Origin of the sequence: Methanolinea sp., from assembly GCA_030055515.1 — an archaeon.
Classification (GTDB): Archaea; Halobacteriota; Methanomicrobia; order Methanomicrobiales; family Methanospirillaceae; genus Methanolinea_A.
Genome location: JASFYI010000002.1, coordinates 337,586 through 395,256 on the forward strand (window position 1 = coordinate 337,586; position 57,671 = coordinate 395,256).

Below are 57,671 nucleotides of genomic sequence, written 5' to 3' on the forward strand. Positions count from 1 at the left end.
GGGAACTCAAGGCTAACCTCGCGCGAGAGGGAGCGACTGTTGGTTCATCCCCACGCACGTGGGGAACTCGAGAACCTCCCGGCGGCGAGTCGGGCGGCTATCGGTTCATCCCCACGCACGTGGGGAACTCGCCGTCAGGGTAGGGGGGAGAGGGCCATGCTCCGGTTCATCCCCACGCACGTGGGGAACTCGTGGTACAAGAATGGAGATAACACCGTACAGTCGGTTCATCCCCACGCACGTGGGGAACTCCCGGACGCCATGCGCACCGATATACGCGGTGTGGGTTCATCCCCACGCACGTGGGGAATTCAAGCCCTTCACCGAGGAAGATATAAATGGAGAAGGTTCATCCCCACGCACGTGGGGAACTCCTGTTGTTCCTGCGGAGTGGGCGAGAGAACGGCGGTTCATCCCCACGCACGTGGGGAACTCAATGTAGGCGTGTTTCCGGTTCTGAGCGATGGCCGGTTCATCCCCACGCACGTGGGGAACTCGGACGATTCTGTGATCCGGTATTCCCTGCCGACGGTTCATCCCCACGCACGTGGGGAACTCTCCACTCTTTACTCTGCCATCGTCTATTCAGTTGGTTCATCCCCACGCACGTGGGGAACTCGGGAACAGGGAAGCACTAAAGCGCAAACCAACAGGTTCATCCCCACGCACGTGGGGAACTCAGATTTAAAAATGGTGTTGGATTGAATGATTTGGGTTCATCCCCACGCACGTGGGGAACTCGTACATCCCTCTGGGAACGTGCAGACGACGACAGGTTCATCCCCACGCACGTGGGGAACTCCGGCGCGGAAAGAGACAAAATCCGGAATAGATTGGTTCATCCCCACGCACGTGGGGAACTCATCCTCGCGCCTGAATTCCCTTAACTCCAGCGTGGTTCATCCCCACGCACGTGGGGAACTCAGCTGTATAGAATGGGAGACTCCAGAATGGCTCGGTTCATCCCCACGCACGTGGGGAACTCATCCTCGCGCCTGAATTCCCTTAACTCCAGCGTGGTTCATCCCCACGCACGTGGGGAACTCGATTCGGTAACACGCTTTGCGAGCATGCAGAACGGTTCATCCCCACGCACGTGGGGAACTCCCAGCCGGCGTAGGCACCGAGCATCACAATGATGGTTCATCCCCACGCACGTGGGGAACTCCCAAACGTGCCACCCAGTTTGTTGTGAACGGTCGGTTCATCCCCACGCACGTGGGGAACTCTTTGTAAAGTCTCCTTTACATACCCCAAAAAATGGTTCATCCCCACGCACGTGGGGAACTCATGGTGATACCAACCTGTACTGTCCAATGTCCCGGTTCATCCCCACGCACGTGGGGAACTCGGGAGAACCCACCCCCCCTCTTCCGTAACGTACGGTTCATCCCCACGCACGTGGGGAACTCAAACGGTATCGTTGCGGCCGCCGGGGGCATTGTGGTTCATCCCCACGCACGTGGGGAACTCACAGAGGTCCGATGCGACGGTCAGGAGGCGACGGTTCATCCCCACGCACGTGGGGAACTCTCCTGTTCCCCGCCGCCTGGAAACGGATCCGTTGGTTCATCCCCACGCACGTGGGGAACTCAATCCATATTACCCGGCAGGAAGGGCCACAGTAGGTTCTTCCCCACGCACGTGGGGAACTCGTATGTTGTCCAAATACAGCACCAGGTCATGTAGGTTCATCCCCACGCACGTGGGGAACTCGATAGCGTGGCCGGTGGAGGTGTATGCACCTCCGGTTCATCCCCACGCACGTGGGGAACTCGTGGCCGGGAATCGTGGCAGGGGGCGCACCCACGGTTCATCCCCACGCACGTGGGGAACCCGTTTGCACTCATGGTTCTCCACCGAATACCTAAGGTTCATCCCCACGCACGTGGGGAACTCGACCTGGCGGAACTGCTGCCATGGCACCATGAGGGTTCATCCCCACGCACGTGGGGAACTCTTGCGAGTTCTGCCCTTAAATGCCCGTCAATCAGGTTCATCCCCACGCACGTGGGGAACTCACGAGAATTCGTGGAAAAAACGATGATTTGGTAGGTTCATCCCCACGCACGTGGGGAACTCCGCGCCACAGGCATCGCCACCGCGGTTTCTTCTGGTTCATCCCCACGCACGTGGGGAACTCTAGGAATAGTACGTTGCCAGCACTTCATAACACGGTTCATCCCCACGCACGTGGGGAACTCCACATTACGAGGTCCTCGACGACTCGCCGGTTTGGTTCATCCCCACGCACGTGGGGAACTCGAAGGCCCTGGAACTTAGAAAGGCGGGGTACACGGTTCATCCCCACGCACGTGGGGAACTCATTTGTGATCTCCACATTGTGCGATATGCTTACGGTTCATCCCCACGCACGTGGGGAACTCAATCGAAGCAATCATCGCAACACCTATCATCACGGTTCATCCCCACGCACGTGGGGAACTCGAATCGGTTATCCGCCGGGGGAAGGCGCCCGTATGGTTCATCCCCACGCACGTGGGGAACTCTCCTGTATCTCGTTGCCATGTTCTCACCTTATAGGTTCATCCCCACGCACGTGGGGAACTCGTCCTCTCAGTTACTCTGAGTTTCTCGGCGCACGGTTCATCCCCACGCACGTGGGGAACTCGCGTATGCTCCGCTCCGCTCGATAAAAACTCTTGGTTCATCCCCACGCACGTGGGGAACTCTGTTGCGCGGCGGATACCCGTCGTTTTGACGTTGGTTCATCCCCACGCACGTGGGGAACTCGTGGAAACGCCAGAAATCGTAATTTCAAAAGATTGGTTCATCCCCACGCACGTGGGGAACTCAAGAGGTGAAAAACATGGCAGAAATCTGGTACCGGTTCATCCCCACGCACGTGGGGAACTCGTCGTTCGGACACGCGGGCACAGGGCGAATTCCGGTTCATCCCCACGCACGTGGGGAACTCGATAATACGCTATATATGGGTGAAAGAGCACACGGTTCATCCCCACGCACGTGGGGAACTCGTGTACAAACACGATGATGTACACTCCATGGAAGGTTCATCCCCACGCACGTGGGGAACTCCTCGGGTGTGGGACCAATCGAGCCGGGTCCTCAAGGTTCATCCCCACGCACGTGGGGAACTCGCGGGCATCGGTTACGTATTGCAATATCGTGTTGGTTCATCCCCACGCACGTGGGGAACTCGGAAATACGCCTCTTCATATTTAAATATTTCTTGGTTCATCCCCACGCACGTGGGGAACTCGACATATCTTCTCCTCATTGCTCCAGTTCTTTCGGTTCATCCCCACGCACGTGGGGAACTCAAGCCCTTCACCGAGGAAGATATAAAAGGAGAAGGTTCATCCCCACGCACGTGGGGAACTCGATGTAGTGGCGTTTCCCCTCTAATTCTGCCTCGGTTCATCCCCACGCACGTGGGGAACTCATCCAGACAATCTCCTTCCCGCAGTACTTACACGGTTCATCCCCACGCACGTGGGGAACTCTCCTAAATGTGTTAGTGTATTGGTCATTCAGTCGGTTCATCCCCACGCACGTGGGGAACTCTTCTTCTCCCGTGCACACATCTCCTGCACACGCGGTTCATCCCCACGCACGTGGGGAACTCGTGCACCCGCATTGTCTGTGAGTAGAACGAGCCGGTTCATCCCCACGCACGTGGGGAACTCAGTGACATGAGTGACAATCCACTAATTGACGATGGTTCATCCCCACGCACGTGGGGAACTCATAGGGGCCACCACCCCACGGAAGGGGCACCTCGGTTCATCCCCACGCACGTGGGGAACTCTATTCTCCACCAGATACCATTCAGTCATTTCCCGGTTCATCCCCACGCACGTGGGGAACTCGAATTCCACAGATGGTATAGTCGTGTTGTACAAGGTTCATCCCCACGCACGTGGGGAACTCTAATGGTGGCCTGTAACCCGTTCATGCCCACACGGTTCATCCCCACGCACGTGGGGAACTCGACCACCTCTGGCACACCGCCGTGAGGTACACGGGTTCATCCCCACGCACGTGGGGAACTCCGGTATTCCCTGCCGACCTTCACGGCCCGGATCGGTTCATCCCCACGCACGTGGGGAACTCGAGAGCGCTACCTGGTTCAGCGCGTTCTCTAATGGTTCATCCCCACGCACGTGGGGAACTCCCGTTTGCGTCTGTGAGCGGGATGCCAAGCTCCGGTTCATCCCCACGCACGTGGGGAACTCCTGCAATGTCGAGATCGAATGGTCCGAATAGTTGGTTCATCCCCACGCACGTGGGGAACTCACTCGAGCGATGACGCACGTTTGCCGTTTCGTTGGTTCATCCCCACGCACGTGGGGAACTCGAATTCCACAGATGGTATAGTCGTGTTGTACAAGGTTCATCCCCACGCACGTGGGGAACTCGGAGCAGTTCCTCCCGATCTAACCGGGCTCGGCGGTTCATCCCCACGCACGTGGGGAACTCTACACATGGGGATACGGAACGAACGACTACATAGGTTCATCCCCACGCACGTGGGGAACTCGAGAGTGGAATATCGAAGAGAGTGACGGTTCAAGGTTCATCCCCACGCACGTGGGGAACTCGTGGGCCGGTCGCGTTTGTGTTTGCACCGCTCTCGTTTCATCCCCACGCACGTGGGGAACTCGAACCCAATGCCGTCAGGGTTATTACGCTCACAGGTTCATCCCCACGCACGTGGGGAACTCTCCGATGCGAACCTTATATCACTGTAATCAGATGGTTCATCCCCACGCACGTGGGGAACTCGACAGATTCCTTCGGAGGTTAACATGAATTTCTGGTTCATCCCCACGCACGTGGGGAACTCGTATGACAGTCCTCGAGAACGTAACACAGGGTAGGTTCATCCCCACGCACGTGGGGAACTCCATCGGGTGATGATGACATGGCCGCCTCCAGACGGTTCATCCCCACGCACGTGGGGAACTCCCATGTACCCTGTCATTGCCATGCCAAGTACCAGGTTCATCCCCACGCACGTGGGGAACTCGAAGGAGAGTATAGCAAACCGATCCAAGATATAGGTTCATCCCCACGCACGTGGGGAACTCGGAGTGCAGTCGATTTTCGCTTTCCCCTCAATAGGTTCATCCCCACGCACGTGGGGAACTCGGTGCCACGGCGCGCTTCATAAGGGACGGAACAGGTTCATCCCCACGCACGTGGGGAACTCTAGTTCGCCGTACCTCGAAAAGATATTGAGAATGGTTCATCCCCACGCACGTGGGGAACTCTCAAACTTTAGCCGGATTTTACCGGTTCCACAAGGTTCATCCCCACGCACGTGGGGAACTCATCTGCGGCGTCCTTGAACGGTTTCGCCATATAGGTTCATCCCCACGCACGTGGGGAACTCCCTCGTGGAGACGCATTTCATATTCGCAACAGTGGTTCATCCCCACGCACGTGGGGAACTCCCACTCCTGGAGGGGATTCTCGTCGCGGCGATAGGTTCATCCCCACGCACGTGGGGAACTCCATTCTCCCCGTCCTCTGGTTTATAATGATGTCGGTTCATCCCCACGCACGTGGGGAACTCATCTCTATAGCCTCGAGGACTTCTGGATGTGATGGTTCATCCCCACGCACGTGGGGAACTCGTGACAAGGGATAAATATGATAGTGGAGCATACGGTTCATCCCCACGCACGTGGGGAACTCCCTTGTGCAACCCCCTCCCAATACCCACATTTTGGTTCATCCCCACGCACGTGGGGAACTCTAACCTTTGAACATCGGCGTGTCGACAATACATGGTTCATCCCCACGCACGTGGGGAACTCTACGTCAAGGGGATTGTCGGGACACCGAAACACGGTTCATCCCCACGCACGTGGGGAACTCGTCGTAGGTCTGTTTCTCTGTCGTTACAATCTCGGTTCATCCCCACGCACGTGGGGAACTCTATTCCGTTCCCTGAGTGAAGAACATCGGAACCGGTTCATCCCCACGCACGTGGGGAACTCGTACCCCGTGATGCGCCCATACTCGTCGTACTCGGTTCATCCCCACGCACGTGGGGAACTCGGGGGCGGTATAGACTCTCCAAGGGACGTTTACGGTTCATCCCCACGCACGTGGGGAACTCATAGACGTCGCAATCCGAAGCCACAGGCATAATGGTTCATCCCCACGCACGTGGGGAACTCGCCATGGTACGTAATCACGTCCTCACCATGTACGGTTCATCCCCACGCACGTGGGGAACTCATTTGTATGGATTTAATGTTACGTAATGATGTTGGTTCATCCCCACGCACGTGGGGAACTCCCGGTTATGAGCATTTGCGTGTTTATCTTCATTGGTTCATCCCCACGCACGTGGGGAACTCACTAGAAGTAATGTTCCCATCCACGCGATAGACGGTTCATCCCCACGCACGTGGGGAACTCGTACCCGGCTTTTCGGAGTTCCAGGGCCTTGTTGGTTCATCCCCACGCACGTGGGGAACTCTTCCCGAGTGTGAGTAGTTTTGTTTCATCCATTGGTTCATCCCCACGCACGTGGGGAACTCGAGGTCACTCGACCGCGTCCACCCAGGAAAATCCGGTTCATCCCCACGCACGTGGGGAACTCTCTTCAATTTATATACACCAAAAAGAAGGTATATATCAGTCTTTCGATCTCTTCTCCGGTTTCTTCTCCGGCAGGAACGAGATTAACTTCACTCCGTCCATGTCACGCGGAATCCTCCTGTTCACTCCGACCGTGTCGAAATCGTACCCCGCGTCGTTGGGGGCATGCCATGCCATCACTGCACTCCCCTTGCCAAGGCCGAGGATGACCTGCTTCCAGATCATCTCTCTGACCCTGCTTGAATAATTACCGATGTACACCCCCGCCCGGATCTCGATGAGCCATAAAGCAAGTCTCCCCCTGAGAGCGGGAGGGGCATTCTCGGTCACGATCACCATGAGACCCATGCGAATTATGAAAACCTCCATTTTTACTCGAAGTCCTCGTCCTCCTTCTCGAAGGCCGGCAGCACCGCGTCCTCGTACGGCTTGGGCATTGGCATCCCGCTCGCAGCGAGGACCTCTTGGATGGTGGGGATGATCCGCTCGAGGATATTCTGTTCCCGGAAGAGGTCCCTGCATCTCTGCCGCACCTGCCGCTCGGGGTGGACCGGCCGGGAACCCGCGACCTCGAAGGCGGCGGGAACGACGGTCTCGAACTTGAAGAGGTCGGCGATGTCAAAGACAAAGGAGAGGGGGTTCCCGGTGTGGAGGAACCCGATGGACGGCGAGTACCCGGCAGCGAGGATCCCTGCCTCGACGATACCGTAGAGGCAGGCCGTCCCCGCGCTCAGGCACCTGTTGGGGAGGTCGGCCGCGGACCAGTTGTGCGGATCGTACCGCCTCCCTTCCCACCGGACCCTGTAGCGCCGGGCAAATTCCTCGTACAGGTTCCGCACCCGCACCCCCTCGAGGCCGCGCATCTGGTTGATGGACAGGGATGGATCGAGATGCTCCCCGAACCGTATCTCAAACATCTTCCGGACAACGCGGCGGCGCCCCTCCGGGTCGAGGGCGATGGAAGCCTGGTAGAGCAGGCGGTCGGACCGCGCGCCACCGGGGTACCCGGCGGAATAGAGGCGGACCCCGGCCTCCCCGACCCACACGAGGAGGCACCCGGCCTGCGCGGCGAGTTTCGCGGCGGCGTGCGAGACCCTCGTCCCCGGCTCGAGCATGAGGCACGCGACGCCCCCTATCGGGATCTGGACGCGGACGCCCCGCGCGTCGACGAGCACGAACGCGCCGTCGATCACGTCCAGCTCGCCGTACTCGAGGAAGAGGAGTGATGTCCGCTCCTTGAGGGGAATGGAGGGGACATGGGGTGGGATGGGGGGCATCTCCCGCCGCCCTTCACGCGGGCTTGACCATCAGCATCCCGCAGCCGAACCCCTTCGCCGGACCAATCCCCTCCGAAAGCGCCTTCCTGAAGAGGTCGGGATCCGTGACCCGGAGCAGGCCGGTAAAGTCCACCGTGCTGATCCTCACCTCCCTGTTCTCCTTTCCCTGCCGGAACTGGAGCTGCCGGTAGCCGCCCGCGACCACGCTCCCCTCATTCACCGAAAAGCCGTGTTTCCCGGCCCTCTCCGCGAGCCACCTCACTGCCTCGGACTGGATCAGGTCTGCCATCCGGACGGGGGGAGCGCCCTCTCCCTGCGCGGCGCGGACAACGCGTTTTGCGTCCATCACGACGTCGTGCCTCTTGTGGACACGCCGGCCCTGCTCGTCCGGGGGTGTCCACCGCGTCCTCACGGGGTTTGCCCGGAGGGAGAACCAGAGCCGCTGGCCGGGGAAGAGGACGGGGTTGTACTCCTTCGTCTCCACCATCCAGATCCTCCGCGTGCAGACCGGCTTCCTCTGCGAGACCGTGTAGATCACGGGCCGGCCGCGGACCGAGTCGACCCTGTACAGGAAATCCCTCTCCCGCGTCTCCCCGTCGGAGAAGAGGTCCCAGACCATCGCGTGGATCTGGTACGGTCCCGTCGCGATCTCCCAGAACTCCGGGGAGAAAGTGGCGCCGGGCCGAATCTGGACCCTGCTGAAGTACATCCTACGCCTCCCCCGCGCTCCCGAGGTCGACGACCCCGTAGTGCTCCATCCGGTTCAGGAACGTCCACCTCCTCCTGCTCTCGACCGCGTCCCGCCGGACCGTCGTGTGCCGCGCCTCGATCCCCGGGGTCCCGCCGGGCTCCCAGTAGAGTGCGGCGTGCGGGGGGAACCTGAACCTGCGGAGGATCTCGGCGTGGGCCTCCTCCGCGGCACGGACCGCGTCGAGGATCGTCTGGGCCTCGACCACCCTCGCGTGCACCGGGAGCCCCGGTGGGCACGACTTCCTCCCGAGGTACGGGACGAACCGCGGCCTGTTCAGGGCAGACGCGATCTCCTGCAGCGACCAGGGGAGATCTTCCGTTTTTGCCCACAGGCAGACGTGGACGAACGTGTCGCACCTGTACTCGCGGCGGGACTCTATCGTGTTGAGGACGTCGCGGCCAACCGAGAGTTCGTCCTTCCTCGTCCGGAAGTACCGGGCAGACTTCACGGCAGAGGCGGGCGGTGTCTGGACCGTGTGGTAGTCCGTGACGGCAGCCCCCGGGTCCCGCACGAGGCACGCGACCCCGAGCGACCCGGAGAGACGCGCGTGGGCCTCCTCCTCGTCGCGCCGGAGACCGAGTGCTGCCCCCAGAAGCCCGATGACCGCGGACTTCGAGGGGTGGTCGGCAGAGTGCCTGTTCTCCCCGACCGCGATCTCCCCCCACGACGCCATGGGGCCGTACAGCGAGAACACGCAGTACTGCACCATACTCACTTCGCCACGAATGCGAGGACGGAATCCAGCGTCCCCTCGCCCGTGACCGCGTTGAACCTGGCCGCGTCGTCACAGCACTTCCCGTACACCCTCTCGATCTTTGTCCGGGTATCCTCAAGCGCGTGGATTGCGCTGGAGAGGAGGTCTTCTCCCCTCACCGGCTTGACGAATGCGACAGCGAGCGACCGTGGCTGCTGCGAACCCCTCTCGGCGAGCAAGTACGACGCGTACGCCCGGGACGCGAACGATGCCTGTTTTCCTGCCGGCGCGACCTTCGCGCAGGCCTCCGTGAGCGCGGCGATCGCCCGGGAGGCAAGCGCCGTGTCCCCCCCGAGGTTCTCGACGAGGAGGTCCCGGTCGATGCAGATGTAGATGTAGTACAGCCCCGCCGCGAACTCGAGGACACCGATGTGGGCAGACCCGGTCTCGGACCCGAGCCGGTTGAGGTCGTCGACGGCCGTGAAGTAATCGTCCTCCACGACGACGTCGTGCACGGTGATCGCGTGGGAGACCTGGACGGCGGCCTCGGTGTTGAACTCGGGCGAGGCTGCGAGCATCCTCCCGAACATCGCGATGTCCACCGCCGCGTGCGTCTTCCGCAGGAGCTCAAGGTCACTATCCTCCGGTCCCTTCCCCGAGGCAGCGCACCTCTCGAGGAGGGCATCGATCGCGGAGATCTCCTCGGGGGAATAGTGGACGATCTGCTCGGTCTTCAGGTCCTTCTCCCTCCCCGCGACCTTGCCGAACCGCTCGGCTATCTTCTTTGCCCACTCGAGCGCGTTCCTCTCGGCGACGGGCTTCCTCGACGGCGGCGTCTCCTTCCCGGAGAGGACATCTTTCAGGGTCCGCCCCGAGACGAGGGCCTCGACGATCTTGTTGCCCATCTCCCGCGTCCTGATCCCGATGTGCCCGGCGAGCGCAGACTGGAAGAGTTCCGACTGCCTCCACGCGCGCTTGAGGCTCTGGGACGAGATGCGGAGCCTCTGGGTGTTTCCGAGGATCGCGGTCTTCGGCCTGCCGAGATCGTCCCTGTTTAAGTTCGATGGCGGATACGATGCGAGTATGTGCAGCTGGATGAATTCGGTCATGGATTATCACCTCACGCGATTTTCTCAAAGTATTCGAACGTCCATTTCTTCCTCGTCTCGGGGGTCCACCAGTAGAGACCCTGGGCGAGGTCCGTGATGTTCACGATTCCGTCGAGGATCCGGACTGCCCTGATCGCCTCCCTGTAGAGGAGCTCGGGATCCCGGATCGAGATGAACCTCCGGAACCGGAGTTCGCTCATCAGGGGAGCATCCCTCCCCGGCGGTATCCTCGCGAGCTGTGCAGCGAAGGACCCGGACCCGTCGTTCTCCCGCACGTGGGAGAGGACTCCCGCGACGGTGCAGAGCGACCGGTCGTTCACCTCCCCGAGGGGGAGAAGCGCCTTGCGCAGGCGGTGGTACGCGGGGACGAAGGCGACGTCCTCGGTGGTCTTGCAGCGCCGGAGGTCAGCCCTCTCGCCGCGGTTCTGGTCTAGTGTCCCCCACCATTCGAGGAGGATCTCGGATACGCGGGGATTCGTGAACTGGAGCCATCTTCTCTGTTCGGACATCATGTCTCTGCCTCACGTGGTAATGCGAGAATCTTCGCGATATTCTTGGCCCCGGGCGCGACCATCATCGCGAGGCGTTTGCGCGCGCCCGCGACGGCCTTCGGCCTGTTCGAGTCGATGTAGTCGAACTGGGCGTAGAAGTCGTAGAGGGAGAGTACGGTTCTCCTCACGTCCTTCACCCAGCCGACCTTCACGGGCTCGACGGGTTCTCCGGCCTCGAGTGCATCCTTGATCCTCCCGAGAGTCCGGTAGAAGAGCGGTTCGGTCTCTGACCAGAACCTCGCCCTCACGGTGGGGATATTCTTGGGTGCACTGTCCGGGACCTGCGGCCTGCCCTGCTTTCCGTCCCCCTGCTCGGTCGCGTAGAGGGCTTCCCTGACCGCATGGTGGAGGACATCGCTCACGTACTGGGCAGCGCGGACGATCTGCGCCGTGCTCGATTCGTAACTCTCCCTGATTCCTTTGCTCACCAAGACGAGCGGCATGGTGCTGTCGTACCAGCAGCGGGCCTTCACCTTCTCGAAATCGTACCCGAATGCCCAGATGCGGGGATTCCTGGGAAGGAGGCCCCAGACGAGCCCCCCGACGCGGTGGAACCTCTGGATCACGCGGGCGATCTCGCGCCCCTCTTCAGGGTCGTTCTGGACGATCCCGAGCCAGTGGCGGTACGTGATCCCCTCCGGGCTGAGGTGGACGGGCAGCATCGCGTCGCTCTTCTTGTCTCTCCGGTACGGCGTGAGGACATGACGCCAGCTCTCATCGTACTGGATCCCGTATGGCTTTGTCCTGTACGCCCCGATCCCCGTATCGGTCTCCTCGCCGCAGACGTCGCAGTTTGCTCTCTGTGTCTTCTCCGTGTCGAGTAGGATCCTCCGGCCCATCCCCCAGAACATCTGGAGCTGGCTCGCGTTCGAGATCCCCGTCTTCTGCCCGCGCCTTTCTCTCTCGCTCGTCCTTATCGGTCCCATCCAGGGGAATATATCGTGGATCTCCTCTTTCCGGTCGGACTTCAGTCCGAGGAAGAACTCGTCTTCCGGGAGCACGTTCAGCCACACCGTCTCCCCGAGGGTTCCCCCGAGGACGAGTGTCGTCAGCGGCCCCCCGCCGCGGAGGCCGGTCATGTGCCCTTTCCCACCCTGCGGGCCGTTTATCTGGAGCGTCATGAGGGCCAGCGCGGCGCACGCGGGGCAGAGGTTCTTCACGGACCCCCTCTTGTTGAACAAGTCCCGGTTCTCTCTCAGGGTATTGTCCCCCGGCATCCCGATGACGAGGGACTCGATGGGAATCTTCTCTCCGTCGGCGCAGGTTGGGTCCTGCATGAACCGCAGCCCCTCTCCCCCGAGGTTGAAGGCATGGGCAACGGACGCGAACGCTCCCCTCACGCGGGAGGGGTCCGGGGGTTCTTCGAGTGCCTCTGTCCACTCGGCGTCGTCACGGGGCGGCATCGTCGTCTGGACAAGGCCAATAAGGAACTGGACGATCGATCCTTGGAAATCGGGGCGGACAGTTGCGAGCGATGCAGGCCCAAGGTCATCCCAGTGCTCAAAGACCTGCCACGGCGCGAGCGTGAGCCGCTCCCCTTTCTCTGTGAGGCAGGGGATCCACGGGTCTTCGACGAGGTTGAGTAATCTGTCAGGAATGGTGGATCACCTCCGGGTGACCTGCCACGTGTCTCCCGAGGAGGACATCTCCCCGGGGAGGTCCTCTCTCCATCTCACGATTCATCGATGAGTAATCCCTCCTCTCTCGTGTACTGAATGCGGAGTTGCTTCCCGTCATTCCGCGGGAATGTGTTCTCCCAGTGGTTGTCTGAACGCTGCACGAGGGGCACGAGGATGCACCCCCTCCCCTTGTCCCGCATGGTTGCCCGTGCGGATTCTATGAGTTCTCCCAATTCTCTCACATCACCGATCCCTCCACCGATCTCTGCGCGGCGGACCGATACCTGGCTCATCTCCCACGAGTACTCGCCCGCATCGAAGAGCGGCCTGACCGTCTCCCCCTCCCGGTCGACGGTGCCGAGCCTGAGGGTCACCTGCGGTTCGGCGAGGCGCGTGGGAACGTCCTCGTCGTCGGGCCACGGGGACGTGTCCCGGGTGTAACCCCGGGTGAAATTGATCACGTTCGTCATCGCCACCCCGCGGTCCCTCGCCTCGCGGTCGAATTCCCTGTCCCTCGCCGCGAGCGCCGCCGGGATGCGACTGTCTGCGCCCACCCCGTAGACACCCTCGACGAGCTCCCGGGCCTCCCCCGGGATCCGTATCGCACCCTTCTCCCGGAGGATCCTCATGGTGAGCCAGAGCTCGCCGTGCTTTGCGTAGACACGCGCGGCGGCCGGGAATTTCGACGCGTACCAGTCCGGCCCCGGGTTCTCGTCCCACGGCGGGGCGTGGATCCCGAGGACCGGTTTCCCCCTCTCCCCCCTCGGGTGCCGGTGGAGCCTCCCCGACCTCTGGATCACGAGGTCGATCGGGGCGAGATCCGTCACCATCACATCAAAGTCGATGTCGAGCGACTGTTCGACGACCTGCGTCGCGACGAGGATCCTCCCGGACCTCTCCCCCGGCGTGCTCTCCTTGCCGAAAAGGCGGAGGACTTCGTTCTCCACCTCGAGCCTGTGGCCGAGGATGTACCGCGCGTGGAAGAGGTGCGTCCGAAAGGGATCCGCGCCGCGGTTCGCGAGCGCCCTGTACGCCCCGATCGCGTCCCGGACGGTGTTCCGGATCCAGCAGGCGCACCTCCCCGATTGCGCGGCGGAGAGGAGGTGGGCGATGACATCCTCCTCGTCCTCGGAGAATACGACGGGGACCTCCCTTTCTGTCCCGGGCCTTGCCCGTAGCGGGATCTCCTCGCAGCCGTCGCGCGAGACGTGCGTGACGAGCGGGTACGGGCCCGGTTCCCGCGCTGTGCACGGGATCCCCGCACCGTCGCAGAATGCCCGCACGAGCTCGTTGCGCGTGGATACGGGCAGAGTCGCCGAGAGGAGGATGGTGCTCCCCCCGATGCGGGCGTGGTCAGAGACGAGGTTTCGCAAGAACTCGTTCACGTACGGGTCGTAGGCGTGGACCTCGTCGACGACGAGGACATTCCGCCAGAGCCCAAAGAGGCGGAGGGACTGGTGCCGCCGGGGGAGGACCGCGGCGAGGGCCTGGTCCACCGTCCCGACCCCAAGTGCCGCGAGGAGCGCCTTCTTCCGGTTGTCCGCGAGCCAGAGCGAGACGTCCTCCTCGTCTCTCTCCCCTGTGACGCCCTCTGTCCCGGCATGCGCCCGGAGGTACAGGGGCAGGAGTTGCCGGGCGCTGTGGGCGAGGATGACGGGGACAACCCTCCCGCCCGCAAAGAACCTCCCCCTCACGTCCCGTATCCTCCCGTACATCGCGTTCGAGGTTGCCATCGTGGGGAGGGCAAAGTAGAGCCCGTGGCCGCAGCCGTCGGCGGCGAGGTGGTGCGCGAGCGTGATTGCGGCCTCCGTCTTCCCGCTCCCGGTCGTGTCCTCGATGATGTAGAGGTGGGGGCCCGGGCCGGGTCGCGCCCGGGAGGCGTACTCCTGCAGGTCGGAGGGCGTGTACCGGCCGGTTGCAAAGGCCGGGAAGAGGTGGCCGATGTCCCGTTCCCCCGCGGGAGGGAGCGGGAGGACCGAGAGGCGCCAAAGAGCCTTTTCCGCCCGGGTAAGCGCAGTCTCCACCCAGTACTGCCCGAGGGGAACCCTCCCTGACAAGAAGGGGAAGAGCTCGTGGTTGGACGCGATCCAGTCGGCGAGGACACAGAGACCGGCGAGCGGCCACGAGAATACCCTCACCGAGTCCGTTCTCGCTCTCTCCCCGAGGATCCTCAGGAGGTACCCGTCCACGGAGAAGAGGCCGGCCACCCGCGAGACGAACTCGCCCGCGCACCGGAGGTCGTCCGCGGAAAAAAGGTTGCTCGCATCTTCCGGCCCCGGCGGTCTCCCGTGGTGGCCGATCACCGCGGAAAAGAGGGGTGAGAGGGCGAGGTTGAGGGCACGGAGGGTCTTTTTCTCCTCTCCCGGCAGGAGCCTGCAGAGGAAGGCATCGCGGGAGATGTGACGTTCCCACATCCAGCTGCCGATCGTGTCGTGGCCGACATCCCTGCGCGCCCCCGCATCCCTCCCCCGCAGGAGACGGAAGAGCGCGGGGACTTTACTCTGGAAGTTTTCAGAGAACTTCCCGATGTCGTGGAGGGAGAGGAGGAAGGCGATGGTATCCGGGACCCGTGCTGCCTCGATCCCGAGGAGATTTGCGGTCCTCTGGCAGAGGAGTTCGTCGTGGCGGAGGTACGCGTGCCCGACGGCCGCGACGTCGAGGCAGTGGTAGGGCAGGAGGTGCCACGCGGAGAGATCGCGCGCGGCCTTGCCCCAGTACGCGTAGATTCCCTCCATCCCGGTCACCTGTCGAAGGGGAACCCGGCAGGCCGGGATTCTCTATATAAAACCGATTCAATTCTATATGCAAACATGAATACATCCCTCATGTAAGGATTTAAAATTGGCAAGTATATACACGGCACCCCCCTCACCCCCCCGCCGCGCACACCTTCGCAAAGAGCCTCCCGAGGGGCGAGAGCGAGAGCACGACCTGCTTTCCCGCCTTCTCCCTCGTCACGAGGCCGAGCTCCTCGATCCTCTTCACGTGGTGCGAGACCCTGCTGCGCTCCCGGGCCATCTCCTCCGCCGACTCCCCCGCCCGCGGGTTCACCCTCGCGACGACCTCCTCGAACGTTTCGCTCCCGCCCGCGATCGCCGCGAGGACCTCGGCCTGGTCCTTCCGCGGGAACTGGACCGGGATCCGGGGAAGCTCGATGATCTCCTCGACGCCGACCTCGCGGTCCTCCTCGTCGTACCGGGGGATCGAGGTGATCATCGGCGAGCCCGTGATGCAGCCCGCGATGTACGCCGCGATCGCGAACGTCCGGAGCGAGCCGCTCATGTTCAGGATGCACCGTGCCCCCGCCCTCTTCTCCTTGAGGATCATGTCCACGAGCTGGGACGCGGCGCGGACCACGTCGCGCTTGTCCACGGTCGCCATCGAGACCGCGTAGAGCGGCGCAAGCTCGGCCTTCACGCGGGAGGCGACGTTGCGCGAGATCCGCTCCCCGCTCGTGTCGTCCTCCCCGAGGACGAGGATGACCCGTTCGACCGGGTACTTCCGCAGGCTCCTTATGGACTCCATCAGACGCTCCTTGTGGTGGCCGACGAAGACGATGTGGGTGTACGTCATCGATTCGAAAATTAAATTCTATGGATAATAAATTTTTTTATCTCGAAATTTTTTATTTGCAAAATTCGGGCACCCCCTATTTCGCCACATTAAAATGAATAATGCGGCGAAATTCAATTTTTAAACGCTATCTTCCCACGGCACATTGTTAATTATAATTCATGCACAAAAAATTTTTTTATGTATTAAAATTATTATTATGCATGGCAGGCGGCCCCGGCCTCCTGCCAGGAGGACTGTGGGGGAGGGGGGAGAGAGTGCCCGGCGGTGACGACGGGCGGGGGGGAAGTGCCCTCCATCACGTGGGGGATCGCGTGCCGGCGGCCCCCGGGAGTGGTCCCCCAACCCTCCCGCGGCACCGGCAGGACACCGGGATCCCCGCGGTCCCGGGATACAACTTGGGAAACAATGGAGAAAGGTGGTAAGAGATGGATTCAATCGTCGCATCGTGCCTCGCATCGCTCCGCCTTGAGGGCGGGAACGTCTTTGGGCGGATGGAGGTCATCCCGGTCTTCGCCGGCCCCGCCGGCGACGGGGAGTACATCTCCCTCTCCCGGGCACTCGCGGAGGGCCTCCTGCGCGTCACGGAGGTAGGGAAGGAGGGGACGGTCCCCGAGCTCTCGGTCCGGAACAAGGGCAGGGTCCCCGTCCTCCTCGTCGACGGCGAGGAGCTCGCCGGCGCAAAGCAGAACAGGGTCCTCAACACGACGATCCTCGTCCCCGGCGAGTCAGAGATCGTGATCCCGGTCAGCTGCACCGAGCAGGGGCGCTGGTCCTACACCTCGCCCCACTTCGAGGATTCGCGGACCGTGATGGCCTACAAGGTCCGGACAAAGAAGATGGCGTATGTCGCGATGTCCATGAAGAGGGGGATGAGCCGCAGGTCGGACCAGTCCGAGATATGGGACGAGATTAAGGAGCTAGGGGACAAGATGCACATCGCCTCCCGGACCGGCGCGATGAGGGACATCTTCTCCGCCTACGAGGAGAAGATGCGGGAATACGTGGACGCGTTCCCCCTCGTCCCCGGCCAGCAGGGGATCCTCGTGTACATCGACGGGCGGCCCGCGGGCCTCGAGCTCGTCTCCCGGCCCGACGTCTACGCCGACCTCCACGGGAAACTCGTGAAGAGCTACGTGATCGAGGTCCTCGCCGACGGGGACGCGCCGCCCGAAAAATCCCCCGCGGGGGAGAGGCCCGCGGACTTCCTCCGGCGGGTCGCATCCCTCCCGGGCGACGCGTACCCCGGCGTCGGGCTCGGGACCGAGCACAGGTTCGGAGGGGACGGGCTCGTCGGCTCGGCGCTCGTCCACTGGGACGCGGTCGTCCACCTCGCGTGTTTCGCCGGGGAGCCCGGGCCCACCCCGCGCGACGGGGGCCGCATCGCGGGGTACAGGGCACGCCGGGCGCACGCCGCGCGGGGGCGCGGGACGCGGGGCGGCCCTGGCGATGGGGTGATCATCCATTGACGACCCGCGCGGGGACCGGGTTTTCCGCCCGGGAACGGTTCGCCATCGTCTGGGCGATCGGGGAGATGCGCGACCTCTCGTTCGGGTACCGGGTCGAGATGCTCGACCGGCTCCTCGGCGGCTGCATCTTCCCGGAAGACGGCGCGGTGATGCGGCGGCGGGCAGAGTCCGTTCCGGCCGCGTTCCTCGGGAGGCTCGTCTTCCACGTCTCGCGGATGCCCGGGCTGGACCCGCCTGTCCGCCGCGCCCTGATGGCAAAGCTCGTGGCGACCGGGGCGGGGACCTCCCCTCCCGCGCCGCCACCGCGGGGGATCCTCCGTGCCATCCCCGGGAGGATCGCGGCCCTCCTCTCCGCGGCGTTCCCCGCGGGGGGATCGCCCCCGCCGCCTGCCCGGTCCCGCGGGTCTTTTCCGCCCGGCCGCGAGATCCCGTGGGACGGGGTCCTCGGATCGGTCGGTGACGCGGCGCGCGAGGTCCGGGCGCTCGCCGACAGCCTCGCGGACCCGGGCACGTTTCCGGGCGGCCTCCCGGACGCGGGGGACATCCTCTCGGCGCTCAAGGACGCGGGTGACAGGGACTTTCCTGGGGATGCACCGCGGGCGCGCGGGTCCCGTTCCCGCGGCGGGGAGAAACCGAAAGGTTCCCGTCCCCGCGGGGGAGATGATCCCCTAGGGACATGGTGGGGGGAGGACGATGACCCGACCGCCGGGCAGCGCGGGGGGACCACGTTCTGCTCGTGGGAGGACTTCCCTGACGGGTGGTGGTGAGGGGTGACCGCGATCACCGTGCACGACGGCGCCATGGGGATCGGCGGGAACAAGATCCTCGTCGAGGAGGGGGACGCAGCCGTCTTCCTCGACTTCGGGAAGAACTTCGGGAAGTACGGGTACTACTTCGAGGAGTTCCTCACGAACAGGGACACGCGCGGGATCCACGACCTCTACCACCTCGACCTCGTCCCGCGGCTGAACGTCTACCGCGCAGACCTCGTCCCCTCCGACCTCCGGCTGGACGGCCACCCTTCCCCCCGCGTGAAGGCCGTCCTCGCGAGCCACGCCCACGCCGACCACGTGGGGAACGTCGGGCTCCTCGACCTCTCGATCCCGGTCGCGGGATCGCCCCTCACCCTCGCCATCATGAAGGCGATGCAGGACACCTCGCAGAACGCGGGCATCAAGGCCGAGGCCTGCTACGTCTCGCCGAGGGACGCCGCGGACGGATCCGGCCTCGTCCTCCGCGCCGCGAGTAACCGCCCGCACAGGGCCCGGGTGGCCGCCTGCACCGCCCCTCCCCGCGGGGCGCTCGTCGAATTCCTCTCGCGGCGGCCCGGGCAGGACGCGCCGAAGGCAAAGAGATTCGAGCCCGCGGACTGCCTCCCGCTCGACGCGCTCGCCCTCCCCTTCGACGTCGCCGCGCACGAGGTGGACCACTCGATCTACGGGGCGACCGCGTACGTCCTCCGCGGCGACGTCACCGTCGCGTACACGGGCGACATCCGGCTCCACGGGGCGCACGGGGAGAAGACCCGCGACTTCGCCTCCCGGGCGCGGGACGCGACCGTCCTCGTCATCGAGGGGACGCGGGCGGGCCGCGGGGAGGACCCCGGCGGGGAGGGGGGATCCCGCACGGGCGAGCGGGACGTGCACGAGACCTGCAGGGCCGCCTGCGAGGATGCCCGCGGCCTCGTCATCGCGGACTTCTCGCCGAGGAACTTCGAGCGGCTCGAGACCTTCCTCCGGATCGCACGCGAGACGGGGCGCAGCCTCGTCGTCACCCCCAAGGACATCTACCTCCTCCGCGCGATGGAGTGCGCCGACGGGATCCCGCGGACGGGATCGCTCCTCGTCTACGACGAGCTCTCCGACGGGAAGAACAGGAAGTGGGAGTCGGAGGTCGTCGTGCCGCTCGCGGGCGACCGGTACGTCGGCCCCGGCACGATCCGCGCCGACCCGGACGGCTACATCCTCTGCTTCTCGTTCTTCGACGTAAAGCATCTCCTCGACATCAAGCCGGAGGGCGGGCTGTACATCTACTCGGCGTGCGAGGCGTTCTCCGAGGAGATGGAGATCGACTTTTGGCGGCTGTGGAACTGGATCCGGCGGTTCGGGATGGAGGCGAGGGGATTTTCCGTCGGAAAGGACGGGAAGCCCACGTTCGAGCCGGGGTTCCACGCCTCGGGCCACGCGCCGCCGCGGGACCTCGCGTGGATCATCGACCGGGTCGACCCCGACGTCCTCGTCCCGGTCCACACGACGAACCACGCGTGGTTTTCGGAGAACTTCGGGAGCACGAGGATCGTGCGGGACGGGGAGAGGCTTGAGTTCTAGGCGGACCTACGTGACGCTGCTCGGGCGCTCGTCCTGGGCGCTCCTCAACGCGTACTACGCGGTCTGCAGGGAGGCCCGCTACTTCCCAGACGAGGTCGCGGTCGTCGCGGAGGAACCGTTCCGCGACCAGGAGGGGCCGGTCACCGGGGGCATCCGGGCAATCTCGGAACACTTCGGGTTCTCGCCGGAGGTCGGGTGCATCCCGGTCGCGCGGGGGGACATGGTCGACGCGTTCCGCAGGGTCCACGGGCTCGTCACCGCGAGGAAAGGGGAGGGCTGCGAGGTCGCGATCGACATCACGCCGGGGAGGAAGGCGGTGGTCGCGGCGCTCCTCCTCCCGGTCACGCTGCGGGACGTCGACCACGTCTTCTACCTCGAGATCGCGACGACCCGGGACGCCGCGAGGCCCTACCAGATGATCCCCCGGCAGTTCCACAGGCTCCACGACTTCTCGGCCGAGGCGCGGGAGGCGGCACATGGGAAGTGACGTGATCATCGACGCCGCCGAGGTTCAGGTCGTCCTCAACCTCCTCCCGGGGAGGGTCGAGGTGAAGTACCCGCTCTACGGCTTTCCCCTCCTCGTGCTCCGGGAGACGCAGGCCGGGTACTCGCTCTCCTGCCCCTGCACCCGGGAGGACTTCGAGCGGGCCCGGGAACCGTTCGGCGAGTGTGCGCCCGAGCTCCCGTCCTACGCCGACCTCGTCCAGTCGGTGCTCGCCGCCGGGATCGCCCGGTTCGCAAACGAGGAGGCGTTTGCCCGCCTGAAGGAGTCTGTCCCGCTCATGAACAGGGAGGCCCTCTTCTCGCCCGACACGAACATGTTCTACCTCGGGTTCCCCTCGCGGGCGGGCATCCCGCGGGACCGGTACGTCGTCGTGCACACCGTCCTTGACGAGATCGAGGCCGCCCTGAACGAGAAGTACTCCCCCGGGGAGATATCCCGGGCAAAGAGGGCGGCCCGGTTCGGCGGGAGGGTGCTGGACGAGCTCGTCAACCAGAAGACGAAGCGCTCGCGGCTCGCCGCGTACAACGCGCTCACGGAGTTAGAGAGGATCCGGGACGGGGCGCGGCTCGTCCGCGGCAGGGGGGAGGGGAGCTCGGACAGGGAGGGAAACGACCTCCTCATCGTGAAGGCGCTCTCGGAGTTCCAGAGGGACGCGTACTGCACGGTCGTCCACCTCACCGCGGACAAGAACGTCGCGGACCTCTGCAGGGCGGAGGGCATCGCCCACTTCCTCTTCGAGTACCCTCACGAGCTGAGCGCGCGGGAATGCACGCCGGCGGCCGCGGTCGAGTGTATCTTCCGCCTCGCGGTCGCGTGCGGGGTCGTGAAGGTCGGCCCCGTCCTCCTCTACGGGGAGTTCCGCGGGAAGGGGACGGCGAGGCGGAGCCTCAAGATGGTGACCGAGAACGAGGCCCTCGCGGAGGAAGCAGGGAGGGAGATATCGCTGTGCAGGAAGCTGTCCGCGCTGCCCCTCTCCGGGTGAGCGCCGTCCTCTTCGACATGGACAACACGCTCCTCGATTTTTCCGGGGCGATGCGAACCGCGTGCGAAGCGGTGTGCGGGCTGCTTGGGACCGGCCGGGCAGGGGACCTGTACGCGCTCTTCCTGCGGGACGGCGGGAGGTCGATCGAGGACCACGAGGTCCACGTCCGGGAATTCGCGGGAGGACACGGTGTTTCCTCTGCCGGGCTCCTCGCCACGGCCTGCAGGCTCTACGAGGAGGTGCTGCTCGGGAGCCTCGCCCCGTACCCCGGTGTGCGGGAGACGCTCCGGGCGCTGCGGGAGAGGGGTCTCTTTCTCTCGGTCGTGACCGACGCGCGCCGAAAGAACGCGGAAGCCCGGCTGGAGAGGGCGGGGCTTTCGGGGTTCTTCCCCCTCGTCGTGACGGCGGAGGATGCCGGTGCCCGCAAACCAAACCCCGCGATCTTCTCCCACGCGGTCCGGCTGCTCTCCGTCCCCCCGTCGCGGGTCCTCGTGGTGGGCGACAGCCTCCGGCGGGACATCGCGCCGGCGAAGGCGATAGGGGCGCGGACGGCGCACGCGAGGTACGGCGACCGGAACGCCCACGAGGACGGCGGCGGGGTCACGGCGGACGTGACGCTCTCGGACATCCGGGACCTCCTCGCGGTGGTCGCGGGGGTGGGGGAGGGAGAGGGGGGTGGAAGCATGGTCCCGGTAGGGATACCGGGATGCGGGTCGAGGGTGGGCACCGTGCCGCGAGACGACCGACGCGCGGGGTGACCCGGGGTGGCCCGCGGGAGATCCCGGCGCGACGCCCACGCCGCCTCGAAGGCCCTGCTCGCGGTATCGCTCCTCGTCCTTTCGTGCGCGTTCCTCGTCCCGCTCCCGCCCGCGTTCTCCACCGCCGGCCTCGCCGGGATCGTCGCCTCGTTCTTCCTCTTCGGGATCGAGGGGTACTCCCGCGCACCCCCGGGGTACCGGAGCCCGCCCCGTCTCGCCGCGTGGCTCCTCGTCCCGGCCCTCGCGGCACTGTTCGCCTATTCCCGCGGGAGCGACTGGACGGTCCTTGGCGCGCATCTCTCCTCCCTCGCGGTGCTCGGCCTCCTCGCGTGCGCTGCCGCCTCCGTCTCCTTCCACAGGCGGAGGCCATCCCGGGCGCTCGCGATCGCGGCCTTCGTCGCGGTGTCCGCCCTCTCGGCTTTCACCCTCGCGGCGGCGATCTCCCCGCAATCCCCGCTCCCGCCGACGGGGATGCCGGGCGACGGCAAGAGTCCCGTCCCTCCGACCCTGCCACCCCCGGGAACGACGGCCCGCACGCCCCCGCGGACGCCCTCGCCCGTCCCCCCGCCCCGCGTGGACACTCCCGCGGACACGGCCAAAATCGAGCAGGAGATCTACCGGCTGGCGAACGCCGAGAGGGCAAAGGCGGGGCTCCCCGCGCTCGCGTGGGACGGGCGGCTCGCGGAGGTCGCCCGGGAGCACAGCAGGGACATGGCCGCGGGCGGGTACTTCTCGCACACGAACCCCCGCGGCGAGGGGCCGGACGAGCGGGCGGCACGGCACGGATACCCCACGCGCAAGCCCCTCCCGGGCGGCGCGTACATGGTCGGGATCGGGGAGAACATCGGGAAGATGCCGACCGGAAAGGTCCTCGGGATCGGGTACGTCCCGCCCGACGCGGGGAGCATCGCCCGCGCCCAGGTGCAGTCGTGGATGGCGAGCCCGGGCCACAGGGCAAACATCCTCGACCCGGATTACACCGTCACCGGCGTCGGCGTCGCGTATGACGGGAGCCTGTACTACGTCTCGACGCAGGACTTCCAGTGAGCGTCGGGGTGGGGGGTGCAGTCGTTGTTCCCGCGGGAAAAAAAGGGGGACCCCTCACGAGAGCAGTGAGAGCCGAATTCGAAAGGTAATGTGAATTTAGCTCCCTCCCCAAATCACCACTCAGCCAACCGCTGTAATCGAATCTCATCGCCAAATCCCAGAGAAATAACGAGCCCGGGTAAAAGTACATTCAGGCAGACCGTCTTTTTCACAGGTCGCGTCGTATACTTGTGGATCCTCTTCAAACCGAATGCATTTTTCGCCGTTTTGAAGACATCCTCGATGAGGGATCTCTTCTCCCCGAGTTGGATCTCGTCGCGGAGGTACATCACCAACCGGCGTGCAGGGAAGTGTATCTCTGGAGGAGCTGTTTCGTATCAGACCTCCCGGAAATCCAGAGGGGAAAATTGAGTTTCCTGAGCAGTTTGGACAATGAAAAGTTCTTCCTTGCAAAAATCATCGGGACGATGCTGAACGCGAAGATTCCCTCCACGTAGTTATCGTACGCGCAGCATCCCTTATCGAAAACGACTGTATCTCCAATCTGAACGATTCTGCGCCTTTTCAATTCACTTACGATCTCGCGGAAAATGACAGAATCGTGGGGAGATCCCGAATGGAGAAGAAACAGAACGGCTGCAGGGAATGCGCGTCGAGTGCGAGAGTAAGTTTGTCGCCGATATAGTGGCCTTGGGTGGGACAATACCCCCACGCGTAGTCCCCGTTCTCCCGCTGTTTCTTCGTATACTTTTTCCTGAACCAGTTCAAATCGAGGGTAAGCGTGGTTGCATCCACGATACACATGTCCTTCCCCCGTCTCCTCCTCCTCGTGCAACAGGAATTGAGGATCCCGTTCACGAGGGGAATGAACTGGGTTTCATCGAACCTGCCCAGTGTTTTAGAGACTGGAATCGACCGTGGGAACCGTGTGAATGTCCAGGAATTTGCGGAATCTCCCGCGATTCACCAATTCCTGGATGACAAAGGGACAATCACAAGAGAAACACATCGCGGTGTGAACGATCACGATTGCATCTAAGGTTGCGGGAACGGGCTCAATCTCGTTTTTCGCAGATACCTGTTGGGCGGGACGCCTGGAGACCAGTTCATGTACTCATTCGAGGAGAAACAATTTGGAACCTTGCAATTTACTGCCAGGAGGGATGCATTTTATTACCAAATACGTATTCTCCTCCGAGTACAATCAATTTTACAATTTATTCTCACGTATTTTCCGATTTAGGATTTTTTTCACATTGTACTATTGCACCAGGCGCTTGAATCTCTTGTGTATTGGTAATTGAGGAGATTATCATAGGTATCTTGGGTGATAGAATTAGAGGGAGCTAACACTATTATAGCGTGAGGAGAGAGTGAGTATCGTGATTTTGAAATGCACGAACAAAGCCTCTTCTCACGTGTGGGATTACCGAGGGGGCTCGCGATTCTATTTCACGTGTCCCCAGTGTTACCGCAAAGTGAGAATCCAGAAAGCCAAACTGAAGGAGTTGGACCAACATGATTCAGAAGTATAACATTGCCGAGTTGCTCATGATCACAAAGGAGGATGTTCATCTCCACGAACTCGTATGCATACCCCCTTATAACGACGAGGGCGAGATCTTCGATCTCCTGGATGAACTCTCGGAAAGTATAAAAGACAAAATGAAGCCAAAAATGACGGTGAAAGAGATAAAGAGCATCATATCGGAGTGGATTGACAAAAAAAATCGAAGAGAAACGCGCGAAACTCTAGGTCGCGGAGATTCCCGGAAGCGGTGCGTGAGTGGAGACGACGAGTATCCGGATGTGAGCCTCGCGAGGAACGAGGCGGAGCGCTTCGAGCCCGAGAAGCGCCGGATCAAGTGGGTCCGACGGCACGGATTTCGAATGCTGGATGAAGAGGGCTCCTGTACGTTGATCCATGCCCTAGGAGGCCCGCCCAAGTGAAAAAACGGGAGTGAAGGGAACGGCACGGTGGTATTTCGTCCGCGACGGGAAAGAGGTCGTGGAGTTGCAGTCCTCGTTTTTGTGGAACCATTTGTGCAACTCCTCCCGCGGAGGATGCGGCATCTCCCAATATATCGTTGCAGTCCTTGTTTTTTGGAGAACCATTTGTGCAACAGCGGAAATTTTGCCCTTTTTGCCGGGATCTCCCTGTAAACTTACATCTTTCCGAAACCTTTAAGTCCGGCACGGGCCCTCGGGGCCTCCCCGATACCTTGGACCCAGGCACGATAAGCGTTTTCCCTCCGTGGTGCAGGGTGAGCACCGGGAGAGGAGCCGAACGGCTCCCACCCCTCCCGCAGCTCTCCCGCGGGAAAAAAAACGGGGACCCGCCGCCCCCGGGGCGGTCAGGGGAACCGCACGACGACGTTGTTCTCCGGGAGGCGGTTCTCCTGGGGGACGGGCTCCCCGAGGAACGCGACGAAACTCCCGAACTCCTCCATCGCCCGCGCCGCCGAATAGCCGGGCTCGGAAAGCCTCTCCTCGAGCATCGACATGTTCACGGTGCCGATCACGTCGAAAGAACGGTACACGTGGGGGTATCCCTCGGAACCGAGGAACGAGGGACTGCCCGTCACGACCTGGAAGTGGAGGTGCGGGATGTCAGAGTTCCCGCTGTTGCCCATGAGGCCGATGACCTGCCCCTCCGCCACGGCGTCACCCCTCTCCACCCTCACGGACCCGTTCGCGAGGTGGGCGTAGCAGGCGTACTTCCCGCCCCCGAGGTCGAGGATCACGTAATTCCCCGACATCGTCGCGACGGTCGCCGGGGGAGCGGAGAAGACGCCCGGGATGTCCGGCAGGCCGTCGAGTGCGTCTGCGACCGTGCCGTTCCCGACCGCGAGGATCTCCCTGCCGAACCCGAGATAGTCCCTCGCGTCCGTCGCATTGTCCCCCGCGATCCTGCCCGTCGCCGGGTCGACGTAGATCCAGTCCTGCGCGTACCGCTGGGGGACGCGGGTCGTCCCGTTCACGGTCACCTGTGCCCTGAAGTGGTGCGTGGAGGGCGACGTCGTCTCCGTGGCGACCCAGCCGGGACCGCGCACCGGCGCACCGACGACAACGGGCACAAGGTCTTTCCTCACGGCCACCTCCCCGGTGGCAACGACCGCGGATGGAGCCCCGGCAGCGGGAGTCACGTCCAGGACGACGCGGTGGGAGAGGCGGTCAGGGACGGGGCCCGGGGGGAGGACGAGCCAGAGGGAGATCCGGGGGACCGTGAGTTTCGCGGTGCCGTTCTCGCGCTCGGACTCCGCGGGGGGAGGGACGGATGCGGGGTGGAAGAGCGCCGCGAGCACGTCGCCCTCCGCCGCAAACAGCGTCTTTCCCGTCGCGGGGTCGACTACCTCGACGGACTGCGGCACGGCGGTCACGCCCTCAGGGACGCGGAGTTCGAGCTCGTAGGCGAGGTTGGTCCCGTTCATGCTCCCGACGGGCACGGGGGGGAAGGGGACCGCGAGGGCCACGGTGCCGGTCACGGGCGCGTTCTGCCCGGCGGCGGGGGCCTGCGTGCACCCCGCGGAGAGGACGAGGGCGATTGCGAGGAGGACTGCGGGGAGGACGGGGGAGAATCGCATGGGAAACACGGGGAGAGCTCGGCGCGGGGGACGATAAAGGGAACCTGTCGCCCGGGGGGAGACGGGGGGATCCCGGCATTCGGAACGCGGCAGGGCACGGGGGATTGGGGAGGCCCCGCACGCCCGGCCCAAGGACCGGCCGGCAGGTGATCCGGGGACGGATCCCCGCGAACCCGGGGCGGCGCGCACAACCTGCCCGGATACCGCGAGGCAGGGATGCCGGGTGCGTGATGGGGCGCCGGGTGAGGAGCCGCACGGCTGCGGTCCTTGTTTTTGTGGAACGCCGTGTGCAACCGATCCAAATGGGAAGTAAAACGTTCTCCATTAGAGGAGTTGCAGTCCTTGTTTTTGTGGAACCCCTTGTGCAACATCATCCGGAGGCTTGATGATGGTGGCACCTGGCAGTTGCAGTCCTTGTTTTTGTGGAACGCCGTGTGCAACCGATCCAAATGGGAAGTAAAACGTTCTCCATTAGAGGAGTTGCAGTCCTTGTTTTTGTGGAACCCCTTGTGCAACATTACAGTGGATGCAACATGACATTTTTCACGACAATTGTTGCAGTCCTTGTTTTTGTGGAACCCCTTGTGCAACAGGAGAGGTTGCTCTCCCTCTCGCGTCGGATTGAAGAGGTTGCAGTCCTTGTTTTTGTGGAACCCCTTGTGCAACAAGATCACCAGAATCGCTTGAAATGTGGGCAAAGAGGTAGTTGCAGTCCTTGTTTTTGTGGAACCCCTTGTGCAACAGAATGGGGAATGGGACGAAGAGGGATTCAATTATTAGTTGCAGTCCTTGTTTTTGTGGAACCCCTTGTGCAACACCGTCGAGGTGTGGAGGCAAAGGGAGGATTATTTAATGTTGCAGTCCTTGTTTTTGTGGAACCCCTTGTGCAACGGCTTGGAGGCGGGCTCGTTGGGAACGTGCTCGCGGGGGTTGCAGTCCTTGTTTTTGTGGAACCCCTTGTGCAACTCTATAACGGTCGAGACAGATGACTGGTATGAGGAGAGGTTGCAGTCCTTGTTTTTGTGGAACCCCTTGTGCAACCCCCGCAGACCCGGCCCCGCAGACCCCGCGAATCCGCGAGTTGCAGTCCTTGTTTTTGTGGAACCCCTTGTGCAACAAGAATTCCCACCTCTTGGGTTGTATTCCATAATAATCTATGTTGCAGTCCTTGTTTTTGTGGAACCCCTTGTGCAACTTTAGAAAGGAAAGCCTCCCAATTAGAAGAGGCGGGGTTGCAGTCCTTGTTTTTGTGGAACCCCTTGTGCAACTGGGAAGGATGGTTATGTTTGGGCGGCCCCAATGAAGGCGTTGCAGTCCTTGTTTTTGTGGAACCCCTTGTGCAACGATGGCCTTCTTGTCAGCAAATTGGTCACAAAAGATATTGTTGCAGTCCTTGTTTTTGTGGAACCCCTTGTGCAACTTTCAAGAAGTTTTCTCGTTGCTGCGATGATCTTCTCTGTTGCAGTCCTTGTTTTTGTGGAACCCCTTGTGCAACAAAGGGGCTACACGATAATAATCCGGAGGCTTGAGTCGTTGCAGTCCTTGTTTTTGTGGAACCCCTTGTGCAACATGATGAACGAGTGTAGCTTCTGTGGGAATACAATTCCGTTGCAGTCCTTGTTTTTGTGGAACCCCTTGTGCAACCAAATATTAGTGTTGGTAATACTGGGGATAGGAATTGTTGCAGTCCTTGTTTTTGTGGAACCCCTTGTGCAACCGTAGAGAGTTACTACCGTCAGAAGGTAGAGTTATCGTTGCAGTCCTTGTTTTTGTGGAACCCCTTGTGCAACAGCGGAAATTTTGCCCCTTTTGCCGAGATCTCCACGTTTACCCCCATCTTCCCGAAACCTTTAAGTCCGGTACGAGGGGTATGCGGTGGGACACGGAGCTGGTGGGGGTGCAGGGGAGATAATCGTTTCCCCTGCGGGACCGCGGTCCTGTAATCCCGCATCACCTCTTCACCCGATGATCACGAGCCGCGGGTACCGGACGTCCTCCGGGGAGAACGGCCTTCCCGCCGAGGTGACGTTCGCGAGGCATTTCTCGCAGACGGTCAGGAAGAGGACGGATCGCACTCCCCCGTCCCCCTCCTCCCCCGGCTCCGCGAGGATCTCCCGCACCTTCTCTTCCAGTTCCCTGAGGGTGGAGGGGGAGATCTCCCCGCAGAAGACACTCTTCTGGACCCTCACGAGGCCGTGGTTGAGGCACTGGGACGCGACCCTGCTGCGCGCGTGGTCCTCCCCGATGTCGTAGAATACCCACGCCATCATCTCCCGTACCCCCACCGGAACGCGGTATAAGGCGATCCCTCCCGCAGGGACCTCGCGAGGGAGTGGATGTTCTCCCCGATGGCAGCCCGGAACGACGCCTCCCTCCCGTCGATGGGACGCGCATCGTCGAGCCGGGAGAAGACAGCGACCGTCACGGTCCGCTTCGCGTCGGGCGAGAGGTATCCCCTCCCGTCCATGTCGCCGGCCGAGATTTCACCGCGGACGGCGAGGGAGAGGATTGCCCGGTCGACGACGGGCTGCCGGAACTGCTCGATGAGGTCGTACACGAGGGAGAGATGCCCGTACCGGTCGGCGTGCAGGAACCCGGCGTGCGGGTCGAGGCCGGCGAGGATGCACGCCCTCTCGACCTCCGCGTACAGGATCCCGTAGCCGTAGTTGAGGCACGCGTTGAAGGCATCTGCCGCCGGGTGCCGTGTCCTCGTCCCGAGGTAGAGCGGAGGGGGGATGACGCGGGCGAGTGCCGCAAAGTAATGCCGCGAGGCATTCCCCTCGGCACCCCGGAGGAGAGGCGCATCGCGGGGGAGGATCCCGGCCTGCGGGACTGACGGGACCGCGGCGAGGATTCTCTCTCCCTCTGCCCTGAGCGTCTCGTCGCCTCTCCTCCTCCCGAGTGCGGCGAGGAGGTGCCCCATGTTGTGCACCTTCGCGCGGGTCACCTCCGCGACGAGGGCATAGCCCTCCGGCCGGTTCGCGGCGAGGAGCTGCGCCCGCCGCGTCTCCGCTATCCCCTTCCCGTGGCAGGGGACGACCCTGCAGGACGGGGCACCGTGCGGCAGGCAGAAGACGACGTCGATCCCCTCCTCCGCGGCGAGGCGGAGCGCGGCGGACGTGACCGTCGCCTCCCCGGAGACGAGGATCTGCCGGACGACTCCCGCGGGAAACTCCCTCGTCTCACCCTCGTGGGCGAGGACGAACCTGTTCTCCTTCTTCCGCAGGGACGCCCCGTATCCCTGCACGACGATATCTGTCGATCTCTCCATGCGCACCCCCTCGGTCACCCGGGGGAAAAATGCGCCGCGGGGATGTGGTAAATCCCCGCGGCCGGGAGATTCACGCGCGGGGAGGGAGGAAGAGTGTCTCCAGCTCTTCGAGGATCCCCGGGATCTCCCCGATCTCCTGCACGCTGTTCCTCGACTTCTTTGGGGTTTTGTTCATCCCGCAGTGCGCGATGTCGTTGCGGATATTCGCGATCCTGTTCCAGGCATCGACAAGCGACTTTCCCGCGGTGTGCCGGGCGACCCAGTCGTAGTACTCGGTGGGCTTGAATTTCTCCCCCCTCTTCTCCTTCAAGTGGGCATTGAGTCCTTGCTCGGCGGCCTCGCGCACCTCTTTCTCGAGCCACCCCTCCCCCTCCCCTCGCGCGACGATGGCGAGCGAGACGATCCACTCCCGGGCGAGCGTGACCGCCTGCATGTAGAGGCCCCTCTCGACTTGGTACCCGACCAGCCGCCGCTGGGCCTGCAGGTGGGGGATTCCGATCTCTCCCCCTCCTCCCGGGTAGTCTGCCGCGAGGTCCCCGATAGCCTCGACCCGGTCGAGGATGCAGCCGAGGGGCGGCGCGAGCCTCGCGGCCTCGCCGCGGGCACCGGGGAGGAGATCGCGGATCCTCCCCGCGAAATTCCCCGCCTCCACAGGCCTTGACATCCGCGCCGCGAGCGTGAACGCCTCGAGGCGAGCAGCGAATTCCCGGAGACTCGCGAGCCCCCGGTCTCCCCTCTCCTCCCGGAACTCCCGGGCGACGCTCTCGTCCACGATCCCCCTGATCCCGGACGCGTCCCCGTGGACCGCGAACGACCGCACCGCGCCCATCCAGTCGAGGATGCGCACGAAGGGCGTCAGGTCAAAGACAGGCGTCTTGTCCCCCTCCCGCGCCTCCAACGCGCCGTAGACCACGGCCTCGAGACGTGCCCCCCGGACCTCCCGGATGTACGCCGACGAGAGGAACGCGATGAACGGGAGCGACCGGAACCCGTGGGTGATGTCGAACACGATCGCGTCCTCCTCGCCGACCGTTCCCGCGACCGTCGAGAAGATTTCCCAGAGCTCGGGCTCGGATCGGCCGGAGGGGATCCTCACCTCCTCGCACGCCGGGACCCGCCGGGCGACCTCCGGCAGGTTCTTTTGGGACGCTTCCGCCGTCGAGAAGAGGACAACCCTCCCCGGGGAGAAGAACTCGGCGAGCGCCTCCTGGATCACGGGTGTCGTGACCTCGCGGCCTTGCCACGCGTAGACCGTCGGGACGAGCGGTCCGGCGCCCACGAAGGAGAGGAGCGTCCTCCTGCTCATCGGGAGAAAATCACCTCGAGGAACCGTTCCCCGTGGGGGCTGATCGCGTACGTGTTCCCGGTCCTCTCCATGAGGCCGTGGCGGCAGAGGAGCTCCTTGTCCTCGGCCGTGAGATTTTCGCCCTTCCCGCGGATCCCCGCGAGGAGGTACGCGAGGTAATCCCCCGGGTAGGGGAGCGTCGGGATCCGGACGATCCTGTACGACTGGCGCGGGGGGAACATGAGGGGTTCGAGCTCTGCCCTGTTCTCCTCGTAGAGGGCGGCGTGGGCAGCGGGTTCGTTGCTCTCCCCGAACCGCGCGATGAGCCGCCGGTTCCTCTCCAGCCTCTGGTTCATGATGTCCACGTCCGGGTTGACGACGTGGAAGACCCCGTCGACAGAGAGGAGCTGCCCCAGCAGGGCGAGGGTGATGCACATGTTCTTCCTCCCGCCCGCGACATTGAGGTACACCCTCTCGCAGTGGTACCGCTCGCGCTCCTCGCGGATCGTGGCTCCCGCCCGCCGCATGAAGTCGAAGTTCTGCTCCTCCGTGGAGATGTCATCGTAGGGCAGCTCGACCTCGTGGACGCGGATCCAGTGGAACCGCGAGGCGAGGGCAGCCCTCGCGAGGTGTGCGCCCGCGATGACCATGGGATGCGCTGTCGTGAAGAGGATCACGTCGGACACCGGCTCTCCAATCCCGTCGACGAACTCCGTGATGACCGGCGGGCTGAGGCCGATCGGACCAATCACTGCAGTTTTCATGGAAAATCACCTTGCGTGCTTCTCACCTACCGCGGCGGGATGGCGGGGGGATTCTCCTGCACCGGCCGGGGCATACTGCTTCTCCCCGCTCTTCTCCCCGCGGGCACCCCGTTTACCCCCCGCACCTTCCGCCACCCTCCTGACCGTCCCGAACCCCTGCGAGACGCCCTTGCCGATCCCGAGGTAGTCAGGCATGGAGAGGTTCACCCGGAACGACCCGAGGAACCCCGTCATCTCGACGCCCTTGTACCGTGTCCTGACCTTCTCGAGGTGACTGTGGACGGAGAGCCTCTCCCCGACCACGACGTTCAGGCCCTTTGCCATGGAGAGGAGGTTCCCCGTGAGGATCGCGTTGAGGAGATTTTTCTTCTCCCTCCAGTCACGCAGATCCCTCCACCTCTGGTAATTCTCCTGGTTCAGGCCGAGCCACGGGCTCACGAACCGGTACTCGACCATCTCCCTCTGGGGGACGAGGGGAACCTGCTGGTCGTACGTGACCTTCGCCGTGATCCTGTACTTCTTCCCCGCGAGGACGAGCTCGTCGATGCTGTCGGTGATCTCCCAGAGAACCCTCGCGCCCTCGAGGATCCCGAGGATCGAGGGCGTCCCGCCGATGACCTTGTACTGGACCATCGGGTAGGCGTAGAGCGGCCGGTCGAGGTGGTGGTGGAGGAGGGGGTACTGCGGGAATCTCCCCGCGATGTACCCCCGGAGGTTCGTCCCCGTCTCGGTGACCGGCCGGTCCGTGTGGAGGACGAGGTACCGGAGGGGGATCCGCATCCCGCCCCTCATCCTCCCTCCAGCGCGAGGCTTGCCCACCCGAGCGGCTGGCCCGTGACCGAGAACTCGAGGGACTTCGGGTACGGCGGTTCAAGGCCACTCGCTGTTGCCTTGCGTGTCACGCCCCGCCTGAGCCTGCACTTCGTGATGATATTTTCTGCGAGATCCCGGTCCTTCTCCTCGACGAGCCCTATCAGCGTCTGGTAGAGCGTCCCCGACGCGAACCCGAGCCGGACGAGGGGACCCTCCGAGAGCCACGACTGGACCTGCGAGAGGACGTCCGCGAATGCCCCGTCGCTGTCCCTGCGGGCGAGGGCCACCTCCTTCCCGAGGCACCACTGGCTCCACATGGTGAGCACCCGGCCGAGGTGGCGGGGGACGTCCCGCGTCTCCCCCGACGGGCTCACCCCAAGGAGCCTCCTTGACTTCTCCGGAAGGAACGGGAGGTCGTCTCCCTTCTCGAGGAGAGCGCCGATGGTCCCGAGCCCCCCGATCGACCCGGAGAACGTCCCCGAGACGCACTCGGCGTAAATCGTGTAGTTTTTCTCCTCGAGCCGGTCCCCGTGGAGGGAGTACGTCTTTATCCCCTCGCAGGTGAGCCGGTAATTCCCCGGCATGCAGTCGGAGACCTGGAGGAACCGGAGGAGGTCGTACTGGGCGTTGTACCTCCCCCTCTCGGGCTTCTTGAGCGCGAAGACCGAGGCAACGTACTCCATCCCTATTTTTTTCGGGTCGCACCGCTCCGCGCGTTCGAATTCCCTCCGGATGGCCGCCGGGAAATCCTGGTCCTCCCTCGCGTGCCACCAGAGGAGCGCCGTGCGGATCGCGCCCTTGAGGCTGCTTCCCGGGATGCAGGGGACCCCGCCGGTCTTCGCGCACTCCCGCACCTCCCCGGGATTCTCCTCGCCGCTCCGGTTCGTGACCCTGTAGAGGAGGTGGGGGCGCAGGTCGAGATGGTGATCTTTGATGAATTTCCCGAGGCTGAATTTCGAGGGGTCTTCCCGGGACTCGATCTCCTGTGCGAACTTCTCCGCGACGTCCGGCCCGGCGTCCCGGAGGAGGGAGGGGAGACTCACCCGCCAGAGGACCTGCTCGTTTCCCTCCCCCCGCATCTTCACGTACTCCGCGGGCAGGTACACGTTCCCGGTCCCCACGTGGACCGGGGTCCTCGTCGATACCTCGATCCTCATCCCACGCACCTCATCCCGACCGGGAACGCGATCCCGTACTCGACCATCGGGGGATTCTCCCGCACCCGGGCGATCTCGCCGTAGAACGGTCTGCCGGTGTTCCGGAAGACCGACCCCTCCGAGAGCATGATGACACGCCTCTTCGCAAACCCGTCCCGTGTCCTCCCGCGGACGGCAACGAGGTCGTACCAGATCTCCCCGCCGTACGCGGAGAGTGGGCCCGGGATGAACCGCGAGAGCGTCGCGAAGTATGGGGCATCGCGGGACGGGAGATCGGTCTTCTCAACCGACAGCCGGAACGCCCCCTGCCCCGTCGACCTCCGCGGGCCTATCCCCTCGTCCTCGAGGAGGCGGAGGGCTGCCATGACGGGAGCCTCCCACGAGGAGTCCCGGATGTCGAGGAGGAACCAGAGGCCTCCCCCTCCAAAGTGCATCCCCCTCGCGTGGTAGAACTCGAGGGACGCGGACGAGAGCCTGCTGATCACGTTGTGGGGGATATCGACCGCTGCAAAGGACCCCGCGGCGGCCCGGGACGAGAGGATCCCCGCCCGGGAATCGAGCCGAAACGACGAGATGTCCCGCACGAGCCCCTGGAGCGTGATCTTCCCCCCCGCGAGGCCATGGAATACCTCCCTGTCGACCCACCGTACCTTCCGGAGCTCCTTGTACACGTCGGATTTCACGCTGCCTGCAGCGTGGAAGGGGAGGATGGGCATCGGGAAGAGGTACACGCGCTCCTCCCCGCCGACGAACGGGAAGCAGGAGCTCACGTAGAGCGGCGGGGAGTCCGCGTACGCGTCGACGAGGGCCCCCGGGTCCTCGCCGAGTTCCGCCATCGCCCTGCAGATCGCGCCAAACAGCGTGTGCGACGGGAAAGACTCGGGGAACGTGGACCGCGGGGTCATCGAGACCGCGAGCATGCGCGTGCCCCTCTCTCACAGCCTGCCGAGGATCTCGCGGGGGGTTCTCGCGCCCTCCGTCCGGGCGACGGGCCGCCAGTCGGCCCCGGTCCTGTAGTCCTCGGCGAGCTTCTCCCGGAGGGTGACGTCCCTGAACGAGACTTTCCCCGACCCCCTGCTCCCGTATCCCCCGAGGTAGTTGTCCTCGAGGAGGACCATCCCCTCGAAGAGGAGCCGCAGCCGCTCCTCGTCTTTTGGCTCGTACACCGAGAAGACCATCTCGCACGTGAACTCCGAGCCCGCGGGGACCCGCTCGACGAACCGCGGGTCTGCACGCGACGTGATCCGGTTGATGTAGTTCTCGCCCTTGATCTCGGTCCCGTGGAGGATGTCGTCCTTCTCGTCCCACGCCTCGATGGTCTTCTCCGTGGGGAAGCTGTCCCTCACGACGAGGCGGGTGGGACCTGCCTCGATCTCCTTTGCCGCTCCCCTCCCGAACGCGATGCACAGGTCGCACTCCGGGTCCTCGCAGTTGTGGGGTTTGCCATCATTCGAGAGCCATTTCCTGCCGTGCTTGAGCTCGAGGAGAGAGCGCATCTTGCCCTTGATCGAGGATCCCGGGATGTAGGGGTAGCCGGTTATCCTGTTCATGATGACGGGGGAGTCCGTCCCCCCGATCTTGAGGGACTCTGCAACGCCGCCGATGTGCAGCCCGGTCTCGAGCCGGATGGTCCCACTGACGAGGTAATTCCTGATGAGCGTGAGATCTTTTCCCATCTACTTGCCCCCGTGGTACTTGTGGTACGCGACGATCGACTGGAGAATGTCCACGAAGCGGTCGTAGTTCGCGCGGACCTGGTCTTCCTTCGCTCCCTCGGGCGCGATCCTCTCGAGGCACGCGGAGATGAGGTCGAAGAACTCGTCGGGGATGAGCTTGCGGCCCTTCGCGTAGGCGAGCCCCGGGCGGATCATGTGGAAATCGGCCCTGATGCTCTCCCAGCCCTTCGTCTTGAGGATCTCCTGGTTCGTGATGATCTTGTCGAAGAATTTCCGCAGCTGCGTCGCCTTGAGCTGGTCCTTGTGCCTCTTCGCGAACCTCTCCGCGAGCCCCTCCTCCCTCGTGATCTCCTCGATCGGGAGATCGGAGAGGTTCCTGCACGCCTTTACCTTCTGGATGATCTCGTCATCATCCCCCCGCCCGGGATTGCCCCGCGGGGGAATGTGGGAGGGCTGGGAGGGATTGGTCCCCCGGCCCTGGGGGGAGTTACCGTCCCGTGGTCTCTCGATGGATGACAACTTCTCACCTTCCGAGTCTCTTCTCGCCGCGCAGGGAGAGGCTGGTGATGTACACCGGCAGCCTGATCCACGGGAAGGCCGGGACGACCAGTTCCTCCACTTCCCCGCGGTATCTCTCTTCGATGTTCCTCTTCACCATGTACTTGAGGAGGGGGAGGAACCTCTTTGAGGAGAGGAGCCTCTCCCGCTCCACCTTCTGCTCTCTTGGCATGCTCTTTGCCCCCTTGCCCCGGGTGGGCAGGAACGACTGCTCCCAGAGGGCGAGGAACGCGTAGATCATGTTCTTCGGGATGACCTTCCGCTCGACGAGCTCCCTCATCTTCCCGCCCAGCGCGAGGAGGGAGGAGAGATCCTTCTCCCCCGTCCCGCCCGAGAACGGGACGCACTCGTCGAAGACCGCGATACGGGCCTTGCCCTTGTGCCCCTTTGCCTCCCGCAGGAGGTCGTCGGCGATGAGCACGGCCCTCGCGACGGGCAGGTGGGGGTCCACGACGGCGATCCCTGCCGAGAGCGTGATCGCGGGATTCTCGCAGACGAATTCCCGGAAACTCCTGTCGATCGCGCAGGCGAGGCTGATCGTGTCCTCCCACGGGCCGATGACGAAGAGGTCGTCGCCGCCGGCATACGTGATGGAGAACTTCGGGACCGCGTACTTCTCCCCGCAGGAACGGCAGGGGCCGGGGTGCTCGTAAAACGTCCGCGTCCCTCCCCCGCTCCCCTCGTCCTCTGCCGTGACCTCGACCACTATCTCCCGTGTCTTTCCGGGCAGGCAGGCCTCGCAGAGGGCCGAGTAGACCACGTACCGCCGGCAGATCTCGTTGAGGTACCCGGAGAAGAAGAACTGGAGCTGGCTCGAGAGCGCGTGGATCCGCGAGATCGAGCGGAGTTTCTCGTCGATTCCCTCCGCGAATATCGCGCCGAGGTTGTCCACGTCCGCCTTGAGGTAGCCGAGGCGCGGCGCGCCGCGGGCGAGCTGTGCCACCTCCGAAAAGGTGAGGAGGTCCCTGCCGGCGAGCGGGACGGTGTTCCCCGCGAAGAGGAAACCGGATCCCCCGGGGTGGTCCGCCTGTACATCTGTCGAGTTGAGCGCGTGGACCTCGCCCGCGAACCCTGGGGGGAGTTTCTCGACGAGGTCGTAGGAGGCGCGGAGGCCGAGGTCTGCGAAGGAGAAACGGAGCCCGTCCCCCGCGAGGAGGAATTTTGCCCGCGCGAGCCGCGTCCCGAGGTCGAGGAACGTGCGGCAGTCCTCGCACTCGTCACCTGCCCCCTTCACCTGCCCGCAGACGGGGCAGAGCATCGAGAGGGGGACCTCCTCTCCCGTCGGCCCGCCGGGCAGGTCGCAGCCGATGAACTTCTGCCGTTTCTTCGACGTGCCCGCGAGGGAGAGGCTCGTGCGGATGCTGGCGAACTCACGTGCCCTCTCACGGTCGGCCGCGTGCGTCGCCACGACGAGGGAGAGGCGCCCGTCCCACTTGCGCAGGAGCCCCTCGTTCACCCTCCTCTCGATGGCAGCGACCTTCCCGCGGTTTTCGGCGGTGTTCGGCGCGAGGATGAGGAAGTGGCCGCCGGTGTTCCAGAGGACGGCGGGCTCGAAGAGACCGCACTCCCGCACGATCTCGCGCGCGACGGCGTCGGAGAGGAGGGCGAGCCAGAACGACCGCGCCCTGAGGCGTTTTGCGGTCCCTTTCCGTGCCTGCTCGGGGATGACCGTCGAGAAGATGAACTTCTGGATCCCGGAGATGTCCCCCCCGACGAAGAGGAAAGGCATGTCCTTCTCCCCCGAAAGGAGGCAGTGGGCGATCGCTGCCGTGGTCTTGCAGTGGTCGTAGAGCGGGATGTCCGGCTCGTTCATGTACACCGCCGAGGGGATGCAGGAGGTGTACTTCCGCAGGAGCGAGAGGACCGTGAGGACCGGCGGGTCTCGCGGGAGGCCCGTGGCCTCGGCCTCGAAGGCCCTCCAGAGATTCCTGTACGCATCGCTCAAATTCCACAGTCCAAGGTCCCTCTGGCGGAGGGGGAACGGGGGGTCCTCCACCGAGAGGGGTTTTAGGGGGTAGACGAGGTCCGCCGGTCCCCCCGGTCCGCTACGGGTGCCGCGGTGGACGAGGGAGAAGACCGGTTTGAGGGCTTCTTTCACGACCTTGCCCGTTTCCCCGTCCTCTCTTTCCCGCCGGTCGATCGCGGAGGATAGCCCGTCTGCCTCCTTCACGATCCGGGCGAGGGGAGGGTTCCGCGAGGCGGCGGGGTTGTGGTGGGAGAGCACGAGGTCGGCGACGTCGGGGTCGTGGAGGACGTCCTCGATGAACTTCGCGCTCCACCGGGCGTGTGCCCCGTGCGCCCCGACGTCCCCGGCCGTCTCCCACTTCGTGCCGAGGGGCACGTTTGCCCTCTGCATGAATTTCCCGATGTCGTGGAAGAGCGATGCCAGGACCAGTTTCTTGGCAATCGTGTCCACGGAAGAGGATTTGCCTGATCTTACATAACGTTTACCAAGTGTTACCGCAGTACTACGAAATCCCCCTGCCGACTCCCCGTGTGACCGGTGGACGAGGGGCCCGCGGCACGACCGTTGCGGGAGAAGACCACAGGATAGGTTCCTCTTTCCGCGGAAGGCCGGTGGGGACCTCGAGCACGCGATACGAAGGACCGGTGCCCCGTCGGGTTCCCGTCCTTGTTCCCGTGGAATGACTTGTGCAACCAACGTAAGTGGTTGACTTGTTGGATAACGAATGAGTGGTTGTAGTCCTTGTTTTTGTGGAACCCCCTGTGCAACCGATCCAAATGGGAAGTAAAACGTTCTCTATTAGAGGAGTTGCAGTCCTTGTTTTTGTGGAACCCCTTGTGCAACGTTATAAGCCTAACCCAGTTGTATACGGCACACCAGCGTTGCAGTCCTTGTTTTTGTGGAACCCCTTGTGCAACTGCATTAAAATACGATTGGGACATGTTATGTCTGGAACTGTTGCAGTCCTTGTTTTTGTGGAACCCCTTGTGCAACCTGACTGTTTTCCTTTTTTCATTAGCACTGACTATTCCGTTGCAGTCCTTGTTTTTGTGGAACCCCTTGTGCAACTCAATATGCGACGAGTGCTACATGTATGCAACACTGTGGTTGCAGTCCTTGTTTTTGTGGAACCCCTTGTGCAACTGTGACTTCTTCTTTGTCATCTTACTCACCTCCTAATTGTTGCAGTCCTTGTTTTTGTGGAACCCCTTGTGCAACCTTCGTGCTCCCCGAACCGTGCCGGATTGTGGGTTGGTTGCAGTCCTTGTTTTTGTGGAACCCCTTGTGCAACAGAACGTACAGCGTATCGTGGGGTATGATGTTATCTCACGGTTGCAGTCCTTGTTTTTGTGGAACCCCTTGTGCAACAGTATGGAGTGATCTGAATGTGGAATATTCATATTGTTGCAGTCCTTGTTTTTGTGGAACCCCTTGTGCAACTTAATTTTTGAACAAGCGGGTTTAAATGGGCCGTTTACTGCGAAGTTGCAGTCCTTGTTTTTGTGGAACCCCTTGTGCAACGCCATAATTATTTACGACGGTATAAAGGAGAAGAGATTATTGCAGTCCTTGTTTTTGTGGAACCCCTTGTGCAACAATACGTTGGGCATGCCGAGATCTGATTTCGTGAAATCAGAGTTGCAGTCCTTGTTTTTGTGGAACCCCTTGTGCAACGTCCACCACTCCCGCACCCGATCGGGGTTCGAGGAGGTTGCAGTCCTTGTTTTTGTGGAACCCCTTGTGCAACAGCAGAAATTTTGCTCCTTTTGCCGAGATCTCCCCGTATACCCCCATATTTCCGTAACCTTTAAGTCCGGCACGGGCCACCCGGGGCAACAGGTCCTATGGGACCGGGGAGAAATAATGGTTTCTCCCCGCCGATCCGGTGCCCCTGCCACCGTGGCGCACTTCTCGCCCGATAATGACGGGCCGGAGGTACCGGACACCATCCGGGGAGAAAGGCCGCGCCGTCCGGTACGTGGAAAAGAGCCGGACCTCCCTTGCCGGTCCACGCCCCAGCGGTTCCCGCCCGGCAGGTTCTTGTCCCCTCCCCGCACGCGGCCGCATGACCCCCACCTTTTTCTCGCCCCGCTCCCACACCCTCTCTCCGGGATCACGGGTGGACGAAGGCACGCCCGGGTACTGGAAGGAGCAGGGGAACGAGGCGATCGCCCGCCGGGACGCGAGGAAAGCGATCTCCCACTACACCCGCGCCCTCCTCCTCGACCCGGACTACGGGCCCGCGTGGCACAACCTCGGCCTCGTCTGCGGGAAGCTCGGCCACGCGGAGGCCGCCCGGTACTGCCTCTCCGTCGAGGACGCCCTCTCCCGGGGGGAGGAGGCCCCGGACCCGGGCGAAGAGCTCATGGCCCACGTCACGGCGGGGAGCAATGCCGAGGTGATCGACCTCGATGCGCTCGACGGGTACGCGTTCGAGGAGATCTGCGGCGAGATCTACCGGAGGCTCGGCTACCGCGTCGAGCAGACGCCCCCTGTCCGCGACGGCGGGCGGGACCTCGTCCTCCACGCGCCGGGCGGCGAGGAGATCGTCGTCGAGTGCAAGCACCAGCCGGAGGGGACGGTCGGCCGGCCCGTCGTCCAGAAACTCCACTCCGCGGTGATCTCGAGCGGCGCATCGCGGGGGATCCTCGTTGCGACCGGCAGGTTCTCGCAGGACGCGGTCGCCCACGCCGCGACGCTCTCGCCACCAATCACGCTCGTCGACCGGGCGATCCTCGCCGACCTCGCTGCCCGGGCGGGGTTTGCGCTCCGCGCCGCGGGCGAAAGGGAGGCCATCTGGGTGTACCCCGTTTCCCCCCTCCCCGCGACGTGGCGGTGGATCGCATCCGACCTCGCGGCGGAGACGTCGGGCTTCCCCCTCTCCTTCCCCGCCCTTCGGCCCGCGGGGCGGAGGATCTCGCTCTCCCCCGCGTACGTGGTGACGTACGACATCCACTTCGAGTGCGCGACCTCGGTGGGGGTGATCCACCGCGAGGAGGCCCGCGGGAGGCGCGTCTCCCTCGACGGGGCGACGGGGGGCGAGGTGCCGGACCACGGGTTCCTCGCCGAAACGCCGGTCCTCGCGTTCTCCCAGCCGCGTGACCTCCCGCCGGGCGTATCCCGGGGCACGTTCGCGGTCGATTCCCGGACGGCGCGGGAGATCGCCCTCGACCGGATCCTCCGCGCCCACGCGCGGAGGGTCGTGTACTACGGGCGGAACAACCAGCGGTACGTGAAGGAGTGCGTGCCGGCGCGAAGGGACGTCCTCGTCCGGGACGTCCGGCAGGTCCTCGTCCCCCGGCAGGAGATCGCGGTCGCAGGCCCGGGGAGGACGTACGCGGTCCGGCTCCTCGAGAGCGGGAAGGCCCTCCGGTGCAGCCCCGACCTCTGGACCTGCGGGTCGTGCGCGGGGTTCACCCGGGGCGAGAAGAAGGTGCTCTGCAACTCCTGCGGGGCGCTCGTGCACGCCCCCTCGCTCCTCGATCCCTGCAGCGCGGAGTGCCGGTCGTGCGGGAAGACGATCTGCCGGTCCTGCACCCTCGTCTCGGGTTGGGGGAAGAAACTCTGCGCGGAGTGCGCGCGGAGGACCGATCCCTCTGCCCGGCCCGCGGGGAAGGGGAGGTACCAGGGCAAGGTCCTCGCCGCCGCGTGCGGGACCGGGGGGCTCGCCCTCCTGTACTTCGCGAACCCCGCGGGGTTCCTCCTCCTCCTCGTCGCCATCGCACTCGTCCTCTCCGGCGGGAAGAAGCCCGTCCCGGAGCACGTCGTCGTGGAGAAGAGGGGAGGGTGAGGGGGACCCTCCCCCCGTTCACTTCTACGTCCCCTCCCTCACCTTTATCTCCGCACCCCCGCACCTCTCTCCCGCCGCGCGGGAGGACCAAAAAGAGCGCCGGCCCGCCCGGCGCGGCAGGAGAGAGAATGAGATCCAAAACGAGAGAGACACCGAAAGGAGCGGGCAGGCATCCCCTGACCCGCGGGGGGAGCGTGGGGAAATGAACCGCACGGGCTCCCCCGGCACGCGAGAGAACGCTCCCATCATTCCTGCGGCAGGAGGAACCCACGGAATCCTCCGCGCCGTAAACGAAGAAACTTCCGCTCCCGGCTCCCCGGGGTCTGCAGGCGCGGCGACGGCCTGCCGGGGGGAGACCTCCTCCCCCCCTGCCCCGGCGAGGGCGCGGTCCGGCCCGCCCCGCCCGGTCCTTCCCCCCGCACGGGCCGGAGAGCCGTTCCGGGAGAGGCGGCCACGCTTCAGGGCGGCAGAGCACGGTGCGGTCCGGGCACTCGCGCGGGAGGGATTTCCGGTCGTCGTCAGGGTCACCGACCCCCGGTTCCCGGGCAACGTCATCGCGTGGACGGAGAGGGGAGGGATCCACCTCTTCCGCGTCATCGCCACGAGGCGCAGGTCCATCGACGCGAGGGCGGCCGCGGCCGCGTACGCGGCGGAGATCGCGGCGCTCGCCGCCGTCCCCCTCCCGCCCGGCGGGTCGCGCAACCTCTGGGTCCGGTCCGGCAGGACCTCGTGGAAGCTCTTCCGCGTCTTCCCCGGCGGCCTCGCGGAGGTGCCCCATGTGGCGTGAGAACGGCGACGGCACCATGAGCCCGCGCCGGATCTGCCCCCTCATGTCCGACTCCCGCGGCATCGTCCTCTGCCAGGGGAAGAACTGCGCCGCGGCCTACAGCGTCAGGGCGAGGGACGGCGAGGCCTGGTACTGCGCCATCCTCGAGGACGAGCCCCGCCGCGCATCCCCCGTCCTCCGGGACGGTGACGGTCCATGGCAGCCGGGGAGGTGAGGGAGGCACTCGCCCTCCTCTTCCCGCCCGGTTCCGTCGTCGAGCTCCGCGCATTCCTCGACGGCGCCGTCGCCTCCGGGTACTTCGACGACCCCGCCGCCCTCGCGGCCGCGGCCGAGGCCCTCGACGCCGCCGGTGCGCAGGGGGTCTACGTCACCCTCAACGAGGTGAACCCCGCCCTCCTCTCGCGGAGGGCAAACCGCGTGAAGGCGCGCCTCGCCAAGGCGGACGCGACCACCGCGGACGGCGACATCCTCCGCCGCCGCTGGTTCCCCGTCGACGTCGACCCGGTCCGCCCCTCGGGCATCCCCTCTCGCGACGCGGAGCACGAGGCCGCCCTCGCGAGGGCACGCGAGATCGCCGATTACCTCCGCGCCCGGGGCTGGCCCGACCCGGTCCTCGCCGACTCGGGGAACGGCGCCCACCTCCTCTACCGGGTCGACCTCCCGAACGACGGGGAGAGCCGCGACCTCGTCCGGCGGGCGCTCGAGGCACTCGACCTCCTCTTCTCGGACGAGACCTGCACGGTCGACACGGCGAACCACAACGCCGCCCGCATCTGGAGGCTCTACGGCACGACCTCGCGGAAGGGCGACCACACCCCGGACCGCCCGCACCGGAGGGCCCGTCTCCTCTCCGCCCCCGAGAGTCCCGCGATCGTGGGAGAGAGGCTCCTTGCGGACCTCGCCGCGTCCCTCCCCCCTCCCCCCGCGAAGGGCGGGAAGGGTTCCGCCGGCCACGGCCCGGCAAGAGACCTCCGCTCTTGGCTCCTCTCGCACGGGATCGGGATCGCGCGGGAGAAACCCTACGCGGGCGGGACGCTCTTCGTCCTCGAGGAGTGCCCGTTCTCGGACGCGCACAGGGACGGGGCGTTCGCGATCCAGTTCGAAAACGGCGCGATCTTCGCCGGCTGCCACCACGCCTCCTGCGGCGGCGGTGCGCAGAGGTGGCAGGAGCTCCGGGAGAGGCTCGAGGGGAAAGGCAGGGAACGCGGGCAGGCGGAAACAGACCGGGACGGCCGCGCCGTTCCCGCCCCGGGCGACCAGGCGGAGGAGGAGATCCCCGCCGGCGTCCGGGAGGAGGCCCTGCGCGTCCTGCGCGAGGGCGACCCGCTCGGCTACTTCCTCCGGACCTTCTCGCTCGACCACGTCGGCGACGAGGTGGTGGCGGCCTGCCTCGTCATGTCGCTCGCGTCGCGCTCTGTCGAGAACACGAACGGGCTGCACGTCTCGGTCTCGGGCGAGAGCGGGAAGGGAAAGAGCCACGCGTTCGGAACGATGCTCCGGCAGGTCCCGGCCCGGTTCCGGCTGGACGGCGCGATGAGCAACAAGGCACTCTTCTACCACGACGGCATCCGGCCCGGGAGCGTCATCGTGCTCGACGACCGTGCGATCTCCGAGGAGATGGGGGATATCCTCAAGGGTGTGACGACGTCGTTTTGCAGGCCGTTCGTGTACCGGACGGTGAACAAGGACCGCAGGCCCGTGGTCTGCACGATCCCGGAACGGTGCGTCTGGTGGGTGGCGAAGGTGGAGGGTGCCGGCGACGACCAGGTCTTCAACCGGATGCTCACCTGCTGGATCGACGACTCCGAGGAGCAGGACGCCCGGGTGCTCGCCCGGGTGCTCGCCCGCGCCGCGGAACCACCGGGAGATGCGGGGGAGGAGAGGCACGAGATCGCCGTCTGCCGGGCGATGTGGGAGGTCCTCGGGAGCCAGAGATTCCACGTCACGATCCCGTTCGCGGGCAGGATCCGGTTCCGCGCGACGGGGAACAGGAGGAACCCGGAGATGCTGCTCGACCTCGTGAAGGCGCACGCGCTGGTCCGGCGGTTCCAGAGGGAGACGAGGGTCGCGGGCGACGGGACGCCCTGCATCCTCGCGGCCCGGGAGGACTTCGAGGACGCGGCACGGCTCTACGCGCAGCTGAACGGGGTCTCGGGCGGGCAGGAGACGAAGCTCACGAAGAAGGAGGCGGACCTCCTCGGCGTGATCGCGAACGCAGACTGGCAGGAGTTCACGATCCCGATGCTCCAGAAGGCGACGGGGTGGAGCAACGGGACGGTCCACAAGGTCATCCACGGGTACCTCTCGCGGGGGAGGGTGCACTCGGGCCTGCTCGAGAAGTGCCCGGCGATCTCTGTCTGCGACCGGACGGTGGCAACCGAGGAGGAGGGGGGTGTCTCGGTGCGCAGGCGGGTGAACGCGTACGCGTTCGACAGGGACCTCTACGCGAGGTGGTGTTCCGCGGGAGCGGGTGCGGTCTGGCTCGAGGAGGGCGGGGAGAGCGGGGGTGACGGGGGGAACGGCGGTGACGGGGGAGGGGGTGGCGCACCCTGCTCCCCTGAAACACCCTGCACCAATCCTGAAGCACGTGCTGCAGGATTTGATTCCGGTGGAGAATCGATATCATCGAAAAATACTGGAATTAACCCCCGTAATGGTGCACGCGAGGGTGAATCCTGCAACGTTTCCGGGGTCACGTACCGCGCGTTGGGTCCACCGGGGGGCACTCCCGCCTGTACACGTGATCCCGGAAATGTTTCAGGGCACGGATCGAATCCCGTGCATCGCTCTCCGATCGTCGAATCCGTCCCGCAGGAGGCGCAAAAATCCCTGCACCAGTGTGCCGCGGGAGCGGGAAGGCGTTGCAGGGGTGCGGGGAATGGCCGGCGTGCGCGAATAGACCCGCGGGACTTTTGGCCGCTCGGCCGGCCGGAGAGGAGGCCGTGTTCCGCGTGCGGGAGCGGGTGGTCGCACTACGCGGAGAGGCTCCCGGGGAAGCGGGGGCGGCACCGGCGGAGGGACGCCCGGCGGATCTGCGGGGCGTGCTACGCGGCGGCGCGGAAGGCACTGCAGGAGCGGGCGGTGGTGCTGCCCGGGACGTTCGATCCCGGGGGGTTCGAGCCGTTGAAGGCCGACGCGGGGAGGTGCACGGTGTGCGGCCTCGAGCGGGCGGTGTTCATCGACCGGGGGACGGGGACGAAGGTGTGCGGGGCGTGCCACGGGCGGATCGCGGGGGGCGGGGCGGCGGGGTGAGGGGAGGGTGAAGAGAAATTATGAAGTGATGCGTGAGAGAACGGATCTACTTCTTAAGTTCTTTTGAGGTTTCCATATATCGAATTCAGCTGGGAGCAATCTGATAATATCTTCCGGTTTCATTATATAAAGATCGTATGTTTTATCAAGTTGGTTCATGACTGCAATAAAGCGGTATAAATTCCCAGGTTTTTTCCGATTAAAGGCAGCCCTTTTAACTCCTTCAGTTCCATCTTTATTTTTTTTCCAGTATAACATTTGAACAGCTTGGATTAAATTTCTATTGGAAATTAGATTTTGACGAGCAGCCAATTCACGTATAAATTTAGGTAATTGTGTAAGATCCACCACTAACCTTTCGTTAGGAAGGGATGAATGGATCGTATGGATTTCCGGGAGATCGGGAGGATTGTATCCGATGATCGATCTGCCCTTGAATACCTCTGGAAGAGACGAGGAACTACAATCTGTTCGTCCTGTGGTTCCTCAGATTTCTATTTTATCGGGAGGAGCAGAGTCAGATGTAAGAACTGCCGGAGAGACATATGGCCCCTCCAGGGAACGAAGTTCTCACTGCTCAGGATCGCCCCCTCTCAGTGGATCTCTCTGATCAAACTGTTCGAGTTGTCCGTTTCAGCGATGAAGGCTTCCCAGGAGTTACACCTCAGCTACAAGACCGCTCTTCGAGCTTATGACATCGTGAGGAAGGCAATCATCGAGTATCTGGCGAGAACAGACGATATCCTGAAAGGAGAGCTCGAGGCAGATGAGGCATACTTCGGAGGTAAGAGGAAAGGGAACAGAGGAAGAGGAGCTGCAGGAAAGACCATTTTATTCGGTATCTTGGAGAGAAAAGGGAAGATCTCGGTGAGCATCGTCAAGGATGTCTCAGCCGAGAGTCTCATGACAGAGACGGTGAAGAGAGTACGCCGTGGTTCCATCGTGTATACTGACAAATGGGCAGGATACGATTCACTCATGTTCTGCGGGTATAAACACCTGAATATCGATCATCGCTACAAGTTCAAGAGCGGAAAGGTCTACATCAACGGTATCGAGGGTTTCTGGTCTTTCGCAAAAGAGAGGTTGATTAAGCATCACGGTATCTCCAGAGAGAAGTTTCTCTACTACATCAAGGAGATGGAGTGGCGATACAACAACCGAGGCAAAGATTTATTTGAGGATCTGATCGATTTGATGCTTGACGAAAAATAGTTGGTGGTGGAAGTTACATAATCACCAAATAAAAATTATGTTAAGAAAAGAAAAAGTGTCAAATTGAATTGAATATTTCATGACGATTTCGAAAAACCCGTGACATCGAAAGAAAGCAAACGCTCTCTCGAAATTTGCGAACTCAAAAATGGAGATTTCCCTAAAGATTTCACCAAATTATCGTGATTTTCTTCCGATTTTTAAGAGTCTTCGACAGCTCCCGCTCCCAGACCCCCTTCTTTTTAATTTTAAGAGTACTCAACTGGACCAGATTGAACAAAAACGACGCGAACACGTTTTTGACATGCACCCTTTCTCTCGACGTCACGAGAACGTGACCGCAGTGGAATGTCCGTTTGATTACGGCGAAGACCCATTCAATCGCTCTCCGCGTCCTGCTGATCGCACGGTTCCTGCGCTTCTCCTTGATAGTCAGCGGACAACCCCGGACAGCCCTTTTCACGGTTTTATCGATCGAGGCACGGGATTTCACTCCGGAATAGCCCCTGTCGCGGTACACCGTCTCGCCGGGCATCGGGAGGTCCACCTGGCTGTCATGGACGGATGCAGTCGTTGTCTCGATGCGCCGGACCAGGTGATCCTCCCTGTCGATGTGCACGTGGAGCTTGTATCCAAAAAAGGGTGTCTCTCCTCTTTTCGTCCACGTCCCGTCAATGTTCCTCCGGGTTTTTCCCTCTTCGCGCGGTGATGTCCCGGAAGACGGTTTCCCCGGGTCGGCGGTGATGACCGTTGCATCCTGGATGACTCCACGGGTGATTGCAAGACCCTTGGCCGCGATCTGTGCCTGGAAATTATCCCAGATTTCCTGGTATTTGCCTGGTTCCTTGAGACGTTCCCGGGAGAACCAGACCGTGGAAAAATCGGAACTCCGTGGGGGAATCCGGCGAACTACCGGAACGGGATGCGATCCGTCACCTGGCGTTCCAGTTCCGGGCCGGAGAAGTTGGAGAGTTCCTGGAGCACGGGGAGTTTGACCACCACGACAGGTCGATGTGTGGCCTCCCGCCTTTGCCTTCCTTGTTGCGATAGAGGTCTCCAAGTATCGGGCGGAACTGGTCCCAGTCAATTATCGATGCAAATTCTGAAAGGCGGTCCCCAACCTTTTGGACCCTCTTGCAAGCCTCGTGCAGGCCGAATGTCGCGAAGGTCGTTCGGGGAGTTTTCGTTCGGCTGAGAGAGAGAGCTTTTGTGGTTCAAAGGAGGGGTATTCGAGAACCTCAATTCAGGTTCCGGGCGGGGAACCCGGAGGTGGTAAATGACGATTATTTCGCGAGAGGCACGTTGCGCAAACGAAGGCCCCCCTCGTTTTCCCAAAACCGCATGGACGTCTCCTCCCCGCCCCGGGTGGGGTATTGGCCGATCCCCGATGCATATCAGAATACTTATGAGGAATGCGATTATACATCTAATTAAATTTTGTAATACAAATTAAGACAATCATTCGCGGAGGTATAATAAATTGAGAGTCACGTCCCTGACCACGATCGCATTTATCCTCTCGTGCATCCTCATTGCGGGATGTGTCACGCAGACACACGCCCCACCTGCCAAGGAGCGGGTACTGACCATCGGGGAGATGTGGAAGATCACCGACATCAACCCCGGAGGGGGTCACAGCGGGGGCACGTTCATCACAGAGAAGGCAATTGTCACGGAGACACTCGTCGGTGCAGATCCCAGTTTCACGCTTGTCCCGAACCTCGCCACCTCATGGAGGCAGATCGACAACACCACGTGGGAGTTCACCCTCAGGGAGGGGGTCATGTTCCATAACGGAGAGGAGATGACAGCAGAGAGCGTCAAGTTCTCCCTCGACATGGTCGCGAAGAATTCGCCGAACGTCGCGCGACTCCTCGACTATAAAGACAGCGAGGTGGTCGATCGCTACACGGTCCGGATTCACACACACTCCCAAAATCCCCTCGTCCCCGCAGTCCTCCACTACCCTGACACTGCGATCATCCACCCCGCGTCCTATGACGCGAAGGGGAATTTCATCAAGCCAATCGGCACCGGCCCGATGATGCTTGAGTCATTCGACGAGCTCACCGGGGAAGTCGTCGTCGTCAAGAACCCGCACTGGTGGGGAGGCGTTCCCACCATCGACCGGATGATTATCCGCGGGTACGAGAGTCCCCACACGAGGGCGATGCTCATCGAGAAGGGCGATGTGGACTTCACCGTCGATCCGCCCTACAGCGAAGTGAACCGGATCGATGCCTTACCCGGAATCCGTGTCGAGAAGTACAATACGCCCCGCCTGTACAAGCTCGATGTCAACCTCAAACACCCGCCCCTGGATAACAAGGACGTGCGGAAGGCGATATCCTACGCGATCGATCGGGAGGGGATCGTCGCCCATGTTCTCTACGGTGTGGGGAGTCCCGCAGGGGGGTGTTTCCTCCCGACGATGAAGTGGGCAAACACCACCCTCACACCCTACCCCTACGATGTCGCGCGCGGAAAACAGTACCTCGAGCGGGCAGGATGGAGAGATACCGACGGTGACGGCTTCGTTGACAAGGACGGGAAGAAACTGAAGCTGAAAATCCTCACGTATATCGAGCGCCCCGGTCTCCCTCCGATGCTCGAGGCGATCTGTGCGAATCTCAAAGCCATTGGGATCGACACCGAACAGGTCGTCATGGAGAACAGCGCGCTCACCCGGCTCCTCGACAACGATGAGTGGGACATGTACCTCGTCGCGTTCAACCTCGCGATGGTACCGGACCCGGAGTACGTCCTGAAGAGCTGGTACACCACGGATGGCCCGAACAACCGGGCAGGGTACAGCAACCCTGTCGTGGACAGGATGATCGAGGAAGGCCACTCCATCTCTGATACGGACAAGCGGTATGCACACTTCCGTGTCATCGAGGGGATCGTCTACGACGACCTCCCCACGATAAATATCGCGTACTACGGGGTTGCCGTCGTGATGAAGGAGACTATCAAAGGATACAAGTTCGACCCGACCGCCCACGACTACCGGATCGACCCGTTCATGACCATCGGGTGAGTGCAGACAGGATGGACGAGACACCTCTCAAGCACCGCATCGCAGAGATGTGGGATAGCGAGGCGGACAATTACGACAATCACGTCTCGCACGGCATCCAGACGAGGGAGGAGAAGAGGATGTGGGAACAGGTGTTCAGGGAGGTGCTCCCCCCCGCATACCCCCTCCACATCCTCGATGCGGGCTGCGGGACAGGGGCGATGGGGCTCCTGCTCGCAGGGATGGGGCACATTGTGACCGGGATCGATCTCTCCCCACGCATGATGGCAATCGCGAAGCGGAAAGCAGAGGAGTATCGCCTGCCGGTGACCTTCCTGCACGGAGACGCGGAATCCCCCCCTTTCGGTCCGGAGAGCTTCGACGTCATCGTCGCGCGGCACCTCTTCTGGACACTGCCCCATCCCGGGGAGACACTCAGGAGGTGGCACGCACTCCTCCGGCCGGGAGGAGCGGTGATCCTCATCGAGGGCATCTGGTTTGACGGCCGGCTCGAAACGCGGATCAGGCGTGGAATCAGCCTGTTCTTCGCACGCATCTTTGAGAAACACCCCCACGGAGCAAGGGGATACGATCCGCACACGAGGAGGAATCTCCCCTACCATGGGGGGCTCCCTGAGGCAGCGGCGCGAGAGTCCCTCAAAAACGCGGGTTTCTGCCAGATTGTGACCCGGGACTTGCGCGAGATAAAGAGAGCCCAGTTCACGCGGATGCCGTGGTACGAGAGGATTCAGCCCGTTTTCTCATACTACCTCATCTCCGGCAGGAAACCGTCCAGTGCGCACCCGTGAGGTGACCCCGTGCACAGGTACATCCTCAAGAGGACGATCTCTCTCCTCCTCACCATGCTCGCTGTCTCACTCTTCTCTTTTGTCGTGGTGAACGCCATCCCCGGGGAGCCCGCCGAGGTCCTCACCCGGCACCTCTTCATGGGACTGGAGGAGGCCGCGCCGCCTGACATGGTCGCGGAGGTCTCAAAACGGTATGACCTCGATAAGTCGCTCCTGGAGCAGTATATTGACTGGGTCGGAGATGTGCTCCATGGGGATTTTGGCCATTCCGCCCTGTACAATAGGCCTGTCGCGTACCTCATCGGGAACGCCCTGATCCCCACCCTCCTCCTCGCGGCGACCGCGGTGCTCCTCTCGTTGCTCATCGGCATTCCCCTCGGGATATACTCGGCACTCCACAGGGGGAATCTGTCTGACTGGATCGTGCGGATCGTCACGGTCTTCTCCATCTCGATGCCGGTATTCTGGATCGCAGTCATCCTCATCCTCTGTTTCAGTCTGGCCATGGGGGTGACACCCGTCGCGGGCTATGGGGGTCCTGAATACCTCCTCCTCCCGGCACTCGCCCTTGCGATTCACTCCTCCGCCTCCCTCGCGCGGATCATGCGCACGAGTTTGATCGAGACGATGAACAGACCGTTCATCACATTCGCGAAGGCAAAGGGACTGCCATTGAGGGATATCGTCGTGCACCATGCCCTTCGGAATGCAATGCTCCCGGTGATCACAGTCGTGGGAATGAGTTTTGGGGGGCTCCTTGCCGGGGCAGTGGTGATCGAGACGGTATTCGCCTGGCCCGGACTGGGAAATCTCCTCGTCAAGGCGATATCAGCACGGGATGTTGTCCTCATCGAGAGTACCCTCGTCGTCATCGTCTCGCTGTACCTCGTCGTGAATTACGTCGTCGATCTCTTCTACACCCTGGTCGATCCGCGGATCCGGTATGAATAGCGAGTGTGCACCGGCGATGGCTCCCCCCCACGCGACTGTCAGGGACCTTTCTTTGAGGGGGCGCCTGAAGAATCACCGTCCGTTGCTCGTCACCCTCTGCCTCATCGGGGTGACCCTTCTCCTCGCAGTGATCGGACCTGCGGGAATGCCCGGAGACCCCCACGAGACATCACTGGAGAGCAAGAACGAAGGTCCCAGTATCAGGCATCCCCTGGGGACCGATTACCTCGGGCGGGATCTCCTGCAGAGAACACTGCACGGACTCCGCACCTCCCTCTCCATCGCCCTTGGGACGATAGGTCTCGCGTTCCTCGTCGGGTGTTCTCTCGGCTGCGTGTCCGGTTACTACGGGGGCAGGATTGACGAGTTCCTCGCCCGGATTATCGATATCTCCCTCGCATTTCCGGCGATTATCCTCGCCCTCGCGCTCGCGGCCCTCATTGGCCCGGGCATCTCCAATCTGATCCTCGTCCTCGCGCTCGTCCAGTGGGCATCCTTTGCGCGGCTCATGAGGGGGCAGGTGCTCTCCGAGAAGAACCAGGAGTACATCCTCTCGGCGAGAGCAGCAGGGCTTCCGGGCTGGTGGATCATGCTGCACCACCTGGTCCCAAACACTATCATGCCCGCTGTGGTGCTTGCGACGATGGATATCGGCCACACTCTCCTCACCGTCTCGACGCTCGGTTTCCTTGGGGTCGGGATCCCCCCGTCGATCCCCGAGTGGGGCTCGATGATCAACGCGGGGCTCAATTACATGCACACCGCACCCCAGAATGTCCTCGTCCCCGGCATGGCAATCACGCTCGTCACGCTGTTATTCAATATCGCGGGGGAGGAGCTGCGGGATCTCATCGATGAGGAGAGGGAACAGGGGGTGATCCTATAGGAGAGATCCTCCGCGTCGAGAACCTCTGTATTGACTTCCGGACGAAATCCGGTGTCATCAGGGCGTCCCAGCACGTCTCCTTCTCAATCAGGGAGAACGAGGTCTGTGTCCTTGTCGGTGAGACGGGGTCCGGAAAGTCTGTCATCGGACAGGCGATCCTCCACCTGCTGCCCCCATCCGCAACAGTGAGCGGGGAGATCTGGTTCATGGGTGAGGAGATCCTCCACCTTGGGGAAGGAGAGTTCGCCCCGTACCGCGGGCAGAGGATCGCCCTCATCCCCCAGAACCCCGTTGCGGCTCTCAACCCCCTCATGCGTATCGAGAGACAGATCGGAGAGGTCACGAGATTGCCCCAGTTCGCCCAAGAATCAGAGATAAGACGAATTCTCTCGATGCTCAGGTTCGACGCCCCGGACAGGGTCGCGGCATCCTACCCGCACATGCTCTCGGGGGGGATGCAACAGCGCGTCGCGGTCGCAATCGCCCTCGCAAGCCGGCCCTCCCTCCTCATCGCGGACGAACCCACAAAGGGGTTGGACTATGCCGCGAGGAGAGTGACGATGGAGATGATCGGGGAAATGAGGCATGCGCAGAACGCTGCGATTCTCCTCATCACCCACGATCTTGAGCTCGCGATGGAGATTGGTGATACCGTGGCGGTTGTCTACGCGGGGGAGATAGTCGAGTACGGGCGTTGCGAGGATGTCTTCTCCTGCCCGCTCCACCCGTACACGCAGGGGCTCCTCCGCGCGATGCCCCGGAACGGAATGGTCCCGATGCGGGGTTCCTCCCCGTCACTCTCGGATCTCCCTTCCGGTTGTTACTTCTCCGACCGCTGTGTGCCGGGGTGTGCGCGGGGCGTGACCGTCCACCCCGAATTGGTCATGTGGAACGGGAGGGGGGTGAGGTGTCACCTGATCTGCTCAGGGTAGAAAATCTCCGCAAGACTTACGGGCACGGGGATGTCTTCTCTCGTGTGAGCTTCTCTCTCGGAAGCGGCGAGACCATCGGGTTATTCGGGCTGAGTGGTTCGGGCAAGTCGACTCTTGGACGGTGTATCCTCGGGCTGGAACGCCCGACGGAGGGGCGGGTTTACGTGGAGGGCAGGGAAGTGGTGGCCGGGAGGGTCCCCCGCGGCACGATCCCCCCCATCCAGATGATATTCCAGCACCCCGAGGTCTCCTTTGATCCCCGCAAGAGACTCCTCGTGAGTGTCACCGAGCCCCTCGTCTACCACACGCGGCGTGCACAGGAGGAGGTCTTTGAGAGCCTCATGCCTCTCATCCAGGCGGTGGGACTCAAACGGGAACACTTCATGAGGTATCCCCATCAGCTCTCCGGCGGGGAGATACAGCGGGCGATGCTGGTGAGGATCTACTCTCTCAAGCCCCGGATTGTCATCGCAGACGAACCGACCTCTATGCTCGACATGTCTGTCCAGGCCCAGGTTCTCAGCCTTATGAAAACATTACAGGGGAGAAACGGAAACGCCTGTATCTTCATCTCCCACGATCCCGATGTGATACAGGCAATGTGCGAGAGGGTCGGTGTCCTCAATGGCGGGCGTTTTCAGCTGATGGAGATGGACGCGTTCGCGAGGGAGGTGGGGAGAATCTCTGCGCGGGAGCAGAAGTCTTTTCCCCATTGTCCTCCGGAACCTGAACTGTCCCCGTGAGGAGGGGGATCTCTCCGACAGTTTTCAGAAGATTTCAGCGAATTTCGAAAAACATCCACGATATTGAGGGAAGGATCCGGCCCTCTCCAAATATGAAAACCCAAAATGGTATTATCCAGTACTGGTTTCACCAAATTATCTGTTTTTCCCCGATTTTCAAGAAGTCTTCGACAGCTCCCGCTCCCAGGCCCCTTTCCGTTTGAGAGTACCTAACTGGACCAGGTTGAACAAAAACGACGCGAACACGTTTTTGACATGCACCCTCTCCACAGTCGTCACGGGAACGTGACCGCAGTGGAATGTCCGTTTGATCACGGCGAAGACCCATTCAATTACTCTCCGTGTCTTGCTGATCGCACGGTTCCTGCGCTTCTCCTTGATAGTCAGCGGACAACCCCGGACAGCCCTTTTCACGGTTTTATCGATCGAGGCACGGGGTTTCACTCCGGAATAGCCCTTGTCGCGGTACACCGTCTCGCCGGGCATCGGGAGGTCCACCTTGCTGTCATGGACGGACGCAGTCGTTGTCTCGATGCGCCGGACCATCTGATCCTCCCTGTCGATGTGCACGTGGAGCTTGTATCCAAAACAGGGTATTTCTCCTCTTTTCGTCCAGGTCCCATCTTTATTCCTCCGGGTTTTTCCCTCTTCGCGCGGTGATGTCCCGGAAGACGGTTTCCCCGTGTCCGCGGTGATGATCGTTGCATCCCGGATGACTCCACGGGTGATTGCAGGATCTTTGGCGGCAATCTATGCCTGGAAATTATCCCATATCTCCTGGAATTTGCCTGGTTCCTTGAGACGTTCCCGGGAGAACCAGACTTGTGAAAAATCAGGAACTCCGTGGGGGAATCCGGCGAACTACCGGAACGGGATGCGATCCGTCACCTGGCGTTCCAGTTCCGGGCCGGAGAAGTTGGAGAGTTCCTGGAGCACGGGGAGTTTGACCACCACGACAGGTCGATGTGTGGCCTCCCGTTTTGCCTTCCTTGTTGCGATAGAGCCCTTCGAGTCTCGGAGCGGAACTGGTCCCATCCGATTACCGGTTCGAATTTGAAAAAAAAAGCGGTCCCCAACCTTTTGGACCCTCTTGCATGCCTCGTGGAGGCCGAATGTCGCGAAGGTCGTTCGGGGAGTTTTCGATCGGCTGAGAGAGAGCTTTTGTGGTTTGAAGAGGGGTTTTTCGAAAACCTCGGAAAGCTGTCTCGGTCCGCATCTCTTTCCGAAAATATCCCGATTCGCTCGTGCGGTCCCCATAATGGAGAAACGGGGAACCTTCCCCCTCCCGACAAGCAACGCTCGCTATTATAATATACCCCCCGGGGTACACTTCCGGATAACATGCGGGGAGCCCCCCTTAAATTGGTGAAAGACCGGAGATTTCTCGGCGATGCGCATGCCCATCCCACGCCGTGGCACGAGGAGGATAATGGGAGGATACACGGAATAATCCCATGGAGCACAGGCGTGTGTTCTCTTTTCCGCACGAATCCCCCCCACGAGGTGGTGGTGGTACCGTGACACCTCCCCGGCTGGCCCTCGCGCGGGTCGTCCCCCTCTCCATTCTCATCCTCCTCGCCGCGGGCACCTCGTGCGCCTCGCCGACCGTCATTTACTTCAACGCGACCGGGACGACGAACTGGACAGTGCCCGAGGGTGTCACCGCGGTCGATTACCTCGTCGTGGGAGGCGGAGGGGGAGGCGGGACCAACGGGGGCGGGGGTGGCGGTGCCGGCGGCGTCGTCACCGGGGCACTCCTGCCCGTCTCGGGATCCGTCACGGTCGTGGTGGGTGCAGGGGGAGCCGGTTCCACGAGCAGCAATGCGCCCGGCCAGAACGGGATGAACTCGTCCTTTGGCACCATCGTCGCGCGGGGTGGAGGCGGTGGCGGGAGCGGGAACAGCGTGAAAGGGCTCTCGGGCGGCTCGGGCGGCGGTGCTTCCGCGACCGGGATCCCGGGCGCGGGGATTTCCGGCCAGGGGAACTGGGGGGGATACGGGGACACCCCCGGGGGGAGCCAGAGGTACTGGGGTGGCGGCGGCGGCGGTGCAGGTTCCGCCGGGGGGAATGCCACGAAGAACGCGAACGGAGGAGCGGGTGGTGATGGCATCGTCTCGTCCATTACCGGCGTGGCCCTCGCGTACGGGGGCGGGGGCGGCGGCGGGGGAGACTCGGGTATCGGGGGAACCGGGGGGACCGGTGGCGGCGGCACCGGGGGAATCGGTGCCAATCCCGGGAGCGATGGCCTGCCAAACACCGGGGGAGGTGGCGGCGGCGGCGGGACCACCGGCAGGGGTGGCGCGGGGGGTTCCGGCGTCGTTATCATCCGCTACGTCCTCCCCGCGGTCACGAACCTCACGCCCGCGGAAGGGCCGCTGGAGGGGGGCACGAACGTCACGATCACCGGCTCGGGGTTCACCGGGGTGACGGCGGTCAGGTTCGGTTCAACCCCCGCTCCCTCCTACACCCTCGTTTCCGACTCCACGATTTTCGCCACGTCACCCCCCGGCAGTGTGCCGGGCACCGTCAACGTCACCGTCACCACGCCCTACGGGACCAGCATTCCGGGTCCCGGGAGCCAGTTCACCTACGCGGTTGCGCACCTCGAGATCGACGTCAACGGGACGATAAGCAACTGGACCCTCAGCATCGGCGAGAACATCGATGCGACCAGCCTCACCCTGAAAGTGATATCCACGCACGGCTGGTCCGTCTCGGTCTACGACGCCCTCGACCTCGGGAAACCCGCGTCGACCGCGGGGCACATGGCAGAGTTCAACGGATTTTCGTACAATTCCTCGGGCAGGATGCTCTCCCGGCCGGTCCAGCTGAAGGACGCGAATGCGACGTCGTTCGTCACCCTGACAGGCGTCCCGCAACAGTACCTCTCAGGGGGCGCGACCCCCGCGGGGGGCACGGTCTACCCCGTCGTGGTGCGGCAGGAAGTCGAG

The 57,671-nt window shown here is 63.0% G+C and carries 42 protein-coding genes, 1 pseudogene and 3 CRISPR repeat arrays (2 of these 46 running past the window's edge); of the genes and pseudogenes, 20 read left to right on the top strand and 23 right to left on the bottom strand.

Annotated features, from left to right (window positions below; all coding sequences use genetic code 11):
* Positions 1 to 6,601: a CRISPR direct-repeat array (repeat unit 28 nt; unit sequence GGTTCATCCCCACGCACGTGGGGAACTC); it begins 387 nt to the left of the window's first position.
* 35 nt (positions 6,602 to 6,636) lie between these two features.
* The 9 genes from cas2e to QFX32_05975 form a co-directional block, all read right to left on the bottom strand.
* A complete protein-coding gene (cas2e, locus tag QFX32_05935) occupies positions 6,637 to 6,969 on the bottom strand; it encodes a type I-E CRISPR-associated endoribonuclease Cas2e (protein ID MDI9633580.1) in 333 nt (110 codons plus the stop codon).
* 2 nt (positions 6,970 to 6,971) lie between these two features.
* On the bottom strand, positions 6,972 to 7,877 hold the full coding sequence (gene cas1e, locus QFX32_05940; protein MDI9633581.1) for a type I-E CRISPR-associated endonuclease Cas1e: 906 nt from the start codon (positions 7,875 to 7,877) through the stop codon (positions 6,972 to 6,974).
* A gap of 13 nt (positions 7,878 to 7,890) precedes the next feature.
* Positions 7,891 to 8,586: a type I-E CRISPR-associated protein Cas6/Cse3/CasE gene (gene cas6e, locus QFX32_05945; GenBank protein ID MDI9633582.1), complete on the bottom strand. Its 696-nt coding sequence runs from the start codon at positions 8,584 to 8,586 to the stop codon at positions 7,891 to 7,893.
* Position 8,587: 1 nt separating this feature from the next.
* A complete protein-coding gene (cas5e, locus tag QFX32_05950; protein MDI9633583.1) occupies positions 8,588 to 9,334 on the bottom strand; it encodes a type I-E CRISPR-associated protein Cas5/CasD in 747 nt (248 codons plus the stop codon).
* Between the two features lie 5 nt (positions 9,335 to 9,339).
* Complete coding sequence (cas7e, locus tag QFX32_05955; protein MDI9633584.1) at positions 9,340 to 10,431, bottom strand: type I-E CRISPR-associated protein Cas7/Cse4/CasC; 1,092 nt, start codon at positions 10,429 to 10,431, stop codon at positions 9,340 to 9,342.
* 11 nt (positions 10,432 to 10,442) lie between these two features.
* Complete coding sequence (gene casB, locus QFX32_05960) at positions 10,443 to 10,940, bottom strand: type I-E CRISPR-associated protein Cse2/CasB (protein ID MDI9633585.1); 498 nt, start codon at positions 10,938 to 10,940, stop codon at positions 10,443 to 10,445.
* A complete protein-coding gene (gene casA / locus QFX32_05965; protein MDI9633586.1) occupies positions 10,940 to 12,580 on the bottom strand; it encodes a type I-E CRISPR-associated protein Cse1/CasA in 1,641 nt (546 codons plus the stop codon). Before casA ends, casB begins: the two co-directional genes overlap by 1 nt.
* 74 nt (positions 12,581 to 12,654) lie before the next feature.
* Positions 12,655 to 15,336: a CRISPR-associated helicase Cas3' gene (gene cas3 / locus QFX32_05970; GenBank protein MDI9633587.1), complete on the bottom strand. Its 2,682-nt coding sequence runs from the start codon at positions 15,334 to 15,336 to the stop codon at positions 12,655 to 12,657.
* Between the two features lie 133 nt (positions 15,337 to 15,469).
* Positions 15,470 to 16,174 (bottom strand): DUF6293 family protein, encoded by a 705-nt coding sequence (locus tag QFX32_05975; GenBank protein MDI9633588.1) that lies wholly within the window; start codon positions 16,172 to 16,174, stop codon positions 15,470 to 15,472.
* Between the two features lie 428 nt (positions 16,175 to 16,602).
* Between QFX32_05975 and QFX32_05980 the strand changes: the two genes are divergently transcribed.
* Genes QFX32_05980 through QFX32_06010 form a run of 7 tightly spaced genes read left to right on the top strand, consistent with a single transcriptional unit; the run spans position 16,603 to position 23,262 of the window.
* Positions 16,603 to 17,643: a hypothetical protein gene (locus QFX32_05980; GenBank protein ID MDI9633589.1), complete on the top strand. Its 1,041-nt coding sequence runs from the start codon at positions 16,603 to 16,605 to the stop codon at positions 17,641 to 17,643.
* Entirely contained in the window at positions 17,640 to 18,410 is a 771-nt protein-coding gene (locus QFX32_05985; protein MDI9633590.1) for a hypothetical protein, read from the top strand. Before QFX32_05980 ends, QFX32_05985 begins: the two co-directional genes overlap by 4 nt.
* Before the next feature lie 3 nt (positions 18,411 to 18,413).
* A complete protein-coding gene (locus QFX32_05990) occupies positions 18,414 to 19,970 on the top strand; it encodes an MBL fold metallo-hydrolase (GenBank protein MDI9633591.1) in 1,557 nt (518 codons plus the stop codon).
* Positions 19,960 to 20,457 (top strand): hypothetical protein, encoded by a 498-nt coding sequence (locus QFX32_05995; protein ID MDI9633592.1) that lies wholly within the window; start codon positions 19,960 to 19,962, stop codon positions 20,455 to 20,457. The genes QFX32_05990 and QFX32_05995 overlap by 11 nt, the downstream gene beginning before the upstream one ends.
* A complete protein-coding gene (locus QFX32_06000; protein MDI9633593.1) occupies positions 20,447 to 21,457 on the top strand; it encodes a hypothetical protein in 1,011 nt (336 codons plus the stop codon). The genes QFX32_05995 and QFX32_06000 overlap by 11 nt, the downstream gene beginning before the upstream one ends.
* Positions 21,421 to 22,215 carry an HAD family hydrolase gene (locus QFX32_06005; protein ID MDI9633594.1) on the top strand — a complete coding sequence of 265 codons (795 nt, stop codon included), beginning with the start codon at positions 21,421 to 21,423 and terminating at the stop codon, positions 22,213 to 22,215. Before QFX32_06000 ends, QFX32_06005 begins: the two co-directional genes overlap by 37 nt.
* A gap of 6 nt (positions 22,216 to 22,221) precedes the next feature.
* A complete protein-coding gene (locus QFX32_06010) occupies positions 22,222 to 23,262 on the top strand; it encodes a CAP domain-containing protein (GenBank protein MDI9633595.1) in 1,041 nt (346 codons plus the stop codon).
* A gap of 113 nt (positions 23,263 to 23,375) precedes the next feature.
* Here the strand turns inward: QFX32_06010 and QFX32_06015 are convergent, their stop codons facing one another.
* Positions 23,376 to 23,591, bottom strand: a complete 216-nt coding sequence (locus QFX32_06015) for a hypothetical protein (GenBank protein MDI9633596.1) — start codon at positions 23,589 to 23,591, stop codon at positions 23,376 to 23,378.
* Between the two features lie 1,189 nt (positions 23,592 to 24,780).
* Here QFX32_06015 and QFX32_06020 point away from each other — a divergent pair.
* Positions 24,781 to 25,212, top strand: coding sequence for a hypothetical protein (locus QFX32_06020; protein MDI9633597.1), 432 nt, complete (start codon positions 24,781 to 24,783; stop codon positions 25,210 to 25,212).
* A 404-nt stretch (positions 25,213 to 25,616) separates the two neighbouring features.
* Here the strand turns inward: QFX32_06020 and QFX32_06025 are convergent, their stop codons facing one another.
* The 11 genes from QFX32_06025 to cas10 form a co-directional block, all read right to left on the bottom strand.
* Positions 25,617 to 26,846 (bottom strand): M23 family metallopeptidase, encoded by a 1,230-nt coding sequence (locus tag QFX32_06025; GenBank protein MDI9633598.1) that lies wholly within the window; start codon positions 26,844 to 26,846, stop codon positions 25,617 to 25,619.
* A 257-nt stretch (positions 26,847 to 27,103) separates the two neighbouring features.
* A CRISPR array of direct repeats spans positions 27,104 to 28,636; the repeat unit is 37 nt; unit sequence GTTGCAGTCCTTGTTTTTGTGGAACCCCTTGTGCAAC.
* Positions 28,637 to 28,804: 168 nt separating this feature from the next.
* Positions 28,805 to 29,116: a CRISPR-associated endonuclease Cas2 gene (gene cas2, locus QFX32_06030; protein ID MDI9633599.1), complete on the bottom strand. Its 312-nt coding sequence runs from the start codon at positions 29,114 to 29,116 to the stop codon at positions 28,805 to 28,807.
* Positions 29,113 to 30,117, bottom strand: a complete 1,005-nt coding sequence (cas1, locus tag QFX32_06035; GenBank protein ID MDI9633600.1) for a CRISPR-associated endonuclease Cas1 — start codon at positions 30,115 to 30,117, stop codon at positions 29,113 to 29,115. Before cas1 ends, cas2 begins: the two co-directional genes overlap by 4 nt.
* A gap of 70 nt (positions 30,118 to 30,187) precedes the next feature.
* Positions 30,188 to 31,423 (bottom strand): TIGR02221 family CRISPR-associated protein, encoded by a 1,236-nt coding sequence (gene csx2 / locus QFX32_06040; GenBank protein MDI9633601.1) that lies wholly within the window; start codon positions 31,421 to 31,423, stop codon positions 30,188 to 30,190.
* Entirely contained in the window at positions 31,420 to 32,166 is a 747-nt protein-coding gene (locus tag QFX32_06045) for a CRISPR-associated protein Csx14 (GenBank protein ID MDI9633602.1), read from the bottom strand. Before QFX32_06045 ends, csx2 begins: the two co-directional genes overlap by 4 nt.
* Positions 32,167 to 32,172: 6 nt before the next feature.
* Positions 32,173 to 32,958, bottom strand: a complete 786-nt coding sequence (locus QFX32_06050; GenBank protein ID MDI9633603.1) for a CRISPR-associated endonuclease Cas6 — start codon at positions 32,956 to 32,958, stop codon at positions 32,173 to 32,175.
* Positions 32,955 to 34,136, bottom strand: a complete 1,182-nt coding sequence (gene csm5 / locus QFX32_06055; protein MDI9633604.1) for a type III-A CRISPR-associated RAMP protein Csm5 — start codon at positions 34,134 to 34,136, stop codon at positions 32,955 to 32,957. Before csm5 ends, QFX32_06050 begins: the two co-directional genes overlap by 4 nt.
* Positions 34,133 to 35,056: a type III-A CRISPR-associated RAMP protein Csm4 gene (gene csm4 / locus QFX32_06060; GenBank protein MDI9633605.1), complete on the bottom strand. Its 924-nt coding sequence runs from the start codon at positions 35,054 to 35,056 to the stop codon at positions 34,133 to 34,135. Before csm4 ends, csm5 begins: the two co-directional genes overlap by 4 nt.
* 15 nt (positions 35,057 to 35,071) lie before the next feature.
* Positions 35,072 to 35,812 (bottom strand): type III-A CRISPR-associated RAMP protein Csm3, encoded by a 741-nt coding sequence (gene csm3, locus QFX32_06065; GenBank protein MDI9633606.1) that lies wholly within the window; start codon positions 35,810 to 35,812, stop codon positions 35,072 to 35,074.
* On the bottom strand, positions 35,813 to 36,331 hold the full coding sequence (csm2, locus tag QFX32_06070) for a type III-A CRISPR-associated protein Csm2 (protein MDI9633607.1): 519 nt from the start codon (positions 36,329 to 36,331) through the stop codon (positions 35,813 to 35,815). It abuts the gene before it with no gap.
* A 4-nt stretch (positions 36,332 to 36,335) separates the two neighbouring features.
* Positions 36,336 to 38,786 (bottom strand): type III-A CRISPR-associated protein Cas10/Csm1, encoded by a 2,451-nt coding sequence (gene cas10, locus QFX32_06075; GenBank protein ID MDI9633608.1) that lies wholly within the window; start codon positions 38,784 to 38,786, stop codon positions 36,336 to 36,338.
* Positions 38,787 to 38,992: 206 nt separating this feature from the next.
* Positions 38,993 to 40,083: a CRISPR direct-repeat array (repeat unit 37 nt; unit sequence GTTGCAGTCCTTGTTTTTGTGGAACCCCTTGTGCAAC).
* 372 nt (positions 40,084 to 40,455) lie between these two features.
* Between cas10 and QFX32_06080 the strand changes: the two genes are divergently transcribed.
* The 5 genes from QFX32_06080 (at position 40,456) to QFX32_06100 (ending at position 47,380) form a co-directional block, all read left to right on the top strand.
* Positions 40,456 to 42,126, top strand: a complete 1,671-nt coding sequence (locus QFX32_06080; GenBank protein ID MDI9633609.1) for a restriction endonuclease — start codon at positions 40,456 to 40,458, stop codon at positions 42,124 to 42,126.
* A gap of 202 nt (positions 42,127 to 42,328) precedes the next feature.
* On the top strand, positions 42,329 to 42,913 hold the full coding sequence (locus QFX32_06085; protein ID MDI9633610.1) for a hypothetical protein: 585 nt from the start codon (positions 42,329 to 42,331) through the stop codon (positions 42,911 to 42,913).
* A complete protein-coding gene (locus QFX32_06090) occupies positions 42,903 to 43,127 on the top strand; it encodes a hypothetical protein (protein MDI9633611.1) in 225 nt (74 codons plus the stop codon). Before QFX32_06085 ends, QFX32_06090 begins: the two co-directional genes overlap by 11 nt.
* Entirely contained in the window at positions 43,109 to 46,165 is a 3,057-nt protein-coding gene (locus QFX32_06095; GenBank protein MDI9633612.1) for a hypothetical protein, read from the top strand. The genes QFX32_06090 and QFX32_06095 overlap by 19 nt, the downstream gene beginning before the upstream one ends.
* Positions 46,166 to 46,549: 384 nt before the next feature.
* Complete coding sequence (locus QFX32_06100) at positions 46,550 to 47,380, top strand: IS1595 family transposase (protein ID MDI9633613.1); 831 nt, start codon at positions 46,550 to 46,552, stop codon at positions 47,378 to 47,380.
* Between the two features lie 169 nt (positions 47,381 to 47,549).
* On the opposite strand, the pseudogene QFX32_06105 reads toward QFX32_06100, so the two are convergent.
* Positions 47,550 to 48,531 (bottom strand): annotated as a pseudogene (locus QFX32_06105) (IS5 family transposase).
* Positions 48,532 to 48,977: 446 nt separating this feature from the next.
* Here QFX32_06105 and QFX32_06110 point away from each other — a divergent pair.
* The 6 genes from QFX32_06110 (at position 48,978) to QFX32_06135 (ending at position 54,720) form a co-directional block, all read left to right on the top strand.
* The gene (locus QFX32_06110; protein ID MDI9633614.1) at positions 48,978 to 50,420 is read left to right on the top strand and encodes an ABC transporter substrate-binding protein; all 1,443 of its coding nucleotides are present in this window, start codon (positions 48,978 to 48,980) and stop codon (positions 50,418 to 50,420) included.
* Between the two features lie 11 nt (positions 50,421 to 50,431).
* Entirely contained in the window at positions 50,432 to 51,208 is a 777-nt protein-coding gene (locus QFX32_06115) for a class I SAM-dependent methyltransferase (GenBank protein ID MDI9633615.1), read from the top strand.
* Positions 51,209 to 51,217: 9 nt separating this feature from the next.
* Positions 51,218 to 52,159: an ABC transporter permease gene (locus QFX32_06120; GenBank protein MDI9633616.1), complete on the top strand. Its 942-nt coding sequence runs from the start codon at positions 51,218 to 51,220 to the stop codon at positions 52,157 to 52,159.
* A gap of 145 nt (positions 52,160 to 52,304) precedes the next feature.
* Complete coding sequence (locus QFX32_06125) at positions 52,305 to 53,045, top strand: ABC transporter permease (protein ID MDI9633617.1); 741 nt, start codon at positions 52,305 to 52,307, stop codon at positions 53,043 to 53,045.
* A gap of 56 nt (positions 53,046 to 53,101) precedes the next feature.
* Positions 53,102 to 53,977: an ABC transporter ATP-binding protein gene (locus QFX32_06130; GenBank protein MDI9633618.1), complete on the top strand. Its 876-nt coding sequence runs from the start codon at positions 53,102 to 53,104 to the stop codon at positions 53,975 to 53,977.
* Between the two features lie 44 nt (positions 53,978 to 54,021).
* Positions 54,022 to 54,720, top strand: a complete 699-nt coding sequence (locus tag QFX32_06135) for a dipeptide/oligopeptide/nickel ABC transporter ATP-binding protein (GenBank protein MDI9633619.1) — start codon at positions 54,022 to 54,024, stop codon at positions 54,718 to 54,720.
* Between the two features lie 156 nt (positions 54,721 to 54,876).
* Here the strand turns inward: QFX32_06135 and QFX32_06140 are convergent, their stop codons facing one another.
* Positions 54,877 to 55,434: a transposase gene (locus QFX32_06140; protein ID MDI9633620.1), complete on the bottom strand. Its 558-nt coding sequence runs from the start codon at positions 55,432 to 55,434 to the stop codon at positions 54,877 to 54,879.
* An 803-nt stretch (positions 55,435 to 56,237) separates the two neighbouring features.
* Between QFX32_06140 and QFX32_06145 the strand changes: the two genes are divergently transcribed.
* On the top strand, positions 56,238 to 57,671 hold the 5' portion of the coding sequence (locus tag QFX32_06145; GenBank protein ID MDI9633621.1) for an IPT/TIG domain-containing protein. Its footprint extends 72 nt past the window's final position; only the first 1,434 of its 1,506 coding nucleotides appear in the window; it begins with the start codon at positions 56,238 to 56,240; its stop codon lies beyond the right edge, outside the window.

Coding starts and splice junctions, on each gene's coding strand:
- cas2e (MDI9633580.1), bottom strand. CDS start 6,969: ATGGAGGTTTTCATAATTCGCATGGGTCTCATGGTGATCGTGACCGAG.
- cas1e (MDI9633581.1), bottom strand. CDS start 7,877: ATGCCCCCCATCCCACCCCATGTCCCCTCCATTCCCCTCAAGGAGCGG.
- cas6e (MDI9633582.1), bottom strand. CDS start 8,586: ATGTACTTCAGCAGGGTCCAGATTCGGCCCGGCGCCACTTTCTCCCCG.
- cas7e (MDI9633584.1), bottom strand. CDS start 10,431: ATGACCGAATTCATCCAGCTGCACATACTCGCATCGTATCCGCCATCG.
- casB (MDI9633585.1), bottom strand. CDS start 10,940: ATGTCCGAACAGAGAAGATGGCTCCAGTTCACGAATCCCCGCGTATCC.
- cas3 (MDI9633587.1), bottom strand. CDS start 15,336: ATGGAGGGAATCTACGCGTACTGGGGCAAGGCCGCGCGCGATCTCTCC.
- QFX32_05975 (MDI9633588.1), bottom strand. CDS start 16,174: ATGACGTACACCCACATCGTCTTCGTCGGCCACCACAAGGAGCGTCTG.
- QFX32_05980 (MDI9633589.1), top strand. CDS start 16,603: ATGGATTCAATCGTCGCATCGTGCCTCGCATCGCTCCGCCTTGAGGGC.
- QFX32_06000 (MDI9633593.1), top strand. CDS start 20,447: ATGGGAAGTGACGTGATCATCGACGCCGCCGAGGTTCAGGTCGTCCTC.
- QFX32_06015 (MDI9633596.1), bottom strand. CDS start 23,591: ATGTACCTCCGCGACGAGATCCAACTCGGGGAGAAGAGATCCCTCATC.
- QFX32_06020 (MDI9633597.1), top strand. CDS start 24,781: ATGATTCAGAAGTATAACATTGCCGAGTTGCTCATGATCACAAAGGAG.
- QFX32_06025 (MDI9633598.1), bottom strand. CDS start 26,846: ATGCGATTCTCCCCCGTCCTCCCCGCAGTCCTCCTCGCAATCGCCCTC.
- cas2 (MDI9633599.1), bottom strand. CDS start 29,116: ATGATGGCGTGGGTATTCTACGACATCGGGGAGGACCACGCGCGCAGC.
- cas1 (MDI9633600.1), bottom strand. CDS start 30,117: ATGGAGAGATCGACAGATATCGTCGTGCAGGGATACGGGGCGTCCCTG.
- csx2 (MDI9633601.1), bottom strand. CDS start 31,423: ATGAGCAGGAGGACGCTCCTCTCCTTCGTGGGCGCCGGACCGCTCGTC.
- QFX32_06045 (MDI9633602.1), bottom strand. CDS start 32,166: ATGAAAACTGCAGTGATTGGTCCGATCGGCCTCAGCCCGCCGGTCATC.
- QFX32_06050 (MDI9633603.1), bottom strand. CDS start 32,958: ATGAGGGGCGGGATGCGGATCCCCCTCCGGTACCTCGTCCTCCACACG.
- csm5 (MDI9633604.1), bottom strand. CDS start 34,136: ATGAGGATCGAGGTATCGACGAGGACCCCGGTCCACGTGGGGACCGGG.
- csm4 (MDI9633605.1), bottom strand. CDS start 35,056: ATGCTCGCGGTCTCGATGACCCCGCGGTCCACGTTCCCCGAGTCTTTC.
- csm3 (MDI9633606.1), bottom strand. CDS start 35,812: ATGGGAAAAGATCTCACGCTCATCAGGAATTACCTCGTCAGTGGGACC.
- QFX32_06085 (MDI9633610.1), top strand. CDS start 42,329: ATGAACCGCACGGGCTCCCCCGGCACGCGAGAGAACGCTCCCATCATT.
- QFX32_06090 (MDI9633611.1), top strand. CDS start 42,903: ATGTGGCGTGAGAACGGCGACGGCACCATGAGCCCGCGCCGGATCTGC.
- QFX32_06095 (MDI9633612.1), top strand. CDS start 43,109: ATGGCAGCCGGGGAGGTGAGGGAGGCACTCGCCCTCCTCTTCCCGCCC.
- QFX32_06100 (MDI9633613.1), top strand. CDS start 46,550: ATGGATTTCCGGGAGATCGGGAGGATTGTATCCGATGATCGATCTGCC.
- QFX32_06110 (MDI9633614.1), top strand. CDS start 48,978: ATGTGGAAGATCACCGACATCAACCCCGGAGGGGGTCACAGCGGGGGC.
- QFX32_06115 (MDI9633615.1), top strand. CDS start 50,432: ATGGACGAGACACCTCTCAAGCACCGCATCGCAGAGATGTGGGATAGC.
- QFX32_06125 (MDI9633617.1), top strand. CDS start 52,305: ATGCCCGGAGACCCCCACGAGACATCACTGGAGAGCAAGAACGAAGGT.